At 36.3% G+C, this 57,671-nt stretch carries 58 protein-coding genes (2 of these 58 cut by a window edge); 36 read left to right on the top strand and 22 right to left on the bottom strand.

What is annotated here, in order from left to right; genetic code table 11:
• The 5 genes from MMF97_RS07705 to MMF97_RS07685 all read right to left on the bottom strand — a co-directional run.
• On the bottom strand, positions 1 to 1,959 hold the 5' portion of the coding sequence (locus MMF97_RS07705) for a M14 family metallopeptidase (protein ID WP_243361130.1). The gene continues 771 nt to the left of window position 1, outside the view; only the first 1,959 of its 2,730 coding nucleotides appear in the window; the start codon lies at positions 1,957 to 1,959; its stop codon lies off the left edge, out of view.
• 12 nt (positions 1,960 to 1,971) lie between these two features.
• Positions 1,972 to 3,483, bottom strand: coding sequence for a RagB/SusD family nutrient uptake outer membrane protein (locus tag MMF97_RS07700; protein ID WP_243361129.1), 1,512 nt, complete (start codon positions 3,481 to 3,483; stop codon positions 1,972 to 1,974).
• A 44-nt stretch (positions 3,484 to 3,527) separates the two neighbouring features.
• On the bottom strand, positions 3,528 to 7,046 hold the full coding sequence (locus MMF97_RS07695) for a SusC/RagA family TonB-linked outer membrane protein (protein ID WP_243361127.1): 3,519 nt from the start codon (positions 7,044 to 7,046) through the stop codon (positions 3,528 to 3,530).
• A 121-nt stretch (positions 7,047 to 7,167) separates the two neighbouring features.
• The gene (locus MMF97_RS07690) at positions 7,168 to 8,436 is read right to left on the bottom strand and encodes a FecR family protein (RefSeq protein WP_243361125.1); all 1,269 of its coding nucleotides are present in this window, start codon (positions 8,434 to 8,436) and stop codon (positions 7,168 to 7,170) included.
• 65 nt (positions 8,437 to 8,501) lie between these two features.
• Positions 8,502 to 9,098 carry a sigma-70 family RNA polymerase sigma factor gene (locus MMF97_RS07685; RefSeq protein ID WP_243361123.1) on the bottom strand — a complete coding sequence of 199 codons (597 nt, stop codon included), beginning with the start codon at positions 9,096 to 9,098 and terminating at the stop codon, positions 8,502 to 8,504.
• 200 nt (positions 9,099 to 9,298) lie between these two features.
• On the opposite strand from MMF97_RS07685, the gene MMF97_RS07680 reads away from it, so the two are divergent.
• The 5 genes from MMF97_RS07680 (at position 9,299) to MMF97_RS07660 (ending at position 12,294) form a co-directional block, all read left to right on the top strand.
• Positions 9,299 to 9,880 carry a LemA family protein gene (locus MMF97_RS07680; RefSeq protein ID WP_243361122.1) on the top strand — a complete coding sequence of 194 codons (582 nt, stop codon included), beginning with the start codon at positions 9,299 to 9,301 and terminating at the stop codon, positions 9,878 to 9,880.
• A gap of 103 nt (positions 9,881 to 9,983) precedes the next feature.
• A complete protein-coding gene (locus tag MMF97_RS07675; protein WP_243361120.1) occupies positions 9,984 to 10,433 on the top strand; it encodes a TPM domain-containing protein in 450 nt (149 codons plus the stop codon).
• A 38-nt stretch (positions 10,434 to 10,471) separates the two neighbouring features.
• Complete coding sequence (locus MMF97_RS07670) at positions 10,472 to 11,251, top strand: TPM domain-containing protein (RefSeq protein WP_243361119.1); 780 nt, start codon at positions 10,472 to 10,474, stop codon at positions 11,249 to 11,251.
• Positions 11,154 to 11,732, top strand: coding sequence for a hypothetical protein (locus MMF97_RS07665; RefSeq protein ID WP_243361192.1), 579 nt, complete (start codon positions 11,154 to 11,156; stop codon positions 11,730 to 11,732). The genes MMF97_RS07670 and MMF97_RS07665 overlap by 98 nt, the downstream gene beginning before the upstream one ends.
• Positions 11,733 to 11,754: 22 nt before the next feature.
• Positions 11,755 to 12,294: an NUDIX hydrolase gene (locus tag MMF97_RS07660; RefSeq protein WP_243361117.1), complete on the top strand. Its 540-nt coding sequence runs from the start codon at positions 11,755 to 11,757 to the stop codon at positions 12,292 to 12,294.
• A gap of 4 nt (positions 12,295 to 12,298) precedes the next feature.
• On the opposite strand, the gene MMF97_RS07655 is transcribed toward MMF97_RS07660, so the two are convergent.
• Together MMF97_RS07655 and MMF97_RS07650 are read right to left on the bottom strand one after the other, a co-directional pair.
• On the bottom strand, positions 12,299 to 12,685 hold the full coding sequence (locus MMF97_RS07655) for a DUF3037 domain-containing protein (RefSeq protein WP_243361115.1): 387 nt from the start codon (positions 12,683 to 12,685) through the stop codon (positions 12,299 to 12,301).
• Positions 12,663 to 13,451, bottom strand: a complete 789-nt coding sequence (locus MMF97_RS07650; RefSeq protein WP_243361113.1) for a HipA family kinase — start codon at positions 13,449 to 13,451, stop codon at positions 12,663 to 12,665. Before MMF97_RS07650 ends, MMF97_RS07655 begins: the two co-directional genes overlap by 23 nt.
• Positions 13,452 to 13,924: 473 nt before the next feature.
• On the opposite strand from MMF97_RS07650, the gene MMF97_RS07645 reads away from it, so the two are divergent.
• Both MMF97_RS07645 and MMF97_RS07640 read left to right on the top strand, forming a co-directional pair.
• Entirely contained in the window at positions 13,925 to 14,821 is an 897-nt protein-coding gene (locus MMF97_RS07645; protein WP_243361111.1) for a helix-turn-helix domain-containing protein, read from the top strand.
• Positions 14,802 to 15,233 (top strand): DUF983 domain-containing protein, encoded by a 432-nt coding sequence (locus tag MMF97_RS07640; RefSeq protein WP_243361109.1) that lies wholly within the window; start codon positions 14,802 to 14,804, stop codon positions 15,231 to 15,233. Before MMF97_RS07645 ends, MMF97_RS07640 begins: the two co-directional genes overlap by 20 nt.
• A 54-nt stretch (positions 15,234 to 15,287) precedes the next feature.
• On the opposite strand, the gene MMF97_RS07635 is transcribed toward MMF97_RS07640, so the two are convergent.
• The 3 genes from MMF97_RS07635 to glmM form a co-directional block, all read right to left on the bottom strand.
• A complete protein-coding gene (locus tag MMF97_RS07635) occupies positions 15,288 to 15,503 on the bottom strand; it encodes a hypothetical protein (protein WP_243361106.1) in 216 nt (71 codons plus the stop codon).
• 290 nt (positions 15,504 to 15,793) lie between these two features.
• Entirely contained in the window at positions 15,794 to 16,942 is a 1,149-nt protein-coding gene (locus MMF97_RS07630) for a cysteine desulfurase family protein (protein ID WP_243361104.1), read from the bottom strand.
• A 37-nt stretch (positions 16,943 to 16,979) separates the two neighbouring features.
• Positions 16,980 to 18,368, bottom strand: coding sequence for a phosphoglucosamine mutase (gene glmM, locus MMF97_RS07625; protein WP_243361103.1), 1,389 nt, complete (start codon positions 18,366 to 18,368; stop codon positions 16,980 to 16,982).
• Between the two features lie 207 nt (positions 18,369 to 18,575).
• On the opposite strand from glmM, the gene MMF97_RS07620 reads away from it, so the two are divergent.
• The 3 genes from MMF97_RS07620 to MMF97_RS07610 are packed head-to-tail and all read left to right on the top strand — an operon-like array spanning position 18,576 to position 20,592.
• Positions 18,576 to 19,307, top strand: a complete 732-nt coding sequence (locus MMF97_RS07620) for a class I SAM-dependent methyltransferase (protein WP_243361101.1) — start codon at positions 18,576 to 18,578, stop codon at positions 19,305 to 19,307.
• Complete coding sequence (locus tag MMF97_RS07615; RefSeq protein ID WP_262916100.1) at positions 19,307 to 19,867, top strand: phosphatase PAP2 family protein; 561 nt, start codon at positions 19,307 to 19,309, stop codon at positions 19,865 to 19,867. The genes MMF97_RS07620 and MMF97_RS07615 overlap by 1 nt, the downstream gene beginning before the upstream one ends.
• The gene (locus tag MMF97_RS07610) at positions 19,867 to 20,592 is read left to right on the top strand and encodes a ZIP family metal transporter (RefSeq protein ID WP_243361099.1); all 726 of its coding nucleotides are present in this window, start codon (positions 19,867 to 19,869) and stop codon (positions 20,590 to 20,592) included. The genes MMF97_RS07615 and MMF97_RS07610 overlap by 1 nt, the downstream gene beginning before the upstream one ends.
• On the opposite strand, the gene MMF97_RS07605 is transcribed toward MMF97_RS07610, so the two are convergent.
• The 5 genes from MMF97_RS07605 to MMF97_RS07585 form a co-directional block, all read right to left on the bottom strand.
• Complete coding sequence (locus MMF97_RS07605) at positions 20,589 to 20,747, bottom strand: DUF5522 domain-containing protein (RefSeq protein WP_243361098.1); 159 nt, start codon at positions 20,745 to 20,747, stop codon at positions 20,589 to 20,591. The two genes, MMF97_RS07610 and MMF97_RS07605, sit on opposite strands and share 4 nt — an antisense overlap.
• Positions 20,748 to 20,752: 5 nt before the next feature.
• The gene (locus MMF97_RS07600; protein WP_262916099.1) at positions 20,753 to 21,700 is read right to left on the bottom strand and encodes an MBL fold metallo-hydrolase; all 948 of its coding nucleotides are present in this window, start codon (positions 21,698 to 21,700) and stop codon (positions 20,753 to 20,755) included.
• Positions 21,691 to 22,296 (bottom strand): dephospho-CoA kinase, encoded by a 606-nt coding sequence (coaE, locus tag MMF97_RS07595; RefSeq protein WP_243361096.1) that lies wholly within the window; start codon positions 22,294 to 22,296, stop codon positions 21,691 to 21,693. Before coaE ends, MMF97_RS07600 begins: the two co-directional genes overlap by 10 nt.
• Positions 22,296 to 23,243: a CdaR family protein gene (locus MMF97_RS07590; RefSeq protein ID WP_243361094.1), complete on the bottom strand. Its 948-nt coding sequence runs from the start codon at positions 23,241 to 23,243 to the stop codon at positions 22,296 to 22,298. Before MMF97_RS07590 ends, coaE begins: the two co-directional genes overlap by 1 nt.
• A 236-nt stretch (positions 23,244 to 23,479) precedes the next feature.
• Positions 23,480 to 25,444: an LTA synthase family protein gene (locus MMF97_RS07585; RefSeq protein WP_243361092.1), complete on the bottom strand. Its 1,965-nt coding sequence runs from the start codon at positions 25,442 to 25,444 to the stop codon at positions 23,480 to 23,482.
• Between the two features lie 160 nt (positions 25,445 to 25,604).
• Between MMF97_RS07585 and MMF97_RS07580 the strand changes: the two genes are divergently transcribed.
• From MMF97_RS07580 to MMF97_RS07525, 12 genes are all read left to right on the top strand, one after another.
• Entirely contained in the window at positions 25,605 to 26,267 is a 663-nt protein-coding gene (locus MMF97_RS07580) for a heme exporter protein CcmB (protein ID WP_243361090.1), read from the top strand.
• Positions 26,268 to 26,301: 34 nt separating this feature from the next.
• Positions 26,302 to 26,964 carry a cytochrome c biogenesis protein CcsA gene (ccsA, locus tag MMF97_RS07575; protein ID WP_243361087.1) on the top strand — a complete coding sequence of 221 codons (663 nt, stop codon included), beginning with the start codon at positions 26,302 to 26,304 and terminating at the stop codon, positions 26,962 to 26,964.
• A gap of 32 nt (positions 26,965 to 26,996) precedes the next feature.
• Complete coding sequence (locus tag MMF97_RS07570) at positions 26,997 to 27,218, top strand: CcmD family protein (RefSeq protein WP_243361085.1); 222 nt, start codon at positions 26,997 to 26,999, stop codon at positions 27,216 to 27,218.
• Positions 27,219 to 27,361: 143 nt separating this feature from the next.
• Complete coding sequence (locus MMF97_RS07565) at positions 27,362 to 28,783, top strand: Glu/Leu/Phe/Val family dehydrogenase (protein WP_243361083.1); 1,422 nt, start codon at positions 27,362 to 27,364, stop codon at positions 28,781 to 28,783.
• Positions 28,784 to 28,933: 150 nt separating this feature from the next.
• Positions 28,934 to 29,350 (top strand): cytochrome c maturation protein CcmE domain-containing protein, encoded by a 417-nt coding sequence (locus tag MMF97_RS07560; protein WP_243361081.1) that lies wholly within the window; start codon positions 28,934 to 28,936, stop codon positions 29,348 to 29,350.
• A complete protein-coding gene (locus tag MMF97_RS07555) occupies positions 29,350 to 31,818 on the top strand; it encodes a heme lyase CcmF/NrfE family subunit (RefSeq protein ID WP_243361078.1) in 2,469 nt (822 codons plus the stop codon). The genes MMF97_RS07560 and MMF97_RS07555 overlap by 1 nt, the downstream gene beginning before the upstream one ends.
• Complete coding sequence (locus MMF97_RS07550) at positions 31,818 to 32,579, top strand: Rossmann-like and DUF2520 domain-containing protein (protein WP_243361076.1); 762 nt, start codon at positions 31,818 to 31,820, stop codon at positions 32,577 to 32,579. Before MMF97_RS07555 ends, MMF97_RS07550 begins: the two co-directional genes overlap by 1 nt.
• Positions 32,580 to 32,620: 41 nt before the next feature.
• Entirely contained in the window at positions 32,621 to 32,953 is a 333-nt protein-coding gene (locus MMF97_RS07545; protein ID WP_243361074.1) for a 2Fe-2S iron-sulfur cluster-binding protein, read from the top strand.
• A gap of 41 nt (positions 32,954 to 32,994) precedes the next feature.
• Positions 32,995 to 33,237: a Fe-S cluster assembly protein IscX gene (gene iscX / locus MMF97_RS07540; protein ID WP_243361072.1), complete on the top strand. Its 243-nt coding sequence runs from the start codon at positions 32,995 to 32,997 to the stop codon at positions 33,235 to 33,237.
• A gap of 20 nt (positions 33,238 to 33,257) precedes the next feature.
• Positions 33,258 to 33,785, top strand: a complete 528-nt coding sequence (locus tag MMF97_RS07535; RefSeq protein ID WP_243361071.1) for a KdsC family phosphatase — start codon at positions 33,258 to 33,260, stop codon at positions 33,783 to 33,785.
• 152 nt (positions 33,786 to 33,937) lie between these two features.
• Positions 33,938 to 34,336 carry a hypothetical protein gene (locus MMF97_RS07530; protein WP_243361070.1) on the top strand — a complete coding sequence of 133 codons (399 nt, stop codon included), beginning with the start codon at positions 33,938 to 33,940 and terminating at the stop codon, positions 34,334 to 34,336.
• A 94-nt stretch (positions 34,337 to 34,430) separates the two neighbouring features.
• On the top strand, positions 34,431 to 35,000 hold the full coding sequence (locus tag MMF97_RS07525) for a Maf family protein (protein ID WP_243361069.1): 570 nt from the start codon (positions 34,431 to 34,433) through the stop codon (positions 34,998 to 35,000).
• On the opposite strand, the gene MMF97_RS07520 is transcribed toward MMF97_RS07525, so the two are convergent.
• The 4 genes from MMF97_RS07520 to MMF97_RS07505 are packed head-to-tail and all read right to left on the bottom strand — an operon-like array spanning position 34,997 to position 37,410.
• Positions 34,997 to 35,404: a hypothetical protein gene (locus tag MMF97_RS07520; RefSeq protein ID WP_243361068.1), complete on the bottom strand. Its 408-nt coding sequence runs from the start codon at positions 35,402 to 35,404 to the stop codon at positions 34,997 to 34,999. The genes MMF97_RS07525 and MMF97_RS07520 overlap by 4 nt on opposite strands.
• A gap of 50 nt (positions 35,405 to 35,454) precedes the next feature.
• On the bottom strand, positions 35,455 to 35,790 hold the full coding sequence (gene gldC / locus MMF97_RS07515; protein ID WP_243361067.1) for a gliding motility protein GldC: 336 nt from the start codon (positions 35,788 to 35,790) through the stop codon (positions 35,455 to 35,457).
• A 24-nt stretch (positions 35,791 to 35,814) separates the two neighbouring features.
• On the bottom strand, positions 35,815 to 36,099 hold the full coding sequence (locus MMF97_RS07510) for a hypothetical protein (RefSeq protein WP_243361066.1): 285 nt from the start codon (positions 36,097 to 36,099) through the stop codon (positions 35,815 to 35,817).
• The gene (locus MMF97_RS07505; RefSeq protein ID WP_243361065.1) at positions 36,100 to 37,410 is read right to left on the bottom strand and encodes a DEAD/DEAH box helicase; all 1,311 of its coding nucleotides are present in this window, start codon (positions 37,408 to 37,410) and stop codon (positions 36,100 to 36,102) included.
• Between the two features lie 176 nt (positions 37,411 to 37,586).
• Between MMF97_RS07505 and MMF97_RS07500 the strand changes: the two genes are divergently transcribed.
• Together MMF97_RS07500 and MMF97_RS07495 are read left to right on the top strand one after the other, a co-directional pair.
• Positions 37,587 to 38,921 (top strand): dihydroorotase, encoded by a 1,335-nt coding sequence (locus MMF97_RS07500; RefSeq protein WP_243361064.1) that lies wholly within the window; start codon positions 37,587 to 37,589, stop codon positions 38,919 to 38,921.
• Entirely contained in the window at positions 38,922 to 39,995 is a 1,074-nt protein-coding gene (locus tag MMF97_RS07495; RefSeq protein WP_243361063.1) for a DUF3810 domain-containing protein, read from the top strand.
• 9 nt (positions 39,996 to 40,004) lie between these two features.
• On the opposite strand, the gene MMF97_RS07490 is transcribed toward MMF97_RS07495, so the two are convergent.
• Entirely contained in the window at positions 40,005 to 40,379 is a 375-nt protein-coding gene (locus MMF97_RS07490) for a Fur family transcriptional regulator (protein WP_243361062.1), read from the bottom strand.
• Between the two features lie 80 nt (positions 40,380 to 40,459).
• Between MMF97_RS07490 and MMF97_RS07485 the strand changes: the two genes are divergently transcribed.
• The 3 genes from MMF97_RS07485 (at position 40,460) to MMF97_RS07475 (ending at position 42,863) form a co-directional block, all read left to right on the top strand.
• Positions 40,460 to 41,371 (top strand): NAD(P)/FAD-dependent oxidoreductase, encoded by a 912-nt coding sequence (locus tag MMF97_RS07485; protein WP_243361061.1) that lies wholly within the window; start codon positions 40,460 to 40,462, stop codon positions 41,369 to 41,371.
• Positions 41,372 to 41,472: 101 nt separating this feature from the next.
• A complete protein-coding gene (locus tag MMF97_RS07480) occupies positions 41,473 to 42,330 on the top strand; it encodes a class I SAM-dependent methyltransferase (protein ID WP_243361060.1) in 858 nt (285 codons plus the stop codon).
• Between the two features lie 23 nt (positions 42,331 to 42,353).
• Entirely contained in the window at positions 42,354 to 42,863 is a 510-nt protein-coding gene (locus tag MMF97_RS07475) for a GNAT family N-acetyltransferase (protein WP_243361059.1), read from the top strand.
• Positions 42,864 to 43,171: 308 nt separating this feature from the next.
• On the opposite strand, the gene miaE is transcribed toward MMF97_RS07475, so the two are convergent.
• The gene (miaE, locus tag MMF97_RS07470) at positions 43,172 to 43,753 is read right to left on the bottom strand and encodes a tRNA-(ms[2]io[6]A)-hydroxylase (protein WP_243361058.1); all 582 of its coding nucleotides are present in this window, start codon (positions 43,751 to 43,753) and stop codon (positions 43,172 to 43,174) included.
• Positions 43,754 to 43,832: 79 nt separating this feature from the next.
• On the opposite strand from miaE, the gene MMF97_RS07465 reads away from it, so the two are divergent.
• The 4 genes from MMF97_RS07465 (at position 43,833) to hscA (ending at position 51,040) form a co-directional block, all read left to right on the top strand.
• Complete coding sequence (locus MMF97_RS07465) at positions 43,833 to 45,077, top strand: glycosyltransferase (protein WP_243361057.1); 1,245 nt, start codon at positions 43,833 to 43,835, stop codon at positions 45,075 to 45,077.
• 57 nt (positions 45,078 to 45,134) lie between these two features.
• Entirely contained in the window at positions 45,135 to 45,968 is an 834-nt protein-coding gene (locus MMF97_RS07460) for a TlpA family protein disulfide reductase (protein ID WP_243361056.1), read from the top strand.
• 307 nt (positions 45,969 to 46,275) lie between these two features.
• Positions 46,276 to 48,966 carry a S8 family serine peptidase gene (locus MMF97_RS07455; protein WP_243361055.1) on the top strand — a complete coding sequence of 897 codons (2,691 nt, stop codon included), beginning with the start codon at positions 46,276 to 46,278 and terminating at the stop codon, positions 48,964 to 48,966.
• A 214-nt stretch (positions 48,967 to 49,180) separates the two neighbouring features.
• On the top strand, positions 49,181 to 51,040 hold the full coding sequence (gene hscA, locus MMF97_RS07450; RefSeq protein ID WP_243361054.1) for a Fe-S protein assembly chaperone HscA: 1,860 nt from the start codon (positions 49,181 to 49,183) through the stop codon (positions 51,038 to 51,040).
• A 97-nt stretch (positions 51,041 to 51,137) separates the two neighbouring features.
• Here hscA and MMF97_RS07445 read toward each other — a convergent pair whose 3' ends face one another.
• On the bottom strand, positions 51,138 to 51,461 hold the full coding sequence (locus MMF97_RS07445; protein WP_243361053.1) for a DUF493 domain-containing protein: 324 nt from the start codon (positions 51,459 to 51,461) through the stop codon (positions 51,138 to 51,140).
• A gap of 30 nt (positions 51,462 to 51,491) precedes the next feature.
• On the opposite strand from MMF97_RS07445, the gene MMF97_RS07440 reads away from it, so the two are divergent.
• The 5 genes from MMF97_RS07440 to murA form a co-directional block, all read left to right on the top strand.
• Entirely contained in the window at positions 51,492 to 52,109 is a 618-nt protein-coding gene (locus tag MMF97_RS07440) for a PH domain-containing protein (RefSeq protein WP_243361052.1), read from the top strand.
• The gene (locus MMF97_RS07435) at positions 52,106 to 53,605 is read left to right on the top strand and encodes a PH domain-containing protein (protein ID WP_243361051.1); all 1,500 of its coding nucleotides are present in this window, start codon (positions 52,106 to 52,108) and stop codon (positions 53,603 to 53,605) included. The genes MMF97_RS07440 and MMF97_RS07435 overlap by 4 nt, the downstream gene beginning before the upstream one ends.
• A 123-nt stretch (positions 53,606 to 53,728) precedes the next feature.
• Complete coding sequence (locus MMF97_RS07430) at positions 53,729 to 56,023, top strand: ATP-dependent helicase (RefSeq protein WP_243361050.1); 2,295 nt, start codon at positions 53,729 to 53,731, stop codon at positions 56,021 to 56,023.
• Positions 56,024 to 56,495: 472 nt separating this feature from the next.
• Positions 56,496 to 57,167, top strand: a complete 672-nt coding sequence (locus MMF97_RS07425; protein ID WP_243361049.1) for a DUF4290 domain-containing protein — start codon at positions 56,496 to 56,498, stop codon at positions 57,165 to 57,167.
• A 47-nt stretch (positions 57,168 to 57,214) separates the two neighbouring features.
• On the top strand, positions 57,215 to 57,671 hold the beginning of the coding sequence (gene murA, locus MMF97_RS07420) for a UDP-N-acetylglucosamine 1-carboxyvinyltransferase (RefSeq protein ID WP_243361048.1). It continues 869 nt past the right edge of the window; only the first 457 of its 1,326 coding nucleotides appear in the window; its start codon is at positions 57,215 to 57,217; its stop codon lies off the right edge, out of view.

Here is a 57,671-nt window from a genome sequence, read left to right as displayed (position 1 = left end):
GTTCAATTGCAGCATATCTGCTGGTTTCTTGCTTACGCCTTTTGCAGCTGTTCCAAATTCCGATCCTGCATTTTTCAAAACGTTATAGCCTTTAGCAGGAATATAAAATGATCCTTCAGGCATATTGTCCTGGCTTTTATTGATTCTATATACAGGTATATTGGCTTTTAAAAGTTCATTTACAGCTATAAAAGAATTGTTAACGTTTGCACTCAATAAGAAACCTGCTGACGACGCAGTGGTTGTTTTTGCAGGCATTGGCTGCAATACTCCATAACCTACCCGTTCAAAAGGTCCATTAAATGCATCTAAAACACGATCAAATTTTACACCCATTGAGAAAGCAAGGGTCCAGCCCGCAGCGTCATACGGACGTACCGGTGGTCCACCCGGGTATTGAAAATCATTTGGATGATCTTGTGGCTCAAACATATCTAGTACATGAGGACGGAATGCCTGATTTGTTTTCACAATATAAGAACCTGCAGGGTAAGTTTTTCCGTTAACCGTAAAGGTAGCTGTAGCACGTTCTACCAATACCCCAGATTTTATCAAGGCATTAACAAACTTCACAGCAGTTGGAAAATCAGTCTGGTCGGCAGAAATAATATATCCTCTGGCATCACGATATATAGGGTTTTTCAGTACTTCATCGTAATATTTCATAGGAATTTGAGCACTTCTACCTCCATCAGCTGCTATTTTCCCATCTTTTTTGTCTTTCTCATAAGCAGCTTCAATAGCAGCAATATATTTAGGCTGTAAAGTCCATGTATCTTTATTTCCCTTCTCTATTGCATTACGGCCCATTACATATATATTATATAGCAACTCGTCGCTCATTCTTCTGGCATAGTCAAGTACGCCATAATTTAAGGATACAGAATAATCGATAGAGTTTCTAAATTTCCAGGCTTGTGGTAATACCGGAAATGGCGTAGCATTGTTAGGAATCAACCTCTGTGGAACAAGTGGAATTTCAGATGGCGTAGGGTTACCTGTAATTTCTGTAAGTAAACCAATCATGTTGTGAAAATATGGAGTAGTTCTAAGCCCACCATTCCACCATGTTGAATACACAGAACCGGCTAATCTGGTATAACCCGGTTTTCCTTCGGAATTCAGTCTATTGATCATGGATGCAGCAACACCATCAATGCCTGTGATCAACAAAGGATCATAAACAAAGTTAAAAGGATCACGATAGGGAGGCCCCGCTACTACCGCTCCTGCAGGAGCCGATTGATGGTGATTATAAATAATCTGAGGCATCCATTCTATATATTGCTGTCTTGCAATATTGGCAGTTTCGCTCATATTCATCATATAAAAATCGCGATTGTTATCATGACCAACATATTTTTGATACAAACGAGGAACACTCATATTCTTTTTGGCATTGTCTTTTTCTGACATGTACCAGTTGGAAACCAATTCTTGTCCATCGGGGTTTACCTGAGAAAGTAGAATAATCACGTTATCCAAAATCTTCATCGTTTCGGGATCTGTACGACTGGTTAACGTATAATAGGTTTCCAAAAGCTGCTGAGTTGCTACGGTTTCAGTAGCATGCAAGCCGCCATCAATCCATATGATAGGCTTACCTTCTTTTGCAAGCTGTGCTGCTTCTTTATCACTAAGGTTCTCTGCTCTTGCTAGTTTCTGGGAGATTTCTTTATAACGATCAATTTTTTTCAGATTTGCTGGTGAAGAGATAACCATTACATATTGGTTACGACCCTCTTCTGATTTTCCGATTTCTTTGAGCAGTACCCGATCAGAAACCGAGGCTACTTTTTTAAAATAAGCCTCGGCCTGCGTATAATTTGCCAATTTATAGTCATCACCTATATTAAAGCCGAAAAACTCCTTAGGTGTTGGAACGACCTGAGCTTTTGTTGGCATAATGCCAACAAAAGCTACAAAAATCGAACTCCAAATAATTTGTTTATAATTCATAATTTATCTGGTTTATTTATTGTCTGTCATCAATTTGTTCAATATCAGTTCGTCAATCGAAATCGGATATATATAATTTGGAGCCGAAGGGGCGGCTGCAGGAACAGAATGCGCCGGTTTAGCAGGAATATCGAGTCCTAAACGCATAATATCCGAATTTCTAATGCCTTCACCTAAGAACTCTATTTGCCTTTCTTTAAGAATTGCTGCAAGAAATTCATCATTATTGGCAAAACTAGCTACAGTATAAGTAGTTGTTTTATCAGACCTGTTTCTTACCGCATTAAGTAAGGCAACTCCTCTTGCATCTACAGTGGTAGTTGTACGTGCAATCGCTTCTGCAAGATTTAACATCACTTCTGAATAGCGGATAACAGGAGCATAATCCAAATAAGGCGTAGCCTGACTAAACTTGGTTAACCATAATTTACCAGTAATCGGGCCCTTAACAAGAAACTTACGTCTATCGTCAGCAGTAGTCCATGTTAGATCGGCAGGAATGCCATTTGGATTAAGCGAATAATTGGCAGAACCATTACTCGTAGCTGAACCTCCATCTGTTTTTCCTGGAAGATAATAATTTCCTAGGGCAGTACCAGGTCTGTCATTGGTAGTAAACGGCATAGATAAAATTGATTCTGTTGTGTTATAAGATCCACCAAATACAGCTTGTATGCTTGCATTTAATGTGTTTTCTACACCTGATGTTGCTTTGAACGGTGCTGCTAACGATACAATTTTATCAGCCTCTGTTTTTACCATAGGATAATCTTGCATACTCAAATACACCTTAGTCTTTAAAGCAATAGCTGTATTTCTGTGTGCTCTGGTTGTGTTAAAATCTGCCGTTGAATATTTTAAAGGCAAATTTTGTTCAGCAAAATTTAAATCATCTAAAATCTGTTCATACGTTTTTTTCACACTACTTCTTGCTAAATCAAAATTGCCGCCACCGGTAATTCCTTTTAATCTTAATGGCAAGCCAGGTTTAGAACCTGCTCCATTCCAAAATGGCTGGGCGTAAAGTTGCAGCAGATAATAATATGAAATTGCTCTTATTAATCTGGCTTCTGCTATATAATTTTTACTTTTCGCATCACCTACTACAGTTGTTCCGTTAAATGTTGTCATGCCGTCAATAAAAACATTGGCAGCATTAATAGCCTGATAACCGGCTTCCCATATATCCTTAACATCATTTGTGGTAGTTTGGGTCTGTAACTGATAAGTTGTAGCTCCAACAGCCGCGTTCAGGTTTGTTGAGATAAAATCTCCAGAGCGGATATCTGTTGCAATAAAGTAAAATGAGCCTAAAAAGCTACCAGACTTTAATCTAACATACAAACCATTTACCTGAGCCTCAATACGCTCAGGGCTTGAAAATGCATCAACATCTGTTATTAATGTAGTTGCTTTCGGATTCAATTTCTCATTTTTCTTACACGAGGTAAAAAGCATCATTCCTATACCTACAATAAGTACGGCTCTGAAATTAAATCTATATATTGTTGATCTTTTAATCATGATCTTTAAAATTAATGTATATTCAATTAATTACCTTCTCTAATTTAGAAACCAAAATTTAACCCAAAAACAATAGTTCTGGCATTTGGCGACTGGTTTTTATCTATACCCTGAGAAATTGCGCTATTTGCGTTTGTAGTAACTTCAGGATCAAATCCGGTGTATTTGGTTAGAATCAATAAGTTTTGTGAACTTACATATACTTTAGTGTGAGATAATTTAAGTTTGCTCAGAAAGCTGCTTGGCAGGTTATAAGATAACATTGCACTTTTCAATCTTAAATAATCAGTAGAACTCACATTAATATCTAATGGAAGTGTGTTACCGTTAGAAACATTATCTCCATTTACAATTCTGGCAATGTCTGTTACATCTCCTGGTTTTTGCCATCTGCGCATCATATCAACTGAGTTGTTCCAGAAACGGTTATCACGCATGGTTGCTTGTGTACCATCCATCATGTAACCACCTAACTGATAGGTAATCAATACATTTAACTCGAAACCCTTATAATTAAATACGTTTGAGAAACCTCCAAATACTTTAGGTGCCGATTGTTTATAGATCACTGCATCAGCAGCAGGTGTAATTGCAGGTGCACGGGTATTATCTTCATATGACCATTGATATGGAGAAGGCGCTCCTGCACCAATCACTTGTTGATACAATACTTTTTTACCTTCGCCATTAATGAAAATACGTCTTCCTGAAGCCGGATCAATACCTCCGGTACGGATTGCATAAATCATACCAGCCGAGTAACCCGGTAAAGTAATGGTAAAGCCATCATTAGAACCTACAATGATACTAGGTACACCATCAGCAAGTTCCAACACCTCATTTTTATTAGTGGTTAAATTAAATGAAGAATTCCAGCTAAATTTATCTGTTCTTACAGGATAGCCACTCAATGTGAACTCAAGTCCTGTATTGTACATTTTACCCACATTTTTAAGGATGGTATTGTTAGAAGAATTAGGTAAACCTACTGAAGGAGGAAGTGGAACAGCGAAAATCAATCCGTCGATATTATTTTTATAATAAGCAATCTCTCCGGTTATCTTACTTCCGAACAGGCCAAAATTTACTCCGATATCTGTCTTTTTACTGGTTTCCCATTGCAAATCAGCATTTCCGGTTGCAGAGTATGATAAGCCTGCTTGTCCGCCATATAAACTGGCCGAATAAGTATTGATGGCTCCAAAATCACTTAATCCGCCAATATTACCTACTTTACCATAACTGGCACGCAGTTTAACGTTGTTAAATACTTTATTTATACTTGAGTTAGCCCAGAAATCTTCCTTGGAAATATCCCATCCACCAGACACACCCCAAAAAGTACCTTTTTTATTGTTGGCTCCCAAAGCAGAGTATTCATCTTGCCTGTAATTGACTGTAGCATAGTATTTCTGTTTATAATTATACTGTAATCGACTAAATAAAGAGAACAAATAATTATCAAACACGCTGTTTGCTGTACCACTTATAGCAACATTTTGCCATCCACCTTGAATATTAGTATATAAAGGATCTGTTTGCCCGGTACGTGATAAGCCAAAACGATTACCTTTAGTAGTCTGTTCTTCTTCTCCTAATAACAACGAGAAATTATGCGATGTTCCAAGCGTTCTATCAAAAGTTAAAGTATTGGTCCAAACCACACGTTCTCTTGTAGTTTGTATGCTAGAAGCACTACCATTGCTTGATATGGCCTCTCCACTATACGGACTCGAGTAATTTTCATTTGTTCCATACCTATAATCAATACCATAAATTGATTGAGCAGTTATCCATTTTAACGGGTTAATCTTAACAAACGCACTAGATTGGATGTTATTTACTTTACTATTTGAGTAGTTGGCATCCATAGAGACTACAGGATTATAAAATCCAAGTCTCGATTGCGAAGATAAATGCCCGTTATTGTCCATAATACCAATAAACCCGGCCGAATTAGAATTAAACGATCCATTGGCATTATAAGGTCCTACAATTGGAGCACTGATAAGGGCTATTCTGGCCATACCACCTGAAGCAGAAGAGTTACCTCTTGATCCGCTAGACATGGCCGAACCATTTACTTCATTATTATAATTTATTTTAGCTCCAAGACTTAACCAAGAAGTGGTCTTATTATCAATATTAAATAAAACTGTTTTTTTGTTAAAATTGGTTTGCTTAAATATCCCATTCTGATCAGTATAACCTATCGATCCATAGTATTTTGTTGTTTCACTAGCACCAGAAATATTAAGATTATTAGCGGTCGAAATACCAGTTTGATATACATAATCAGACCATCTGGTATCAATTTGATTTCCATTCGCATCTAATGAGTATCCATAATAATTAGTGGTTGAATTATAAGTTCCTTCATTTCTTAAGCCCTCGTTTTTTGTTTCGATATACTGAGCAGCATTTAACAATTTAGGCAGATTACTTGCCGTATTAATTGATAAGTTTGAAGAGAAATTAATTTTGGCTTTACCTGCTTTACCTTTTTTAGTTGTAATAAATACTACACCATTTGCTGCACGGCTACCGTAAATACTTGTTGCTGCTGCATCTTTTGCAATGTCAATACTTTCAATATCATTTGGATTGATAGAAGATAATGGGTTATTTTCTGTATTTCCAGATCCTGAATCATCATCCGTTGTAAAACTAGGTATTCCATCAATTACAATAAGCGGGTAAGAACTAAGCGATAAAGAGTTTGTACCCCTGATACGAAATACAGGGGCCTGGTTTAAGTTTCCCGAACTGGCAACAATGTTTACCCCTGCTGCTCTACCGCCTAATGCGCCTTCAAAACTTACCACAGGCTGATCGGCTACGTCTCCACCTTTAACATTTGTGATACTGCCCGTAACTTCAGATTTCTTTTGGGTACCATAACCAATTACAGTCACTTCACCTAAATTTGAGTTATTCGGTTCTAATCTAATGGTTAAATTTGCACCAGCCTTAACTTCTTTTGATTGGTAACCAATATAGGAAACAATCAAAACTGCTTCAGCATCCAGAGCTTTAATAGTAAAAACTCCATTTGGATCTGTTACAACGCCTTGTGTAGTACCTTTTACACGGATGGAAGCGCCTGGTAATGGAAGCCCTTTTTCATCCAAAACTTTGCCCTTTACATCAATTGCAGGGGCTGTGTTCTGATCTTCTTTTCTAGGGGTAATCACTACGGTATTATTTTTTAGCTGGAAGCTAAAAGGTTGCCCTGCTACAGAAGCTTTTAATGCTTCTTCTACAGAAACGTTTACTACATTAATAGACACAGGACTTGCTTTTTGTATCATATCAGAATTGTATAATACTCCATATCCGCTTTGTTGCCTAATTTCAGATAATACATATTCAAAAGAGACATTTCTTTTGGATAAGGTAATGTTGTTTTGTCTTTGTCCATTTGCATTTACCTGAAGAAAGGCTATACTCAAAATGAAAATGGCCAGTTTTTTAAAAGTATGGAGGTTAATGGTAGATGTAGATGTTAAGTTTTCCGGTTCAGAACTGCAAAACATCCTCTTAAACGTGTTGAAAGACTTCATACGCCAATTGGTTTAGGTTTTTAGATACTTAGGGTTGATTGTTGTGATAATATCACGGTTAGTTTTTGTTTAGATAATTTTTACGAACTCACATGGGCAATAAATTTTAAAGATTAACACATTATTTTTTTAGAATTTCTATTTTGTCTTTTCCTGTAGGAGACTTTGTAATCTTGAATTTTAAATCTCCAGCCATTTCCAGCATTTCTAACACCTGAGCCAAAGTAACTTTTCTAGAAATCAAGCCATGATAAGATGAATTGGGCATATGATTGTAGCTCACTTCCATATCATACCAGCGCTCCAACTGTTTCATAATATCTGTCAATGCCAAATTATTGAACATGAAATTTCCCATTTTCCAAGCCATAACCTCTTCTATATTGGCCTTTGCTATTTGGGTGTTCTTTTGGGTTGCTATTGCCTGCTGACCGGGCAGCAAAATATTTGTCTTATTCAAATTCAGATTGGTAATCTGTACACTTCCTTCTATCAATGTAGTTTTAGTAGCTGCATCATTAGCATATGATTTGATGTTAAAATGCGTACCCAAAACTTCTACTTCCTGGCTTCTGCCATCTATATAAGATCGTACTTTAAATGGCATTCTATGTCCATCTCGTTGCTGTGAATTAATTTCGAAATAGGCTTCGCCAGTTAATTCTACCACCCTTTCTTTACCTACAAATGCAACTGGAAATTTCAAAGAAGATTCGGCATTAAGCCAAACTTTACTGCCATCTGGTAAGTTAATCTGATATTGAGTTCCTCTGGGTGTAGAAATAGTATTTATTTCAGGAATATAATTCCGGTCTTTAGTATTATCCTGACGACCTGTTACAGTATATACTAACTGTCCATCAGCTATTTTAATGATGCTTATTCCGGCTTTGCTAGCAATTTTACCAGCAGAAACATCATCTAAGTCAATTTTAGTACCATCAGATAATGTTAGAGTAGCTTTATTTTTCCCAGATGTGATCTCTGTTTTGTTCTTTGCAGAGTGTTCTTTTTCATTACTAGCTGTAAAAATTTGTCTGGTTTGATTTTTAAAAATTTTAATGGATACTGAAAAAATCAGCAATAAGATTGCAGCATAACCTAAAAATCGTTTCCAGGTAATTAAAGGTTTAACTTCTCTATTTATGGAAACAGGCTCGTGGTCTGCTGAAGCATCTGTAAGGATTTTATTGAAGAGCGCTGTGCTTTCTGTTTCGTTAAAAACAGGATTTTTAGGCTTATACTCAGCCCAAGCCATTTGTATTAATATTTTAGCCTCTTCTTTGTTTTCATCTTTTACCAGTAAATCCAGCAGCTCTTCCCTTTCATTATTAGAAAGTTCTCCTGATCGTAGTAATTCAAATAAGTAAAATAAACGAGTGTTTGGCATATAATTCTTCTGAGATATATACCATAAAGACACACAAAAAGAAAAAACGGGATATTCAAAAATATTTAATTTACGAGATTCTCTGTATGTAACAACAATGTTAACAAAGTAATCAGAGATTGATGCATTTTAACATGCTTAACAAGCGCTGTTAAAGCAAGCTTATAATATTTCCGAACCGACTCAGTAGAAATTCCCATCTTTGTTGCAATTTCAGGGTTTTTAATCCCTTTCATCCTATACTTGAACACTTGCTGTTGCTGACTTGGTAACAAATCGATAGATTTTCCCAATAACTCATCAAAATCTCCGTAATCTATTTCATTTGTACCCCAAGAATTTAATTGCTCATTTTTATATACACTATCTGCTTGTTGTGTTTTAGCTATTTTACGAAGTGTATTTAAGGTATGATTGCGACAAATAATAAATAAATAAGCAGTGAATTTTTCTATCTGATCTAAATCTTGTCTGTTTGTCCAAATTTTAACAAATACATCATGTACAATTTCTTCGGTAACTTCCTTAGAATGCGTAAGAAAATACACGTGCTCTGCCAGTTGATTATGATAGGCCATAAACAATTTCCTAAAAGCTTCCTCGTTACCATCAGCAATTTGAGATAGAATGGTAGCTTCATTATGTATCGCTGTTAATGACATGATTTACAAAAGATTTTGTAAATGATTAAATTAGAATAAAAACCTGCCAATGCAAATTCTGGAATGTAACAATTTCTTTAACCAATAGAGACAGTCTGTCAGTTAAATGTTGAGTTATAATATAAGGTATAAATTTTGCGAACAATAGCTAGATATTGAATATATTTAAATTCAATTTACTTTACTAAAAGACATATTATATGAAAAAAGTTTTAATTGGGATTGTTGCCATTGCTGCAACACTAGTATTATTTAGCGGATGCGGTTATAACAGCATGGTTAAATTAGATGAAGATGTAAAAGCCAAATGGGGACAGGTAGAGGCACAATATCAACGTCGTGCAGATCTTATTCCTAATTTAGTTAATACCGTAAAAGGTGCTGCAAAGCATGAACAATCTACACTAACGGCTGTGATTGAGGCCCGCAGTAAAGCAAGTCAAATTACTGTTGATCCAAACAAACTTGATGCAGAAAGCATGGAGAAATACCAGGCAGCTCAGGGGCAAATTTCTCAGGCATTAGGAAGACTGATGGTTTTAACAGAGAACTATCCTGAATTAAAAGCTGTACAACAATTTACTGATTTATCTGCTGAACTGGCAGGTACAGAAAACCGAATTGCAGTAGCGAGAAAAGATTTTAATGAATCTGTACAATCATATAATACAAAAGTAAGATCATTTCCAAATAATATTACAGCAGGTTTATTTGGTTTCGAACAAAAAGCTGCTTTTAAAGCAGATGCCGGTGCTCAAAATGCACCAAAAGTTGAATTTTAGTTTTGTTAAAACATATATTATATAGCCGGGCTGCCATGGGTCATGTCCGGCATATTTTATGATTAATACACATCAGCGCTTCTTTTAAAAAAATTTAAAAAGCATGTCTATTTTCACAACTCAAGAGCAGGAACTTATTACACAGGCTATTGCACAGGCAGAAAAGTCAACATCAGGCGAAATACGTATAGCTTTAGAAAAGCATTGCAAAGGTCATAATGCCTTTACAAGAGCTACTGAATATTTCTTTGAAATAGGAATGGATAAAACAGCACAACATAATGGCGTTTTAATTTACCTTGCTTATGAAGATAAGAAATTTGCCATTATAGGTGATAAAGGCATTGATACCCTGGTTCCCGAAGATTTTTGGGAAACTGTTCAGGTTGCCATGAAAGCGCATTTTTTAAGCGGAAATTTAGTTGAAGGCATTATTGCCGGAATTAGTCTTGCCGGAGAGAAACTGGCTATATACTTTCCTTATCAAAGTGATGATATCAATGAAATTCCTAATGATATTGTTTTTATTGATGAACAAAAGGTTAAATCTTAAAAGTTTTAACCTACTATAACTTACTGAAAAACTATACGATGAAAAAGATCATCACTTTAATTTGCTTTCTGGTATGCTTTAAACTGGGTTTCGCACAAGAAATTCCACCAAAGCCTACTACTCTGGTAAATGATTATACCCATACTCTAACTCCTGAACAAATTAACAGCCTCGAAAATAAACTGGTTGCGTTTGATGACTCTACATCTAACCAGATTGCGGTTGTTATACTCAAATCTGTTGGCGAGTACGATATTAATGATTATGCATTGGCATTAGGTAGGAAATGGGGAGTTGGTGGGAAATCAAAAAATAACGGGGTAGTACTCTTAATTGCTTTAGGCGACAGAAAACTTTCTATACAAACTGGTTATGGATTAGAGGGTGCTTTACCAGATATGTACACCAAACGCATTATAGAAAATGATATTAAGCCTTATTTTAAGGATGGAAACTATTATGAAGGCATTAATGTTGGTACAAATTCCATAATTTCTTTAATTAAAGGAGAATACAAAAACGATAATCCTAAACGCAAAAGTTCTTCTGATAAAACCGGATCGGGTTTAATTGTTTTAATCATTATTATTGTCATCATCATCCTATTAAAACGAGGTGGTGGCGGTGGCGGTAATCAGGTTATTGGCGGACGCGGAGCTGCAAATGCGTTGTTTTGGGCTATGCTATTTGGTGGTGGCCGAGGAAATTCTGGAGGTGGTTTTGGAAGCGGAGGTGGTTTTGGTGGTAGTGGAGGCGGTGGCTTCGGCGGATTTGGTGGTGGTAGTTTTGGCGGAGGCGGAAGCAGCGGAAGCTGGTAAACCGAGTTTCTTCTTTATAGTTAAAGAAAAATTTATCATACTACAAGGTTATATTGTTATTCACTTTATAACCTTGTTTTTTTATTATTGCAGCATGTATCGAAGAGATCTTTTAAAATCAGAAATTGAAAGACTGGCTCAGGTTTTAGCACGGATAATGGGATTAAAGCTTGATGGAAAACCTGATGAAGCGTTGGCTATTTTCAATGAAACCATACAAACCGCCTTTCTTCTCGATGAAACTATTTTAAATAATCCTGATTTAGATCATTTTAAGGATTGGCTGAACAAAGCAGAACTTAGTTCAGAAAAGTTAGATTCATTAAGCGAGTTTCTTTACTATGAACTTGGAACCAGTGCCGAACGTAATAAACTCATTGCTCCAAAACTTAATCTTATTTATCTTCAATTATCAGAGCAATACAAAGTGGTCCATCTGGTTAACTTACATCGTCAGGAAATTATACAACAATATTTATAAGCATAAATTATACTTCATTTTTATGGAAATAACCAAATGGAAAAAACTTGCATCCAGATATCTGGTAAAAGAAAGATGGGCTACTTTAAGAGTAGATACCTCTGAACTTCCTAACGGCACTGTAAAAGATGACTATTATGTTTTAGAATATCCAGATTGGGTAAATGCCATAGCTGTAACTAAAGATCAGCAAATTATTATGGTACGCCAGTATCGTTTTGCCGGAGATATTATTTCATTGGAAATACCAGGCGGTGTTATTGATGATGGAGAAACACCTGAAGAAGCCATTAAACGTGAACTTATTGAAGAAACAGGTTATACTTTCTCAAACTGTGAACTATTGTGCTCACTTTATCCTAATCCTGCAACGGCCAATAACCGGGCTCATACTTATTTACTTACCGGCGGAGAAAAAACGCATGTCCAGCATTTAGATGAGCATGAGATTTTAAATGTAGAACTTTATTCTATGAGTGAAATAAAGCAACTGATCAAAGAAAATAAAATCGATCAGGCTTTACACGTTGCAGCCTTGTTCTATGGCCTTGAAAAAATTTAAATGCCTAAAGGCTCACCATTTCATCAAATAATTGCTCCAGCGTAGCTTGCGCATCGGTACAAAGACCCGGATGTACTTTTGAAGTTTGGATAATTGTACTTCTGGCTGCTGTTAACCACCTAAAACGCGAAGGTTGGTCTAACAAACCAATTGGGGCCGCATCATTCCCTCCTTTACAAATACGACTTAAGGATTCTAAATTTTGTGCTAAAATATCCATCTCCAAATCAGCGCATAATATTTTTAATCTATGCTCATCAATAACATATTTAGTGCCTAAAAACCGTTGTTTGGCACAATATAAAATCACGCCTATATTTAAAAATTCTTCGCGTTCAACTTTAGGCATTACGCGTATAATGGCATACTCAAATAAGTTTCTCTCTTGCATCTTCAGCTTCCTTTACAAAAATTTGAGAATTTGCTACTCTGGTATTTAGAAAATAAGCATAAGCTTCTCTCTGTTCGGCACTACTGTTAAAAAAGTTATCATCAAGCCATTCTTCAGGAATAACATTTAGAACCGCTTCTATAATCTGAGGAGTAAGCAGTGATTTAAATTCCTGATCTACTTCTTCCATTAAACTCACCTGTGGTAATAAGACATGATCTTTAACCAATGTAAAAGGTTTTTTGGCCTGCTCCTGCCAGTTTTGCCATGAGTGGTGAAAGTACATTGAAGCCCCATGGTCTATTAACCAAAGTTCTTTATGCCAGTAAAGCATATTGGTATTACGGGCTGTCCTGTCCATATTCATTAAGAAACAATCCAACCACACTATTTTTGAAGCCAGTAAGGGATCTATTTTAGCTACAACCGGATCGTAAGTTATAGCTCCTGATAAATAATGTACTGCCAGATTTAAGCCTGTACTGGCTTTTAGCAAATCCTGTATCTCTTCATCGGGTTCGGTTCTGCCAAATGCTTCATCTAAATGTGCAAAAACTATTTCAGGCATTTTTAAGCCCAGTATTCTAGCCAGTTCGCCGCCAATAAGCTCGGCAATCAATGCTTTTTTACCTTGTCCGGCTCCTCTAAATTTTAAGACATAAAGAAAACCGTCATCTGCTTCGGCAATAGCCGGCATAGAGCCTCCCTCACGTAAAGGCGTTACATACCTGATTACGTTAACTTTACGTAATTCAAGATTTTGCATATTTTTTAAGTTCACCACAGACATTTAGCCAAAAATAAGGAAAAAGTAAATAGGCCATAAATTGATATTAATTTCAAATAACAAACAGCAATTTATAGCTGTAAGAATTTCAAGGTTTTGAATTGCGAAAGCTTATAATAGAACAGGTATAAAAAAAGAAACGGAGATAAAGCCTAAGCCTTACCCCCGTCATCTAAATTAACGCTCTCAGGGACAAATATAACTACTTTTTTTAATTTACAATACAAGTGAAGTTTTTTTTAATATTTTTTTCATATTCTATTTTAGAATACCACGAATTATCACTTTGAAAAATACGTATAGATATTCAAAATATACCTTTATAAATTGCTTTAATTACATATTTAACAAATTAATAAAGTAAAAAATACCATTTATTAGCCAAAAATTACCTTTATATCAAACTCTATTTACCCTAAATTTGTATTAATATTTTCTTACAAAGAATTCACATGAAAACCAATATCCCCGTTTACAATATGAGTAATCTCAGATCGTATAAGAACGATGGGATTTTAGTGAGCCGCTTTGAGTATTATGCCGAATTGCATAAACATCTTCATTCGGCACATAAACATGATTTTTACCATCTGGTTCTTTTTACAAAAGGTAAAGGTAAACACCAAATTGACTTTAACACTTTTGATTTAGCCGAAGGGCAAATCTATTTTATGATACCGGGTCAGGTTCATAGCTGGAGTTTTGATGACAAGCCATCGGGTTATATAGCTAATTTTAACGCAAATTATTTTTCATCCTTCTTGCTTAAGCCCGATTATTTAGAGCAGTTCAGTTTTTTTAGCGGAGATCCCCAACAGCAAGTGATTAATCTCAATACAGAAACCATTGCCAAAATTTCTGGTATTTTTGAAGAAATGCTCAAGGAGGGGTCTAATGAAATCCCTATTAACGACGATCTGGTTAGAATTTTATTGCTTCATCTTTTTACCGAAGTAAGCCGTTCTATTCAATACATATTGCCTAAACAGGTAAATCCTTATAATCATACACTTCTGAAAAACTTCCAACAGTTAATTGAAAAGAATTATGCCAGCTTAAAGTTACCTAAGCAATATGCGGCTTTACTTTATATCACACCAAATCATTTAAATGCTTTATGTAATGATTTTTTGGGCCAATCTGCCGGAAAATTGATTAGAGATAGGGTTATATTAGAAGCCAAAAGATTATTAATTAATAAAGACTTACTGGTAGCAGAGATTGCAAGAATATTAAATTTCGAAGATCAGAGCTATTTTATCAAGTTCTTTAAAAAATATGAGGGAGTTACGCCCGATAAATTCAGAAAATTAAACACGATACCATCATATGGAATTACAGCACAATAATGTTATATATACCTCGCAATGGAAAGGTTTTTCTCAGGCCAAATGTCCGCGTTGCAGAATAGGAAATGTATTTATGGGTCCGGCTTACAGCTTGAAAGAGAGAAAAATGAATACTTTTTGTCCGCATTGTGGATTAAAGTTTGAACGTGAGCCCGGATATTTTTATGTAGCCATGTTTGTAAGTTATGCAATGAATGTTGCCGAAATGGTTACTGTTGCCGTTGCTGCTTACGTTTTGGGCTTAAAATTAGATTATGATAATCTTTGGTACTATGTAGGTTTATTGATCTTAACCAGCGTACTTTGCTCACCATTCAATTTACGTTACTCAAGAATGGCCCTGTTATACTGGTTATCTCCTGGTTTACATTATGAGCCTGAAAAATATGCTATTAACACTACCGAAAAATAAGCTAAAAACAAGAGGCATATCTTTTAAAGATATGCCTCTCTTTTTGAAGATTGATCAAAGAATAGCGTATCTGTAATTGATCAGTTCATGCCACACTGTTTTAATTTTAGTGGCTTCATTTTGAGTTTCGCAATAGTTTTCATTAACAACAGCTTCGCTCATGTTATTTTCAAAAATTTCTTCAGTAAAATCAGTTTGATTAACGGGTTTGCTAAATTGCTCGGCATTAGTATAACTATTATCTAATACAGAATTTTTAAGCCTATCCATAACATCTCCTTTTTAAAAATCAGTTGAATAAAAGCCTTCCGGTAATAATGGTATTAAGATAGCTATTATATTTTAACTTATCAAGAGACCAGTTTTAACCAAAGGCTGTTTTTTGGTTAAATAATGGTTAAGAAAAATAAAATGTGCCTTTAAGATGCTGAAACAAGTTCAGCATAACAATTAAGTAAAGAGTTCCTTCTATTTTGTTACATAGCTTATTAAATATCTCATATAAACAAAAAGAGTTTTAACCGCAGCTAAAACTCTTTCTCTATTTGAAATAAGAAATATTACACTAATGCATTTTGTTTCATGATTGTTTTGATCACTCCTAAAGCATAATCAACATCTTCTTTTGTGGTGAATTTACTGAAAGAGAAACGAACTGCCGGACGATTCGGATCTGCTTTTATGCCATTAAGCACATGTGAACCAATATTTGAACCAGATGAACATGCACTACCTCCCGATGCACAAACCCCATTAATATCTAAATTAAATAATAGCATATCTGCCATATCCATTTCAGGGAAAGATACATTTAAAACAGTATAAAGGCTTTTATCCGCATCTGTTTCGCCATTAAATTCAATTCCAGGTATTTCTTCTTTAAGCTGTGCAATAAAATAATCTTTCAATCCCTGTATATGAGCCTGGTGCTCAGCCATTTCTGCATAAGCAATTTCCAATGCTTTAGCCAAACCTACTATACCATATACGTTTTCTGTTCCGCCACGCATATTACGTTCCTGAGCCCCTCCATAAATCATTGGTGGAATTTTAATACTATTGTTCACGTATAAAAAGCCTACTCCTTTAGGTCCATGCAATTTATGTGCGGCACAAACCAAGAAATGCGCTTTTAATTTACGTACGTCATGCGCATAATGCCCCATGGTTTGTACGGTATCTGCATGGTAAATTGCATTGTATTTTTCGCACAGATCACCTACCCTTTCCATATCTGTAAGTGTACCCAGCTCATTATTGGCATGCATTAATGAAACAAAGCTGCGTTCATTATTTTGTAAAAGCTCTTCTAAATGGTTGTAATCAACATTTCCTTTCTCATCAATATTTACAAAGCTCAATTTATCAATTACACCCTCTTTTAGCAGCATATCTAAAGTATGCTCTACCGCATGGTGTTCTATTTTAGATGTAATGGCATGTTTGATACTATATGCAGCAATTCCGCATCTTATGGCTGTATTGTCTGCCTCGGTTCCTCCGGAAGTAAAAAATATTTCTGCCGGACTGGCGTTTAACAGTGTCGCAACCGTTTTACGGGCTTTTTCAACCAAAGTTCTTACTTCACGACCAAGTGTATGGATAGCAGAAGGATTTCCGTAAAAATTCTGCATTACATTGGTCATTTCAGCAATTACATCGCTATCAAGTGGTGTGGTTGCGGCATTGTCTAAATAAACTCTTTTCATTTGTGTGTTTTATGGTGTTATTTTATTAAAAGGCAGATCAATCTAATTTTAAGATCTCTTTTATATCAGTTATAATCTTTTTAGCTAAATTATCTGCAATGGTTTCACTTTCTGCTTCGCTGTAAATCCTGATGATAGGTTCTGTATTTGATTTTCTCAGGTGTACCCATTGATTATCAAATTCAATTTTTAAACCATCTATTGTACTGTGCGGTTGATTTTTATATTTATCCTGTACCTGTAACAATAACGCATCAATATCCATTTCAGGTGTAAGCGTGATCTTATTTTTTGAAATAAAATAAGCCGGATATGTATTTCTCAGAACCGATATAGGTTTAGCCGATTTAGCTAAATGCGTTAAAAACAAAGCTATTCCCACTAAAGCATCACGTCCATAATGCAGTTCAGGATAAATAATTCCACCATTACCTTCTCCCCCTATTACAGCATTTGTGGCTTTCATCTGGGTTACTACATTTACCTCGCCAACTGCCGCTGCGTTATATACACAGCCTGCTTTTTCGGTTACATCTCTCAATGCTCTTGTTGACGACAGGTTTGAAACCGTATTACCCGGTGTATGTTTAAGCACATAATCTGCCACAGCTACCAATGTATATTCTTCTCCAAACATAGAACCATCTTCATTTACAAAGCATAAACGATCTACATCTGGATCTACTACAATCCCTAAATCAGCGCCTTTTTGCTGTACCAATTTAGATATTTCTGTAAGATGCTCTGGCAATGGCTCAGGATTGTGCGGAAAATGTCCGGTTGGTTCACAATACAATTCATATACCGTATCTACACCTAGAGCTTTTAACAAAGCCGGCACAAAAATACCACCCGTAGAGTTCACTGCATCAACAGCGATTTTAAAACCTGCTTTTTTAATGGCTTCAGTATCTACCAATGGTAAATTCAGAATAATATCTATATGTTTTTGCAGATAACTATGATCTAAAGTTACTTTTCCCAGCTCATCAACCGAGGCAAAATCAAAATCAGGATTTTCTGCTAATTCTAATACTTCTTTTCCATCCGCATCACTGATAAATTCTCCTTTGGCATTTAAAAGCTTAAGTGCATTCCATTGTTTAGGATTATGACTTGCAGTTAAAATAATACCTCCGGCAGCATTTTCTAAGGGTACGGCAATTTCTACCGTAGGCGTGGTTGATAAGCCTACATCTATCACATCTATTCCTAATCCTTGTAAGGTTCCTATTACCAGATTATTTACCATTTCTCCTGAAATGCGGGCATCTCTTCCTACTACAATTTTTTTATGTTGCGATTTTTTCACCACCCACGAACCAAAAGCCGCAGTAAATTTAACGATGTCTATCGGGGTAAGTCCGCCACCTGCTTTACCTCCAATGGTACCTCTAATGCCTGAAATAGATTTTATTAGTGTCAAGATTGTTAGATTTTTTAATGTTCAAAAGTAATAAATTTTAAGCTACGTTTTAAAAGTTGTTTGCGGAAAGTTTGAGCAGATCTGAACAACCAGACAATCATGGTTTATTTTTAATTAAAAATTCTTTAACAGGTTTGTCAGGATTAACAATTTTAATTGCACAAGCATCAAAATTGCTATCTTTGCTCATTAAACATATATCAGCTCATGCAAAGAAAATGGTTCCAAAATTGGTTTAATTCTCCTTATTATCACATTCTTTACAGTCAGAGAAATGATGCTGAGGCCGAGCTTTTAATGGATAATCTATTGGCCTATTTAAAACCTGGTGTCGACAGTAAGATTTTGGATATTGCATGCGGCAGAGGCAGGCATTCTATTTACCTCAATAAAAAAGGGTATGATGTAACAGGTATAGACCTGTCTGAGCAGAATATTAAGTATGCCCAGCAGTTTGAACAGAAGAATCTGCATTTTTATGTGCATGATATGCGCAGACTTTCTTACATCAATTATTTTGATATTGCTCTGAATCTATTTACCAGTTTTGGTTATTTTGAAACTGAAAAAGAACATCTGAACGCTTTAAAGGCTTTTAGAAAGAGTTTAAAAAGCGATGGAATTTTAGTGCTTGATTATTTTAATACACGAAAAATTATCAATAACCTAACCAACCAGGAGACCAAAACTATTGATGGCATCGAGTTTCATCTGCATAAATTTGTTGCCGACGGTAAAATCATCAAACATATTAACTTTGAGCATAAACTTAAAACTTATGCTTTTGAGGAACGTGTGCAGGCTTTTCTATTAGAGGATTTTAAAAGAATGTTTGAAAAAAGTGGCTTAGAAATCATAGAAACTTTTGGCAACTACCATTTAGAGCCTTATAACGAAAATTCTTCTGACCGTTTAATCTTAATCTGCAAAAAATCATAATGAACGAATTGCTTCACCTGGATACCGAACTGTTTTTAAAAATAAACGTTGGTTTAAGTAATGGTTTTTTCGACTGGTTTATGCCAATTATACGTAACATGTATGTTTGGATTCCACTTTATATTTTCATTGTTGTATTCTGTATCAAGAAATATAAAAAAACAGGAGTATATATTGTGGGAATGCTGTTGCTTACATTCGCATTGGGTGATCTCTCCTCTTCACGCCTTATAAAACCCAATGTACAGCGCTTAAGGCCCTGCAATAACCCAGAACTTTCTAGCCAGATGATCAAACGTGTTACATGTGGTACCGGATATAGTTTCCCTTCCTCACATGCAACCAATCATTTTGCCATCGCTGTATTTTTGATCTGCGTTTTTTACAGACAGTGGAAAGCTATTTTACCCATAGGCCTTATCTGGGCAGCAATGATTTGCTTGGCGCAGATTTATGTAGGTGTACATTATCCTATTGATATTATTACCGGTACGCTTTTAGGAACTTCTATTGGTTTGCTAACTTATTATATTTACTGTAAAATTAAACCTGCTACCTAATGGAATTCTGGAAATTCGCCGTACTTTTTTTATGTGCCTTTTTGGGTGGCTTAGCCATTTTTATGGTTAAGAGCGATAGATCGCAGCTTTTAAAGCTTATTTTATCATTTAGTGGTTCTTATCTGTTCGCAATCACGGTAATGCATCTCATTCCTGATGCCTACAGTGGCGCAGACGCACATGAAATTGGTATTTTTATTCTGATAGGTTTCTTATTGCAGGTATTTTTAGAGCAGTTTTCTGAGGGTATTGAACACGGACATATTCACCATCATAGTCATACGCACAGTTATCCCTATGGCATTATGATCAGTTTGTGCTTGCACGCATTTTTAGAGGGAATGCCTCTTGCAAAGGATCAGCACAATGAACTGATTTTTGGTATAGCCTTGCACCACATACCAGCTGCTTTTGCCTTAGCTAGTATTTTAATGCAAAATCACTTAACAAGATCAAGGATTATTTTTAATATCAGCCTTTTTGCTATCATGGCGCCTTTAGGCTATTATGTAAGCTTAGGTTTAAGCAATGGCTCTATAGGTGGTATTGAGACCTATTTCAATAAAATAATGGGAATTGTTATTGGTATATTCTTACATATATCTACCACCATATTATTCGAATCGAGTGCCGATCATAAAATCAATAAAAGAAAAATGGTTGCTGTTCTAATTGGTATTGGCGTAGCCTTAATTGGTTTTTACGCAGGTGGACACGAACATTAAGCTGGCTTATCTTTGTCTTTTCTAATTTTCTGACCATAGTGCCATGGGCAGTGCTTACACTTATTTTTGCAGCAATATCCCCGTTTTAAGTGGTATTCTTTGGTAAAAACCATTAAACCTGCTTCATTAAAATAAAAGTCCTCTCCTTCTTTCATTCTAATCAGTTTAAAATCTTAACTTCTATCTGATCTTTAAAATGTGCCTGTAAATGCTTTCCTTCTCCATGCAAGGTCCATACCTGCTTAGGCCCAACTTCGGCTATAGTTTGCAGAATATCTTGCCAATCAACATGATCTGATATCAACAATTGTATTTCATTTTGCTTTTGCAGGTGATGCCATCCGCTAGCAAAAACTCTAACTACATTAATGGCCTTGATATAGCTGTTGTAAACCATTGGCGGCACCATATAAATCATATTGCCGGTATTCTGCTTCATTAATTTACGGTCGTAAACCTGATAAGTACCTAATGTAATGCCCAGTTCTTCGTATATGCGACAAAAGGGCATAATACTGTGATGCACCAATATAGTCTTAGTTTTACAATACTCATTGACCAATGCAATCAAACGCTGACTTTTACCCAAAGCATAAGCACCCAACATGATGTTGCTTTCTGTATGGTTAAGTTTCTTTATTTCTTCTATTACATCAGGATGCTGTGTATCTGGATGGGCAAAGGTAGTTTCAGTAATAAGCACATCAGCTTTTACCAGTTGTATAGCTTCACATGTGCCATCAGGAGTAAGCCTATAATCACCCGTATAAAGATAACGCACCTCTTTATATTCCATTAAAATCAATGCCGAGCCTAACATATGACCTGCGGGATAAAAAGTGATCTTTACATCATTGATATAGAAAGAGTGTCCGTAGTCTGAACAATGAAACTGGTAAGCAGCATTTTTCTTGTATCTATGTTGCATAAATGCTGAGGTTGCCGTAGTGCAATACACATGTGTGTTTCCGCTTACAGCATGATCTGCATGGGCGTGCGATACCACAGCATAAGGAACAGGTTGTTGAGGATCCAAATAAAAATTTCCGTATGAACAATATAAGCCAATTTTATTCAGTACGATAAAATCGTCGAGAATTATACCCATTGACCAGCCAGCTTTAAAAACGATTGATGTACATTTAAAACCTGCAATATTAGCGATTCTTTATCATTATTAATGATGGTATAGTCTGCAAAAGCTTGCTTTTGTTCATCTGTAAATTGTTTATCCATTCTGGCCAGTACCTGTTCTCGGCTTACCTGATCCCTTTGCATTACTCTTTTCAATTTTAGCTCTAAAGGGGATGAAACCAATACATTTTTATCGCACATTTTGTAAGAACCGCTTTCAAAAAGCAAAGCGGCTTCTTTTAAAAGGTATGGAGCCTTTGCTGTATGTTCACCAGCCCATTGGTCAAAAGCCCTGAACACCGCCGGGTGCACCAGCGCATTTAATTTATCGAGTTCTTTCTGTTGATTAAATACAATACCTGCAATATGTTTGTTATTGAGCGTTCCGTCTGCAAAATAGCTGTCGTTACCAAAAGTTTCTTTAACACCTTTGATTAAAATCTCATCGCTCACCATGATCTGCTTGGCTACAACATCAGCATAAAATACCGGAATACCCAGCGTTTCAAAAATCTGACATACTGTTGTTTTTCCACTCCCTATACCTCCGGTTATTCCTATTTTCAGCATTATTTCTCTATGATAAAATCTACTTTCTGAGGTACGATACTAATTAGCTTACAATAAGCTGGAAAACGGATCAGTTTTACCCTCAAGTTATTATGGCCTGAATTTCTCCACTCGTTAAGATCTACAGATGCCTGTATAAAATCTTCGTCAATTTGTTTGTAGCTTGATAAGGCTACCAAAAAAGTAATCTTAACGCGTTTTGGATAAAGTTTTATCGTGTAAAAACTATTGTTGTTGATTACTGTAAGCGGTATGTCCAACACTTTTTCAGTAAACTCATCAACGGGGATTTTAACCCCAACCGCTTTTGGATATATGTTGATATTATTAGTTGTACTTTGTTTCAGATTGATTCTGGTTTCAACTGAGTTATCTATACCTGTAGTCTTTAAGGTATCTGTGTACCAGCTCGCTATTTTCTGCAACTCTTCATGCGGACCAGATATATTTACAAATGCCGGAGTAAGCTCTACATTACCAGCAACTCCATATTGCAAAGCAAATCCTAATTTAGAGTTTAATTTTACTGGTACGCGTTTGGTAGTTCTTTTTGAGAAATCGAAATATAAGGTATCTGGCTTTATAGATATTACTCTTTGAGATGTTTCCAATTGCCCATTAATTTGCTCCAGTTGCTCTGAAAAAAGCACGTAGTTCCTGTTATTAAGCTTACGCAAACTCACCTTAATTGATTGTGGTTTTATACGCAATCTCGAGAACAGAAGCTGCCAGCCAGTGCCTTCAACTTTTAGATCTACAGTATCGGGTTGCAGCGCTTTAAATGCTTTTCCCTGTGGCTCGTCTTTATAAATAAGTTCTGTTTTAACCGTATAAGGGTATTTACGGTTTAATGCCATAAATAACCAAGCCATTACCGCAAGCACTACACATACCAGCATTATGCCAAATCTTTTGCGTTCGGGTTTTGTAAGTTTTATAAAGGGCATAAAGTAAAATTACAAAAAAGGCTTTTAATTACCCTTTATGGGAACTATTTAAATTTTTCACTCCTTATTTAGGTTGCACTGAACTTGTTTCAGTGTGCATATTTCATTCTATTAGATGCTGAAATGAATTTGTTGCGCAGCTACTTGGTGGTCAGCATGGCGTACACATCGCAGAACTCAATTGCTTCATTATTACTCGGTGGTCCCGTATAACGAAAGGATAGTAAACAGAAAACTTATTTACCTTTTTGCTTCATTTTACCATTTTTAAATCTCTCCGAAGCTGTTTGGTAATAAGCTATAGTAAGATTTTTTAAACTATCATTTACTTTACCCTTCATCTCGTTCATGCTCTTATCCTGATCATTCCAGTTAAAGAATTTTACATTCTTGCGGTCATCTATCTGTGTAAATACATTATGCTTAAGCAAACCCAAGGTGCGGTAATTTCCAATCAGGGCACGCTCATCTCCCGCATTCATTTTGTTCACATCTTTACCATACAATTCGGTTTGGTAATTCCAGTTCAAATAACCCAATAAAGTGGGTAACAGGTCTATTTGCGAACACAGTTTATTGATCTCTTCTTTTCTGTTATCTAAATTGTAGATTAAAGCTGGTATATGATGCTTTTCAATATTGATTTCCCATTTACCTGCACTGCTGGCGCAATGGTCGGCTACCACTACAAAAATTGTATTTTCAAACCAAGGTTTATTTTTAGCTTCGGCTAAAAACTTACCTAAAGCGTAATCGGTATATTTAACTGCACTTTCTCTTTCGCCTTGCTTTAAATCTATCTTTCCATCAGGAAAGGTATAAGGTTTATGGTTAGAAGTGGTCATTACAAACTGGAAAAATGGTTGTTTTTTCTGGTAAGCGCTATCTGCAAATTTCAATGATTGCTTGTAGAGATCTTCATCACATATACCCCAGGCATTTTCAAAAGCTACGTCCTCATCTTTTATAGGATAGCGTTTTGTTTTAATATTATCCGATAAAGGATTTCCCCTGTCTCTATCCACAATATCAAAGCCTTGTCCGCCAAAAAAGGTATTCATATTATCAAAATATCCGTCTCCTCCATATACAAATTTCAGGTCGTAATTCTTTTGCTTTAAAATACTGGCGATAGAAAATATATTATCGTTATTTGGACGCCTTACAATACTGTTTCCCGGAGTTGGCGGCACACTTAATGTTAAAGCTTCCATACCTCTTACTGTTCGGGTACCTGTAGCATAAATATTATTGAAAAAGATACTCTGCTTGGTTAGGGCATCATAATTTGGCGTTATATTTTGCTGGTTGCCAAATCTGGCCAGAAAATCAGCGCTAAAGCTCTCTATAACTACCATTACAATGTTAGGTTTACGATCTGAAATTCCTTCTACTTCTCTTCTTATATTATCAGTCTGTTCAGAAGTATATTTTTCATTTCGTTGTATCAACTCTTTTTTAAGCACATGGTAAGCTTCATTTTTTGGAAGTGTGGCATAAAAAGTATTGTAATCTAGCTCATTTGACCTGAAGGCGGCAAAGAAAGAAAACACGCCGTTTTTGCTCAGTTCGCTTTCATATAAATTCTGGCTCCACTCTGCTCCTGTATTTTTTACAAAGAACATATACAATAAAGCCAACACAAAAAGAGGCGCGATCATCATACTTCTGAGCCATAAAGGAGTTCTTTGCTGAAAAGTATTTTTTAGTACCCCTGTTTTTTTATACAACAAGATAACGCCTACAATTACCAATACCAAAACTCCAATAATTAACGGAATTGGGTACGATTCGTTAATGTTTTCTACTACTTCATAAGTATAGATCAGGTAATCTACCGCTATAAAATTAAATCGGGTACTAAACTCATCCCAAAAAGTAAACTCCGCTATACAAGCGAAAATGGTAATAAACAGGGTTAGGCCCACAATAAAGAAAGTACATATTTTATCGAATAATGTTCCGATCAGCTTTTTGGGAACAAGCCAGACATAGAGCGCATAAACCAAACTGAAAAATATGGCGACCCCAATATCGTAGAAAAGTCCTACTCCAAAAATCTTTATGAATGATAAAGGTGAAAAGCTAAGATTAGGCAGCGACCAAATATAAAGCCCTACACGCACTGCAAAAGACAGAAATATAAACGTAAACAGGTAGGCAAAAAGTAAGGATGTTCTGCTTTTGAAAAGTACTTTCATGTTAAAATCAATTATTTTGGTTAAGTAAGTCTGGTTTAAACATTCAAATTAAATAAACTTTAGTCGCTTACACTGATAGAACGTTTGAATTGAATACAAATTTACAACAATACAACAATTAGGTGCATTTTTACTTGTTGAATAAAATTATCTTTGCTGCATGCAACTGGCACAACAGGTAAAACATCTAGTAAAAAAAGAATTTGTTTTAGAGTGGCGTTCTAAATATGCACTCAATGGCGTTTTACTTTACGTGGTTTCTACTGTTTTTGTGTGTTACCTCTCATTCAAAGTAGTAGATAAACTTACCTGGAATGCTTTATTCTGGATCATTATGCTTTTTGCATCCATCAATGCCATAGCTAAAAGTTTTTTACAGGAAAGCAAGGGCCGTCAATTGTACATTTACACTCTAGCCAGTCCTGTGGCTGTTATTATAGCTAAGACCATTTACAATAGCATTTTAATGATGCTGATCAGCATTATTGCTTTTGCTTTCTACAGTTTGGTATTTAAACCCGAAGCAGACATTGATATCTTAATGTATTTTACAGCTACCGTTTTAGGCAGTTTAAGCTTTTCTACCGTGTTTACTATGGTATCGGCTATTGCCTCAAAAGCAGGCAATGGGGGCATGTTAATGGCCATTTTGAGTTTTCCGGTAATCATACCCGTATTAATTGTACTCATTAAACTCACTAAGAACGCTGTTGACGGGCTGGACAGAAGCGTAAGCTTAGATGAGATTGGGCTGATGCTGGTGGTAAACGTCTTAGTAGTAACTGTATCATTACTCTTATTCCCCTACCTTTGGAGAGATTAAAATTTAGCAACAAATAAACATACTATAAATAAAAATGAATAAAATCTGGTGGAAAATATTGGCTGCTGTACTTGTAATCTACAGTACTATTGCGGGCTTATTATTGGGTGTACCCCGCTTAGCCATATTAAATGAAACAATCAGGAACCTGTATTTTCATGTACCTATGTGGTTTGCCATGATCGTGCTTTTCAGTATATCTGTGTTTTATAGCATTAAAAATCTAAATTCTCAGAACGAAACCGACGATCTTAAAGCGGTAGAAAGTGCCAATGTGGGTATTATCTTTGGACTTTTAGGCTTGGTAACCGGAGCTGTATGGGCTAAATTTACCTGGGGACAATTCTGGAGCTTTGACCCTAAACAAAATTTCGCAGCAATTTCTATCTTACTGTACTGTGCTTATTTAATTTTACGTAATGCCATTGAAGAAGAACAGAAAAGGGCTAAAATATCGGCTATTTACAACATTTTCGCTTTTCCCATGATGGTAGTATTGTTATTTGTTTTACCTCGCTTGCAAGATTCGCTTCATCCAGGCAATGGTGGCAATCCGGGTTTTAACAGTTATGATCTGGACAGCCGTATGCGCATGGTTTTTTATCCTGCATGTTTAGGCTGGATCTTAATCGGTTACTGGATTTATACCATTAAATTCAGGATCAGAAACCTTCAAAACCAAGCTCAACAATTTTAACTCATTCCAATTATTTTAAAATTTAAATTCTAATGAAAAGAATTCTATCCATACTCGCTTTTTTAACACTTTTTGTTCAAAACATTTTTGCACAGAACAATGAAATTGAAATGGCAGATCATTTACGTGCAGAGGGCAAAATCTATGTTGTAGTGATTTGTATTGTCATTATTTTATTGGGCTTACTGGCTTATTTGTTCTCGTTAGATAAGAAAGTGAAAATGTTAGAAAAAAATTCTGGCCCAAAAAACTAATTTTAATGCCATAAGAGGCAGTTCTTTTGTTTTATCAAGCATGGTGTTTAACTTACACTAAGCAAAAAAGCACTTGCATTAGTCATTTATTTTACTGCAATTTTGTACAGTAATTGCATTAAACTTAAAACTTATTAAAAATAATGGCTAATACCGTAAATGAAGCAGGATTCTTTGCAGACGTTTGCAAGAATTTTGACAATGCCGCCAGATTTACCTCACACCCAGAAGGTTTATTGGCACAGATTAAAGCATGTAACAGCGTTTATCGTTTTCAGTTTCCTATACGCAGAGGAAACGGATTTGAAGTAATTGATGCGTGGCGTGTAGAGCACTCGCACCATATGAGTCCAACCAAAGGCGGTATCCGTTACAGTGATATGGTTAACGAAGATGAGGTAATGGCTTTAGCAGCTTTAATGACCTACAAATGCGCCATTGTTAACGTACCTTTTGGAGGCGCAAAAGGCGGTATCTGTATCAATCCTAAAAACTATACCGTTGCCGAGTTAGAAACCATTACTCGTCGTTATACAACAGAATTAATCAAGAAAAACTTTATAGGTCCCGGTATTGATGTACCCGCTCCTGATTATGGTTCGGGCGAGCGTGAAATGAGCTGGATTGCAGATACATATATTACCATGAACCCGGGTTCTTTAGATGCTTTGGGTTGTGTTACCGGTAAACCAATTGCCTTACATGGTATCCGTGGACGTAAAGAAGCAACGGGTCGTGGCGTGGCTTATGCCATACGTGAATGCGTTAGTGTTGCCGAAGACATGAAAAAACTAGGCTTAAAAGCCGGCTTAGGAGATAAAAGAGTAATTGTACAGGGCTTGGGTAACGTAGGTTATCACTCAGCTAAATTCTTAGCCGAAATGGGAGCTACCATTGTAGGTTTATGTGAGTTTGAAGGTTCGATCTATAATGCCAACGGTTTAAATGTTGACGAAGTTTTTGCACATAGAAAAAATACAGGTTCAATCTTAGGTTTCCCTGGCGCTACAGATTTTAAAAATTCAAAAGAAGGTTTAGAACAGGAATGCGATATTTTAGTTCCTGCTGCTTTAGAAAACCAGATTACAGCCGAAAATATTAAGCGCATTAAAGCAAAAATCATTGCTGAAGGCGCCAATGGTCCTTGTACGCCTGAGGCAGAAGAGATCTTTACCGGTATGGGTGGTATCATCATTCCTGATATGTACTGTAATGCCGGGGGAGTAACCGTTTCTTACTTTGAATGGTTAAAAAACCTTTCTCACGTTGCTTTTGGCCGTATGGAAAACCGTTATGCAGAAAATTCAAACGCCAACTTGATCAATACCTTAGAATCGTTAACCGGCAAAACCATACCAGCAGAGCACCGTTTAATGATTGTAAAAGGTGCATCAGAAGTTGAACTGGTAAACTCAGGTTTGGAAGACACCATGATCCACTCTTACCACGAAATCAGAGAAACTTTACAGATTAAACCTGAAGCTCAGACGCTTAGAACTGCAGCTTTTGTGAACTCCATAGATAAAATTGCAGTTTCATATATGAATTTAGGTGTTTGGCCTTAATCCTTATCGAAAAACCTTGTCAAAGCCCCACCTAGGTGGGGCTTTTTATTTATCAATTAATTGTCACGATATACAATTGAGCTTTAGTATCATACTCAAGCTTGTATTGTTTTTTTATCTTTGTTTGCTTTTAATATTAATCTATATCCCATGAGAAAAAGTGCCATTATTGGTTTAATAACCATTGCTTTGTGTATAGGTTTCTTAGTAAGCTTAAACGCAGATACAGACTCTTATTCTAACTTTGAAGAAGCCTCAAGATCTCAAAAAGAAGAACACGTAATGGGATATTGGGAGAAAGAAAAAGGTATGCATTATGATGCATTAAAAGACCCTAACCATTTTGCCTTTTATATGAAAGATGAAAAAGGTAAGGTTAACAAAGTAGTTTTAAACGGCTCAAAGCCGCAAGATTTTGAACGATCAGAAAAATTAGTATTGATAGGAAAAATGGAAAAAGATACTTTCTATGCTTCTAAAATACTGATGAAATGCCCTTCTAAATATAATGATAACCTGGTTGAAGTTGATCAGAACGGTCAGGTAAAACAAATCAAAAAGTCTTAATGGATATTCAGTTTATTGGCGAACATCTACTGCCTGGTAAAATAGGCCAGTTTTTTATTGTACTATCGTTTGGTGCTGCGTTACTTTCTACTATTGCTTATTTCTTAGCGGTTAAAAACAAAAACCCCGAAGATAATTCATGGCACCGCATAGCCAGAAGCAGTTTTATCATTAACATTTTTAGTGTTATTGGTATTGGTGTTACGCTATTTTATATTATCCTAAATCATTACAACGAATACAATTACGTTTATTCGCATACCTCAAAAGAATTACCTGTTTACTACATTGTTTCTGCTTTTTGGCAAGGACAGGAAGGTAGTTTTTGGTTATGGATGTTCTGGCAGAGTCTTTTAGGTCTGGTTGTCATTTTTAGAGGTAAAACCTGGGAAGATAGCGTAATGACGACCATTGCATTATCGCAGGCATTTTTGGGTTCTATGTTACTAGGTGTAGAAATTTTAGGTATCCGTATAGGTTCTTCTCCTTTTATCTTATTAAGAGAAGCAAGCAATCTGCCCGAAATGGCACCTATCTTTAAAGACCCTGAACACTATGCTAAATATTTAACTTTTATAACCGATGGCAAGGGCTTAAATCCATTACTACAGAATTATTGGATGGTGATCCACCCTCCTACCTTGTTCTTAGGCTTTGCCAGTATGGTGGTTCCATTTGCATATGCTATAGCCGCTTTATGGCAAAAACGTTATAAAGAATGGGTTAAACCTGTATTGCCTTGGGTATCATTTGCCGTAATGATCTTAGGCACAGGTATTATCATGGGTTCTTTCTGGGCTTACGAAGCACTTAATTTTGGTGGTTTCTGGGCTTGGGATCCAGTTGAAAATGCATCCATCATCCCATGGTTAACTTTAATTGGGGGCTTACATGTGATTATAGCTTATAAAAATACCGGACATGCCTATTTCACTGCTATCATGCTGGTAATGGTGAGCTTTATTCTGGTACTTTATGCCTCTTTCCTAACCCGAAGCGGTATTTTAGGTGAAACATCTGTACACTCATTTACAGATCTGGGTATGTTCTGGCAATTGGTTACTTACATTTCAGCATTTTTAGCCCTTGCTGTATTCTTTACCGTAAAACGATGGAAAGAACTTCCTATCACTAATAAAGATGAAGAAACTTACTCTCGTGAATTTTGGATGTTCATAGGAGCATTGGTAGTAACCGTTTCTTGTATCCATATTATTTTTGCAACCTCGGTACCTGTATTTAATGCTGCTTTCGGTACAAACTACGCGCCTATAAAAGATGCTGTTCAGTTTTACAATAAATGGCAGGCACCTTTTGCTGTATTAATTACTTTGATTTCGGGCTTTTCTCAGTTTCTTAAATACAAAAGAACCGATCCTAAAAAGTTCTACGGCAGTTTAATCTCTACCGTATTATTCTCATTATTGTTAACTGCAGGTATGGTATGGTTAACAGGTATCTATACCAACTCTATGTATATTATTTTAACATTCAGTTGCGTATTCGCCATATTATCTAACGCCCGTTTATTATCAACCGCATTTACTTCTAAAGGCAGTAAATTGGCTGGTGCCGCAGTAGCCCATATCGGTTTTGCCATCTTGTTGGTAGGCGCTTTAATTGCTTCCGCTACAAGTAATCCTATTTCAATCAACGAAAGTAATTTTATACCGGTTAAAGATTTTGAAAAGGCAGCCAAACCTGGCGAAAATATTATGTTGTATAAGAATGAGCCTAAAAAAATGGGCAAATATACCGTTACTTATATCAGCGATACAACTGTTAAGCCTAACACTTATTACAGCATAAACTTCAAGACTATTGACGAAGCTACCGGGAAAATCAAAGAAGACTTTACCTTAAACCCTCACATTCAGGAAAACGACAGAATGGGTTTAATTGCTTCTCCTGATACCAAACATTATCTTACCAAAGATATTTACACCCACATTACCAGTGCAGCAGTTGAAAAACCTGAGCACGAGGCACATGAAGGGCATACTGAAGACGAAAATTACAAAGCACCTCGCATAGCTTTGGTTAAAACCGGAGACACTTTACATACACCAAGTGGTGTATTAACTGTTAAAGCTTTAAACACCAAACCAATAGTTAAAGACTTAAAAGTAGAGAAAGAAGACTTAGCAGTAAGTTTACCTTTGGAAATCAATGTAAGTGGCAAGATTTATACCGTAGAGCCTTTATTCTTAATTAAAGGAAACAATACTTTTGATTTTGCCCGTAAAATTGACGACTTAGGTCTTCGTTTCAGATTTACCAAAATCATTCCTGAACAAAACCAGTTTGAGATCCAGATATTTGAGAAGCCTCAACAGGCTAAAGACTGGCTGGTATTTAAAGCTATTGAGTTTCCATACATCAACCTGTATTGGGTAGGTACCATCGTAATGGTTATTGGCTTTATTTTATCGATCATCAGACGTAATAAAGAGTTAAAAACCAAGTAATGAAAGCGGTCGTAATTGGTTCGGGCAATGTGGCAACGCATTTGTGCAAGGCTTTAAAATCAGCACAGATCAACGTTGTGCAAGTTTGGTCCCAACAGTTACAGAATGCAGAAAAACTGGCAAATGAAATCAATGCAGAAGCCATCAATGATTTATCACAGGTAAATGTTGATGCTGATTTCTGTATCATTTCAGTAAAAGACGATGCTGTTGAAACCATAGCCAATCAACTACAACCTTTTAAAGGTATAGTAGTACACACAGCAGGTGCTGTAAGTATAGATATTTTCAAACCTCTTTTTAAACATTACGGAGTTCTGTATCCGCTCCAAACGTTTTCTAAAGGCAAAGCGCTCGATTTTAAAGAAGTTCCTCTTTGTATTGAAGCTGGAGATGAACAGACTTTAAAAAAAATAGAACAACTGGCTCAATTGTTAAGCAGAAATGTTTACCCGGTAGATACCGAAAAAAGAAAGATCTTACATCTAGCGGCTGTATTTGCATGTAATTTTACCAATCATTTATATGCACTTTCGCAAGATATCTTAGCAGAACACCAGTTGCCCTTTGATATCATTAAACCTCTCATTGTTGAAACGGCCGAAAAGGTACAACACAATCTGCCGCGTGATGTTCAAACCGGTCCGGCAATAAGGCATGATGAGCAGACTTTAGCCAGACACAGGGCTTTACTAGCCAATCAGCCACACTTATTAAACATTTATCAAACTTTAACAGAAAGTATTAAAAAAACCAATTAATTACTTAATTCTGGTTTTACTATGTACTTTTGTATCTGATCATGAGCTTATTTAAATTAAAAATAAATTTCGAAGAAGAAGGAAAAGAATCGGTAGAATTACCTATAGCTGCCGGTGAAGATGTTTTAGACGTAGTACTTGATAATGGTATAGAATTACAGCACAACTGCGGTGGTGTTTGTGGTTGCAGTACCTGCCATATATATGTAACCAAGGGCATGGATAACATCCAGGAAATATCTGAAAAAGAAGAAGATTTTATAGACAGGGCTGTAAGACCTAAGATTACTTCACGCTTGGCTTGCCAGTGTGTAGTATTGGATGGCGATATAGAAGTTACGATCCCTGATCAATCGGGTTTCCTTGGTCATTAATTTTATATACATTATCCTTAACACATCAATATTCATTAAAAATGAACGATAACAAATTTGCACTACCTATATACTGGAATGATTACGAAGATATTGCACAGGAACTTTATGAAAAGTTTGGTGATAGTTTTGACGAAGCCAAAATTTACAGGATAAGATTTACCGAATTAATGGAATGGGTACTTTCTTTACCTAATTTTAAAGGAACCCGCGAAGAATGTAATGAAGGTCATTTAGAGCAAATACAATCTACCTGGGTTTACGAGTGGAGAGATAACCAGTAATTCATTTAGCTCTGCGATATATGTTTTTACAAAACCTCAAACATATTACCACTTTCATTTTTGATGTAGATGGCGTTTTAACTGATGGAACCGTAATTGCATCAGAAAGTGGTGAGCTTTTGCGCAACTTTAACATCAAAGATGGATATGCTGTACAACTGGCTGCAAAAAAAGGTTACCATGTATGCATTATCTCGGGAGGTAAGGGTACTGCTATGGAAAAACGCTTCAGCAATTTAGGCATAGCCGAAATCTATCTCGGTGTAGGTAACAAAGTAGAAGTATTTAATCAATACTTGGCGAAACATCAAATCGATGCGAAACAGGTTTTATATATGGGCGATGATATTCCCGATTTAGCTGTAATGCAATTGGTAGGCATAGCCACCTGTCCTGCTGATGCCGTAGATGAAATTAAAGCCATTTCTCATTACATTTCTGCTAAAAACGGTGGTCATACAGCCGTACGCGATGTAATTGAAAAAGTATTGAAAGCGCAAAGCAAGTGGATAGACCATAATCCTTCTGCAGAAGAAGCGAGCAGATAAAAATATCTCCCTGTATATTAATTATTTACAGGTTTTTTCAACTATTTTTTCTTGCCTAATTAAACTTATAAAGCTTTTACATCTCTAAAATCTCGAAGCATCGTGTAAAAGCAGGCTTCATTGAACCTAAAACAATATAAAATTTAATTACAATGAAAAAATTACTTTTAATCTGCACTTTCATTTTTGGTGTAATTGCATTTGCCAACGCACAACAAGGTGGTGGCCGTATGGGCGGAAATATGGGAAGAATGGACCCTGAAGCCAGAGTTAAACAATTAGACGAAAAATTAAAATTGTCTGATGATCAAAAAACCAAAGTTTTAGCCATTTTCAAAGATCAGGGCGAAGCGCAAAAGAAAATGATGGAAGAAGCACAAAATGGTGGCGACAGATCTGCAATGAGAGAAAAAATGCAGAAAATGAGAGAAGAATATGATGCTAAACTTAACGGCGTTTTAAACGAAGATCAGAAAAAAGCTTACAAAGCATGGCAAGATGAGCAACGTGCCGAAATGCAAAAAAGAATGCAGGAAAGAGGTGGACAATAATCACTGATTTTCTAATTTTATTCTTAAACAAAATAATACAAAAAGCGACTTTAGGTCGCTTTTTGTATTTTAGCGACAAATTATTTTGCCGATTATGTTTATTCAGAAATACCCCATTATACTCGCATCCAAATCTCCACGCCGACAAGAGCTGTTAAAAGGACTTGGATTAGATTTTACCATTGAACTTAAAGAAGTTGACGAAAGCTATCCCGAAGGTTTAAACCCGGCAGATATTGCGGTTTATATCTCAAACCAGAAAGCATTGGCATTTGGTGCTTCAAAAGATACCATCGTAATTACAGCCGATACCATTGTTGCTCTTCACAACGAAATATTAGGTAAGCCTAAAGACAAAGATGAAGCCGTTCAAATGCTCAGGAAACTATCAGGAAGTACCCACCAAGTTTATACTGGGGTAACCGTAAACTTTAACCGATCGGTTTATTCATTTTATGATCTTACCACTGTACATTGCAGTACCCTAAACGAAGAAGAAATAGATTTTTATATTGAAAACTACAAGCCTTTTGACAAGGCCGGAAGTTATGGTGTACAAGACTGGTTTGGTTTAGCCAAAGTAGAAAAATTAGAAGGCTCATACACCAATGTTATGGGTTTACCTACAGAGAAATTGTATCAGCTTTTACAGAAGCTCGCTTAACTGTTTTCTGCAGATAGTTTCTTTGTGCTTAGCAATAATAAAATAGCCGATAAAAATAATACAATCCATCCCCATTGAAAATGGATGGCCTTACCCAAAAGATTATCGGCTATTTTTACGCCAAAATAATTCTGTGATTTAAAATATACTGCCACAGCCATTAATATAACCCAGAAAAACATTACACGTGTTAACAATCTGTAAGCTTTAAGCTGTCTTACCATAAAACAAAGCGTTAATAAACCTGTTAAGGCGTAAGTAATCAAAAACAATCTTACATCTGTTTTATACATACCCCAGCTAACCCATTCAAATAAGATTTTAACCTGTAATAGAGGGCAAAAACCTCCAATAAATGCTAAAAATATACCCAGGTAAGCATTTGTTTTTTTAACTACGATCATATGGCTCACAGATAAATGCATAGCATCTAAGCCATGCTTATAAATTAATTTTATTTTCCGGTATCGATGCCCATTTTATCAGCAAAATGTGCACAATAATCTCTTAAATCTTCCACAATATTCTGCTCTCCTGTTGCTCTTAAAAAGCTATCTCCCATGGTTTGCAATGTTTCATAAAAAAAGCGTTTCATTTCATCAACAGGCATATCTTTAGTCCACAAGTCAATGCGCATGGCATTTTTATAATTATGGTCCCATAGTGCCAAGATCATAGCTTTTGTAGGTACACTTTCTTTGGTTTCGCTATCGGTAGATTCCCATAATATCGCCTCGGGAACATTTTTCTCATCTAACTCTACGGTTACTTTTATTTCCGCTTTTTTCATCTTTTATTATTTATTATCTTTTATCTATGAATTAAAGAAAAGTCCTTTCATTATCGACATTAAAACCAAAGTAAATATGATTACAGAAGTTTCCAGTAACCATAATCTTATTAAACTTGGCATCAATTTTCTAAACACCTGATCTCCTAAAAAAGCCAGAAAAAAAAACAAGAAACATACCGCAATCATTAAGCCACTATATTCCTGATTTACGGGTGCTAAAAGCCAGCTTTTATTCACTATCAAAGAAACAGCAATAACCAAAGCTAGAGCCGATACAATATTTAAAGGTGTAATTCTAACTTTCAACTATCTTTTGGGTTTAAATCTTTTATTTTGCTTTGTTTTAGCTGTTTTATCCTTAGCAGGGAATTGCTTTTTCTTCTCATGAAACGCCCCTTTAAATTCAGGGTTTTCCTTACGTTTCTGGCGGTCTATTTCACGGGCCATCTCCTGGCGCTCATTAAAAGGTGTTTCTTCTATAAAAACGCCTTCAGGAATATCTTCTACAGCAATTTGCTGCCTGATCAGTTTTTCAATCTTATCTAAGTAATAACGTTCTGCATGTGTGAAAAACGTAATGGCTGTTCCTTCATTAAAAGCCCGTCCTGTTCTGCCAATACGATGCACATAATCTTCTATTACAATAGGCACATCAAAGTTGATCACATGGCTAACCTGACTTACATCTATTCCCCTAGCGGCAACATCTGTAGCTACCAATACCCTAATATCGCCCTGCTTAAAACTATTAATGGAATTGATACGGGTATTTTGTCCTTTATTGGCATGGATAACCCTTACTGCATCTTCTCCGAATTTTCTTTCTATAAAACTGTAAATATTATCGGCAACGGTTTTGGTTTTACAAAAGATAATGAGCTTTTTAAACTCTTCATCGTTTTTAAGTAAACGTTGCAATAAATTGATCTTGGTTTTAAAATTAGGTACAGCATAGGCCACCTGCGTTACGGTTTGGGCTGGTGTTGCCTGAGCAGCCACTTCAATTTTTAACGGGTTTTTCAAGAAATCGCCCGCTATTTTTTCTACCAGCTCACTCATTGTGGCAGAAAACAACAGGTTTTGTCGTTTACGTGGCACCACTTCTAAAATACGGTGAATAGAGCCAATAAAGCCCATATCCATCATTTTATCGGCTTCATCAAGTATCAAAAATTGTAAACTACGGGTATTGATATCTCCGGCAAGGTAAAGATCTAAAAAGCGGCCTGGTGTAGCTACTAAAATATCTAAGCCTTTAGCTATTTGCTCTTTCTGTGTTTTTGGTCCGATACCACCGAAAATAACGACGGTTCTTAAGTCGGTATAGGTAGAAAACAATTTAACCTGCTCTTCTATCTGCAATGCCAGTTCTCGTGTAGGTACCAAAATCAATCCGCGTACATGCTCTCCCTGCGCATATTTAAGTTTCATGAGCATAGGCAGCACATAAGCTGCTGTTTTTCCGGTACCTGTCTGCGCAATTCCAAACAAATCCTGACCTGATAAAACAGGTCCTATAGCCTTTTCCTGTATAGGTGTGGCTTCGGTGAAACCGGCCTCGGCAACGGCATTCAAAATCTGTCTGTTAAGGTTAAACTCTTCGAACTTTTTTGGCATAGCGGCAAATTTACAATTTATTAGTCGGAAGTGCGAAAAGTTTGATGTAGGAAGACCGAAGTCCGATGATAAGGCGTTTTAATATCGCAAATTAAAGCACCAAAATGTTGAAAAATATACGGCATAACTTCAAACATCAGACATCGGACATCGGACTTTATATTTACCTTTGAAACATGAGCACAACCCTGATAAAAGCCGCCACCATTGTAAATGAAGGAAAAACCTTTGTAGCAGATGTATTCATAAAAAATGGAATGATTGATAAGATTGCTCCTCATATTGATACCGCAGCAGATCTGGAAATTAATGCAGAAGGTTTATACCTTATACCGGGTATGATTGATGATCAGGTTCATTTTCGCGAACCAGGTTTAACCCATAAAGCCGATATTTTTACCGAAAGCATGGCTGCTGTAGCTGGCGGCATTACTTCTTTTATGGAAATGCCCAATACCGTTCCCAATACTTTAACGCAGGAATTACTAGCCGATAAATATGATATTGCTCAACAAACTTCGCTGGCAAATTATTCTTTTTATATGGGTGCCAGTAACGACAATATTGAAGAAGTCTTGAAAACAGACCCTAAAAACGTTTGCGGCATCAAGGTTTTTATGGGCTCATCTACCGGCAATATGCTGGTTGATAATGAAAAAACACTTGAAAACATCTTTAGCAAAGCACCTATATTGGTTGCCACACATTGTGAAGATGAAGCTACCATACGTCACAATATGGCTGCTTTCAAAGAGAAATATGATGATCAAATCACGATTGACATGCACCCTTTAATACGTAGCACTGAGGCTTGTTACAAATCATCATCCCTAGCTGTTGAACTGGCCAAGAAATACAATACCAGATTACATATCCTGCATATTTCAACCGCTAAGGAGGTTCGCTTGTTCGACAATAAAACACCTTTAGCTGAAAAAAGAATTACCGCCGAAGCTTGTGTACATCATCTTTGGTTTAATGATACCGATTATGCCACAAAAGGTAATTTTATTAAATGGAACCCGGCTGTAAAAACTGACGTTGATCAAGCCGGCATATTACAAGGTTTACTAGATGATCATATTGATGTAATCGCTACCGATCATGCGCCACATACCCTTGATGAAAAAAACCAGCCTTACTTACAAGCTCCATCTGGAGGGCCTTTAGTACAACATGCTTTACCTGCCCTTTTAGAAATGCACTTACAAGGTAAATTAAGCTTAGAAAAAATAGTAGAAAAAACCGCTCATAATGTAGCGATCTGTTACCAGCTTGAAAAACGTGGTTTTATACGAGAAGGTTATTGGGCAGATTTAGCTTTGATAGATTTAAACGATGCCTGGAAAGTGACCAAACTGAATACTTTTTACAAATGCGGTTGGTCTCCTTTTGACGGGCAAACTTTTAGCGCCAGCATTACCCACACTTTTGTATCTGGCGTTCTGGCTTATCAAAAAGGTAAATTTATGACCAATCAAACTGGAAAACGTTTAACATTTAACCGATAAATGGATAAAGCAGGCAAGGCGGGTATAAAGAAGTTTGCAATACTACTCTTTGTAGCTTTTCTTGTCTTCTTATGGGGATTAAACGAAATATGGGTAGAAAAATGGTTTAGCAATGGCCTCTACCCTCTTATTGCTTTATTTCAAAGATCCGTTTCTTCTCTCTTTCCTTTTGCCATAGGCGATTTTTTGTATGCCATACTTATTGTTCTGATCTGCTGGAAAACATTCAGTTTTTTCAGGAAAAGGCCTTTTAATAGAGATTTATGGAAAATACTGCTCATTTCGCTTTTAAATTTAGGATTAGGCCTGTATATCGCCTTTAAGCTTTTATGGGGTTTAAATTACAACCGTCCACAAATCCATACCCAGCTTCAAATCGGTAATCAACTTTACGATAAAAAGCAATTGTTAAAATTAGCCGACTTCTTTTTAAACAAGATCAATAATCTTCAAGCACAGCTTGATCAACAAAAAGATAAGCCCCTTTACACTAAAACACAGCTCTTTAATGAAACCAAAGCTGCTTATGATCAATTGGCAAAACATCAAAGCTTTTTTAAATACAAAATAGCATCTATAAAACCTGCCATTAGCGGATGGCTGACCAGCAAAATGGGGATTGAAGGTTATTACAATCCTTTATCGGGAGAAGCAAACGTGAACATGCTGATCCCTAATTTTGTACTGCCTTATGTTACCTGTCATGAAGTAGCACACCAGATTAGTGTTTCAAAAGAAGATGAAGCAAATCTGGTAGGTTATTTAACCAGCATACATAGCAACGACCTCTATTTCCAGTATTCTGGCTATTACAATATGCTTAGAAGTATCTTGTTTGAAATCATGTTAAAATATCCCGACCAATACCTTGCTTATCGGGAAAAACTTCCTGAAGAATTGTTAGCCAAATTCAAGATAGAAAGAGATTTCTGGGTTAAATACAATGGACAAATGTCGGCCTATATGAGCAAAACTTTTGACCAATTGCTTAAATTAAACAATCAACGAAAAGGCATAGACAGTTATCAGGATATTGTGCTATGGTTGTATAATTACCATAAACACGAACTTTGAAAACAATGATCATGAACAGCAGTTACAATAACCCGTTACCAAGCAATTTGCATCTTTGAACGTATAACCTTGAGGCATTTTAATTTCTATTTCTTCTTTTAAACATTCCATTCTCAAACATTTAAGACAACGAAAATGAACGTGGTTATGATGATGGTCATTTTCCTTACAATTTAAGCAAACAGCAAAATAGGTTCTGCCATCATCAGAAAAAATACGGTGTACATGACCATCTTCACAAAAGCTGTTCAAGATACGGTACATCGTTGCCCGATTCATCTCTCCTGCTACTTTCTTCTCAATATCATCTTGACTTAAAGCAACTTCAGAAGATTTTAAAATATTAAAAACAGCTTGCTTTGATGATGTTGTTCTTCTTTTCATTTTATTAATGCGACTTTGTTGCAATAATAAAAATAATTTCTAATTTTGCCAAACATTTTTGACTATAACTTTCAGTGATCATGACAGAAAATAAATATTTTGATGTAATCATTATCGGCGGAAGCTATGCAGGTCTTTCAGCAGCCATGACCTTAGGACGCTCAACGAGAAAAGTACTGGTAATTGACAGCGGATTACCTTGCAACAGGCAAACTCCTCATTCTCATAATTTCATTACACAAGATGGTAAAAAACCCAAAGAAATTGCGGTTGTGGCCAAACAACAGGTCGAAAAATATGACACCGTAGAGTTTTGTGAAGATGTAGCGATTAAAGGACAGAAAAACGGAAATCTTTTTGAAATATCAACCCTTTCTGGCAAAACTTTTACAGCAAAAAAACTGGTCTTTGCAACAGGTATAAAAGACATCATACCTGCTATTAAAGGTTTTGAAGCCTGCTGGGGAATTTCTGTAATTCATTGCCCTTACTGCCATGGTTACGAGTTTCGTCAACAAAAAACAGCTATTATGGCCAATGGCGCAAAAGCCGCTCATTACGTTTCACTTATTTACAACCTCAGTGCCAACTTAACTTTATTAACTTCTGGCAAAGCTGATTTTACCGAAGAACAAGTCGAAAAAATTAAAGCTCATCAAATTGAAATTATAGAAAAAGAGGTGCAGGAAATCGTGCATCAAAACGGTAAAGTACAAGAAGTTGTATTTAAAGACAATTCTGCCATTAAATTCGATGCGATTTATGCTGCAGTTCCTTTTATCCAGCATTCAGATATTCCTGAAACTTTAGGCTGTGAATTAACAGAACAGGGTTTTATCAAAGTTGATACATTTCAGCAAACAAATACCAAGGGCGTGTATGCCTGCGGCGATAACTCTTCGCCTATGCGCTCTGTGGCAAATGCAGTAGCCTCAGGAAATTTTACCGGAGCCGCAATAAATAAAGCGCTTAGCGATGAACTATTCTGGTAAAATTTATGTAATCAAGCTCAAATAAATTCTCAGAATTTAGATATTTGAGCATAAAAACATTTTCAAAGCCTAGCATGTATTAGATAGGTAATCTGCTTAAGATGGAAACAAACCAGAAAACAACAGAACCAGATAGCACAGCCATAAGAACAGCCTTGTGGAGAGCTTTGCACTTACAAGTAGATTCAAAGCCCTATATACTTGAGGATGAGGTGGGCTTAAAATTAGCTGCACCCGATGAAGGCTGGCAGCAACGCCCGGATATGCACCCTGAGTTTACCAAACGCCTAAGAGCATCTATCTTGGCACGAGCCCGCTTTATTGAGGACCTGATCATCGAACAAAGCAAAAAAAGCATTACACAATACGTAATCTTAGGTGCAGGTCTGGATACGTTTGCACAGCGTAGACCTGATATTGCTGCTAAATTACAGGTGTTTGAAATAGACCAGCCTGATACGCAAATATGGAAACAAAAACGCTTGATTGAAACAGGCTATGGTCTGCCCGAGTGGTTACATTTTGTAAGTGTAGATTTTGAAATTTCATCATGGTGGGAGCAATTACTAAATGCGGGATTTGATGTGAATAAGCCTGCAGTTGTGGTATGCACAGGTGTAAGTTTATATCTCACTAAAGATGCCATTATCTCTACTTTAAGCCAATTAACAGCACTTGCTCCTGGCTCTACCCTAGCCATGACTTTTTATTTACCTATAAAACTTCTCGATGAGGAAGATAAGCCTTTACAGCTGATTGCAGAAAAAGGCGCCAAAGAAGCCGGAACACCATTCATTAGTTTTTTTAATGCTGATGAAATATTAGCAATGGCTAAAGAAGCAGGTTTTAAACACATAAAAACTGTTTCGACCAAAGACTTGGAGCGAAGCTATTTTAGCAACCGCACCGATAACTTTACTCCAGCCAGTGGCGAAGTATTTTTATTGGCACACACTTAATTAAAAACATTGTTCAGCACATTATGGCATATTTATTTAGACAAGCTACAGCAGACGATTTAGCTCAAATCTGGGAGATCCTAAAAAAAGCAATCCAAAGACGTAAAGAAGATGGTAGCAATCAATGGCAGGATGGCTATCCCAATCCCACGGTTATTCAATCAGATATTGCAAAAGGTGCAGGCTATGTTTTAGCCGATGGGGATCATATTGCAGGTTATTGTGCAATTATGATCAATGATGAACCTGCATATGCAGATATAGATGGAAAATGGCTTACAGAAGGAGATTTTGTGGTGTACCATAGGGTGGCTATTGCCGAAGACTATTTAGGGAAAGGCTTAGCACAGAAAATGTTGGCTCATATTGAAGATTTTGCGTTAAGCAATAAGATAAACAGCTTAAAAGTTGACACTAATTTTGACAACAATGGGATGTTAAATATTTTAAATAAAATGGGCTATGTATATTGCGGAGAAGTGTCATTTAGGGGAGCACCGAGAAAAGCTTTTGAAAAGGTATTAACCACTTAATACCACAACTACATTTTAACAAACTATAATGCGAATTATAGGCCTTTGGCATTATGTCAGGCCATAGTACAAACCGTTAATATTCGTCAAATTCGGCCTCTGCTATTTGCTGTAGCGATGCAATTGCCCTATCACTTACTTTAAAGCAAAGAGCGCAGCCGAGAATTTTTGGGTACTTTTTATGGAAAAAAGTACCTGCCGTTGCCCGGCATAAGGGCAGGCAAGATTGTGAGATGGGCTACAAAAAGGGCTTTCAGTAAATAAAAACCAGTAAAACATACATAATTCACGTTAATAAAATCAGTGCACTATCCGTGTATGGCTTCTTTAGTACCAAAACTTTGAATCAGCTCACCTTCAAATTTTAACCATTCGGCCCAACGCTTTTCTACATCAACATCTGTACTATATTTACGGGCAAAATTTAAAAATGTAGTATAATGACCAGCTTCAGAAACCATTAAATCGTAATAAAACTTAGCCAGTTCTTTATCTTTAATATTTTGCGACAGCACCCTAAAACGTTCGCAACTGCGGGCTTCGATCATTGCAGCAAACAATAACCTATCAATAAAAGCTTGGTTACGACTTCCATCTTTTTTACTAAATTTTACCAAGCAGCCCACATAATCGTCTTTACGTTCCCTGCCCAAAGTATAACCTCGCTCCTTAATGATATTTACGACCATTTTAAAATGTTGCAATTCTTCTAAAGCAATTTCAGTAAGCTCATCAACCAGATCTTGGTGTTCAGAATTTTGCGTAATTAAGGTAATGGCATTACTGGCGGCCTTTTGTTCGCACCAGGCATGATCGGTCAAAATTTCTTCTAAATTTTCTTCGGCAATATTTGCCCAACGCGGATCGGTCAGTAATTTAAGTCCTAACATTTTACAGATAATGGCTTTAAAAAGCGCAAAATTACAAAATAAATAATCATTTAGGTTTATACCTTTGTATAACAGAATTATGGTAGCCCAAAAAGTATTATTCATCGGATTGGTATGGCCCGAACCCACCTCATCGGCAGCAGGTACAAGAATAATACAATTGGTCCGGTTTTTTAAGGAAAGAAATTTTGAGGTACATTTTGCTTCGGCAGCACAACCATCAGATTTTTCGTTCGATTTGCATAGTATTGGCGCCGAAACTCATCAAATCTTATTAAACCACTCTTCTTTTAATGTGTGGATCAAAGCACTTCAGCCCGAAATCGTAGTTTTTGACAGGTTCATGATCGAGGAACAATATGGTTGGCGGGTACAGCAAGAATGTCCCGAAACAATGAGGATATTAGATACCGAAGACCTACATTTTTTACGAAAGGCTAGAGAAGTACAACAAAAAGCCGGAGTACCTTTTACTGATGAAGCATTATTTTCTGACGAAGCCAAACGGGAAATTGCATCAATTTTACGTTGCGACCTGTCACTGATCATATCTGAAGAAGAAATCAGAATTCTTACAGAACAGTTCAAGATCAACGCTTCAATTCTGTATTACCTGCCTTTTTTGGAAGAAGAAATTACAGAAGATCAGACGAAAAACTGGAACAGTTTTGAGGAGAGAGAAGGTTTTGCTTTCATTGGCAACTTTATGCACGAGCCCAATTGGCAAACCGTTAAAACTTTAAAAACGGAAATTTGGCCCGAACTACGAAAATTATTACCTAAAGCCAGTATGAACATTTATGGTTCTTACCCACCTCAAAAAGCATTGCAATTAAATAATAAAACCGAACGTTTTTTTGTACATGGCAGAACCGATAATGCCCAAAACACCCTCGCAAAGCATCGCATCTTGTTAGCTCCCATTACTTTTGGCGCAGGTATAAAAGGCAAATTCATCGATGCTATGCAGACAGGTACACCCAATGTAACTACCTCTGTTGGTGCAGAATCTATGCACAAAGATTTACCTTGGGGTGGTTTTATTGAAAATGATTGGAAAGAATTTTGCCTAAAAGCGGTCTTGCTGTATAACCATAAAGAAGAATGGTTGAAAGCTCAACAAAATGGCACTCTCATTCTAAATAGTTTATATAGAAAAACAGCTTTTGAGGATTTGTTTCTAACCAATATCAAAGAGATTTATCATAGCCTTCCGCAACATCGCCAACAAAATTTTATGGGCGAAATCCTAAAGCACCAAAGCCTGCAAAGCACTCGCTACATGTCTTTGTGGATTGAAGAAAAGAACAGAAAAGATTACTAATTATTAAGCCTTTAAAAATCATAATAAGTATATTTGGTTAAAACCCTATCATACACCATGAGATTTAGGTCTGTTTTAACGCTATTGTCCTGTTTAATGTTCTTATCTGGGTGCCAACCATCTGAACGTACCACTAAAAAAGAATCAAAAAACATAGCACCCGCTAAACAGCAGAATGAACAAACGTATGATATTGCTGTTGATCAGGCTTCTATCTTAAAAGATTTCATTACATGGTACACCTATGACTACAAGAACATTAATTTAACGCAAAACTTTATCGGACTTGATGCTGATTCTATCGAAATTGATAAAGCTTTATTTCTAACAAAACTTAAAACGGGCAATTACATTCCCTTTAAAATCAAAATCGTTAACAATATCCCTGTTTATCAGCTCAGTAAGAATAATAATATTGGAAATGACGTAAGAAACACCATTAAACAAAAAGCCGAGATAGAAAGTTTCCATTTTCAAATGGAAGGCAAGGAATTTCCTGATTTCAATTTCACAGATCTACAAAACAGAACTTATAATAGCTCCAATACCAAGGATAAAGTTGTACTTCTAAAATGTTGGTTCATCAATTGTGTAGCCTGTGTTAATGAATTTCCCGAACTTAACGCCTTAGTAGATAAATACCCGGATAGGAAAGACATCCTGTTTATCAGTTTAGCCATAGATAACAAATCGGAATTAAAGGCATTTCTTAAGAAAAAAGAATTCAAATATGCTGTAATACCTGATCAGGAAAACTTCATGAGAAACAAGCTTAATGTTCAGATGTACCCAACGCATATTTTAATCAATAAAAAAGGAGAAATCGTAAAAGAGACCAATGACATTAATGACATTCTTCCATTTTTTGAAGAAGAGATTTTAAAGCTTTAATAATTTAGTCATTTCATAGTTTAAAAAACAAAAATCAATAATTGTTCTTTTTATGATTTATGTATATCTTTAGAATAACAAAAATCTAAACTAACAATGAAAACGCTCATCAAACATCTCAAGCCATTTATTATTAGAGGTATCTTTTTAAACTATAATTTGTTTAAAAGAAAAAATCAAGACATCTGAGCTGTTCCTTAAAAACAAATCAAGCTTCAGATATTGCCATATTCTCAAATATCTAATTGAAAGCATCCCGAAAGCTATAATTACAGTTTAAAATTATCTGAAACCAAATAATCAATATATGAGATCTATATTTTTTGCTCTGTCATCATTAATCTTTATTGCTATAATCTATAGCTTTACTTCTTCCAATAATGAGGACTATTATTATGCCTTTAATGAAAAGGTTTATCTTCAAAGATTAAATACTAAAATAGCTATCCGGTATAAAGATAGTAAAGTAGCACAAACTGCTTCTAAAACCCTATTGAAAGATGGGAATAGAGATACAGAAATTAAATGGCAGGACAACCGAACAGTTGTTCTAAATGTACTATCAGCTGATGAAACAGATAATTTTATAACTGAAGCTCAGAAAAATAATGATGTTAGTTCTGTGAATTTCGTATATCTTTTGAAGAAATCAGATCTGGAAATGATTGTTACCGATGAAATTTTAATAAAGTTTAAATCATCAGTATCAAATCAAAAAACGGATTCTATTACCAGACAATATAAGTTAACTTCAATAAAACAGACTAAAAATTATCGTCTTTATCAGGTTCCAAGATTAAGTAATGCTATACAAATAGCTAATTTATTTCAGGAAAGTGGTCTTGTTGAATTTGCTCATCCAAATTTTATATCAAAAGTTGATTTTTATCAATCTATTCCTAATGACCCTTATTTTCCATATCAATGGAATTTACATAATACTGGACAAAGTTTTAACGGGCATACAGGCACCATTAATGCCGATATAGATGCCCCTCAAGCCTGGGATATTACCTCGGGGTGTAACTCTGTTACTGTTGCCGTATTAGATCAGGGCGTTACATCTAATCATATAGATTTACCAAATTCAAGACAGGTTAGACTAACAGGAAGTAATTTTGGAGACGGAAGTACTAATGATCCCTCTCCTACCGGAAACGATAATCATGGAAATGCCTGCGCAGGATTAATAGCTGCAACTAAAAATAATAATATAGGGATAGCAGGGATAGCCTCTGAAGTAAACATCATGCCTATCCGAATTTTTAATTCCGATGGTTCTGGTATAACTGTTCAAGGAATAGCTGATGCGATTACATTTGCTAAAGATAATGGTGCGGATATCTTATCAAATAGCTGGGGCTATAACTCAAATAATCCAAATTTATATCCTGTAATTATTTCCGCTATCCAAGATGCAATAACAAATGGACGTGGTGGAAAAGGCTGTGTAGTTGTGTTTGCTGCAGGAAATACTGCAAATTCTGCTGCAGGAAATAATGGATATGTTACTTTTCCTGCAAATGTTAATATTAACGGTGTAATTACAGTAGGTGCAACAGACAGATATAATTCTAAAGCAAATTACAGTCCTTTAAGTTCGGAAATAGATATTTGTGCTCCATCGCATAGAGCCTACCCAAGTCAGATAACAGGCGAAACCTTTGAAGTATGGAGTATTGATATTCCCGGTAGTTCAGGTTATAATCCTTGGGCAGATACGAGTACCAATCCTCCTTCATTTGGTGAAAATTTACCTAGCAGTGGCATTAATTATTTAGATTTTACAGGAAGATTTGGAGGCACATCTGCTTCATGCCCTCAGATTGCTGGTGTTGCAGCTTTAATGTTATCTGTAAACCCCAGTTTATTACAACAAGAGATATTTAACTATTTAACAGGAAGTGCAGATAAGGTAGGTGGATACAGTTATGTAGGTGGTAGAAGCAATCAGTTAGGTTATGGTAAGGTCAATGCTTTTGCAGCAGTAAAAGCTGCATTGCCTAAAATAAACGGGACTTCTATATTTTGCAACACAGCCACTTATAATCTACCTGGCTTACCTACCGGAGCAACCGTAACTTGGAGCGTTAATGGCACTTATAGTATTAGTGGTTCCAATACTGCCAATCCCGTAACAGTACAACGTACCTCTAACGGTTATGGTACACTTACGGCAAATGTTATCACCAGCTGTGGTAGTTATATAATTACCAAGAGCCTAAATCCCTTAGTTATTACTGTTACACCTACCAATGATAATGGATCTTGCGGAGGAACTGCTACAGTGGAAGGAGCAACAGGTACTTTAACCTGGACTGTTGATGGTAATTTACTTATTAATGGTACATCAACGTCATTAACAACCACCTCTAATTCTATTGATTTTACAGGAGCAGCAGGATCTATACAGGTAACCGGAGGAGATTGCTCTATCAATTTAGGAGAATATTTTGCTCCATATCAACCGGAAATTCATTTCGCAGTAAATCCTGCTATTGGCAGCGAGCCTTTAAGTGCATCTGTCTATCCTTATAACCACAGCTATAGTGCCATAAGATGGTATTTAAATGGTGATTTGGTAGAAAGTGGTACAGAAATATATTTTAATTCAAGTCCTCCTTGTAATAACAGTGAAGTAACAGTAGAAATAGATTTGAATTGTGGCCTAACAGTATCCAGTTCTGCAACATTCGAGCGTTACTGCGGAGGCTGGTGGCGCACGATGATAGTTTATCCTAATCCGGCAAATAGTTACATTTCAATTGAGCCTGACAATGACAAGCTAAGAAAACTTTCAGGAAAAGAGAAATTAGCTATGAAAGAATATGAAGCTTATTTATATGACATAAAGGGTAAACTTTTGTTAAGAGGAAGAAGCAACAATTACAAATTACAACTGGACACCAAAAACTTAAAGTCTGATAACTATTTTCTTCATGTACATGTAGAGGGACAAAAAGAAATCATAAAACAGCAAATTATTGTAAGGCACTAAAACTTATCATGGAATGCTTAGAAATAACCTATCTCTAGGCATTCCTTTATTTTAAAGCTCTGTAATTATAATAATCATACAACTCCTTTTCTTACCTGTTTTGAAATGCTATTTTTCAAATGAGAAATTTAAATCGTTTTCACTTCGCAAAGCAAGGATTTTAACTTTACAACATTACAACAATTTTAAGCCCCAAAGTATGTAACTTTGCCGCATGGCAAAAATATCCATTAACCTGGCCACAGGCTCATTACAGAAAGAAGAAATTATCGTTGGTATAGACTTGGGAACAACCAATAGTTTAGTTGCGTTTATCAATCCCGAAAAAGAACCCCAGGTAATTAACGATGCCGGAAAGGGCGTTTTGGTACCCTCGGTAATCCATTTCAATGAACTGGGCGAAACAGAAATTGGTAATGAGGCCAAAGCTTACCTTACTACCGATCCTTCCAATACCATCTTCTCGGTAAAAAGGTTATTAGGCCGCTCATACAATGATGTATCTGAACATAAAGATATTTTTAGCTATAAAATTATAGATGATGATACCGATGCTTTGGTAAAAATCAAGGCAGGCAATAAGTTTTATACCCCTATCGAACTATCGGCAGAGATTTTAAAAGAATTGAAAGCCCGTGCTGAACACGCTTTAAAAACTCCGGTTAACAGAGCTGTTATCACCGTTCCGGCTTATTTCAACGATAGTCAGCGCCAGGCTACACGCGATGCAGGTAAATTAGCCGGGTTGGATGTGTTACGTATTGTTAATGAACCTACTGCCGCAAGTTTAGCTTATGGTATCGGTTTAGATCCGCAGGAACAAAAAACCATTGCTGTGTACGATTTAGGTGGAGGTACTTTTGATGTTTCTATACTACAGATACAAAACGGCATTTTTGAAGTGTTGAGCACCAATGGCAATACCTTTTTAGGTGGCGATGATTTTGACCGTGCCATTTTAAACTACTGGATAGAACAAAATAAATTAGATTCAGCTACACTTGCAGAAGATAATGCCCTAATGCAAACCTTGCGTTTACAAGCTGAGGCTGCAAAAAAAGCGTTGACCACACAAAACCTATACAATGAAAAAGTAGGCGAAATCTGGTGCAGTATTGATAAAAATACTTTTCACACGCTTATTGAGCCTAAGGTTAATGAAACCATACAAAGCTGTAAGCAAGCTTTAGCTGATGCAGATTTAACGATAAAAGACATAGATGAGGTAGTTTTAGTAGGTGGTTCTACCCGCACACCTTATGTTAAAAAAGCAGTAAGTGAGTTTTTCGGTAAAACAGCACAAGACAATATCAATCCTGATGAAGTGGTTGCTTTGGGTGCAGCCATACAGGCAGATATCCTAGCTGGTAACCGTTCTGATATTTTATTATTGGATGTTACTCCCCTATCATTAGGCATTGAAACCATGGGCGGTTTAATGGACGTGATCATTCCTCGTAACAGCAAGGTACCTACTAAAGCTGGTCGCCAATATACCACTTCTGTTGATGGGCAGGTAAACATGAAGATTTCTGTTTATCAAGGCGAACGAGACCTGGTACAAGAAAACCGCAAATTGGCTGAATTTGACCTGAAAGGAATTCCGGCTATGCCGGCAGGCTTGCCAAAAGTAGACATCAACTTTTTACTCAATGCTGATGGTATTTTAACCGTTCAGGCTATTGAACTGCGCTCAGGTGTAAAACAGGAAATTGAAGTAAAACCAAGTTACGGTTTAAGTGATGATACAGTAGAAAAAATGTTGTTAGACAGTATTGCAAATGCCCAAAGCGACGTAAGTCAACGTATGTTGATAGAAGCCCGCAGCGAAGCTGAGCAATTGGTTTATACAGCAGAACGCTTTATTGATAAAAACGGAAGCTTACTCACAGAAACAGAAATCACGGCAACCAAAAATTATATCGAAAACGTTAAACAGGCTTTAACCAGTGGCGATAAAGATTTAATTCTGAAGAAAACAGATGAACTGAACGAGTTTACCCGTCCGTTTGCAGAACGTGTAATGGATGCAGCTATAGGTCAGGCCATGAAAGGTAAAAGAGTTGATGAATAAATCTGCTGTTCCGAGATGATTTAAAGTAATTTGCAGAAAAAGCTTAAAATAAAAGGCACCCAAAATTTGGGTGCCTTTTTTGTAGCTATATGAAACCTTACAGCATCATCATACCTTTAATCTCGCCAGCTTTTTTGTAAATCCCGATTACTTCTTCTGCGTTCTGCACTTGTTTTTTTACGGTAACCGAAACATATTTACCTGTTTTTGAAGGAACCTTAGTAAATTCCTCATTAGGTAAAATAGCTTTTAATTGTTCTAACTGATCTTCCTGTCCTGTAATGATAAATTTAAAAGCATAAATACCTGGAAATTGCTGTACAGCTTCCAGTTTTTCTTTAAAGTTTACATAGGGATCATTATTGCTCCCATCCGGAATATCATGAAACTCGATATCTTTATTAAATTCTTTGTTGCTCATTATTTTAACTCCTCTTTTACTTAAATACAAATGTCATTCCCTTTTGTTTTTCATGAAATTTTGTCATGCAAAAAGATTATTTTAGTTGCAGTTTTTAAACGAGCATATGCTCCTTTTCATAAAATGCAGGATTTTACCAATCAACCCATTGATTTAGATAGTTTACCTCAATATCAGGAAACGCCATTAAACAAACCCAGTTCAAAGTACTGGAAAGTAATTGTAATCAATATTTTTATCTTTCTAATCCTTATTGGTTTGGGCATATCCGTTTTAGTGATGAGCGATCAGGATATAAAAGCTTATTTATACCTCATATTATCTGGCTATATCTTTTTAGCGCTTATATTGTTCATTATTTTCCGTATTTCACTTAACAAGCGTGGTTTTGCCTTACGTGATAAAGATGTAATCTATAAAGACGGGGTGATTGCCGAAACCACCACCATTGTTCCTCTAAGCAGAATACAACATGTAGAACTGAACGAGGGTATTTTTTCGCGGATGTTTGGCTTAGGTACAATTGAGATTTATACCGCAGCAGGTTCTGAAGGCAAAATAAGTTTAGCCGGTATAGAGATCGAACTGGCAAAGAACATTAAAGAAGCACTGATTAAACGGTTGGATTATACGCAAGCAGAACAATGATCTCAAAAGATTTTATTCAACCACAAAGACAATCGGTAGCAGGTATTCTAATCACAGCAATTCACCTATTGCGATTGGCCGTTAAAGTAATCATTTTTCCTTTGGTATTGCTTTTCATTAAGATTAAAGCCAATGTCTTTTATTTAATGCTTATTATAGCAACTTTATTCATCTTGTCGGTAATATATGCCTATTTTTATTTCATTAAGTTCACTTTTCACATCAATGCTTCCAAACAAGAGTTTATTGTTGATAAAGGTGTGTTTAACCGCACGCATTTAGGCATTCCTCTAGAAAAAATACAGCAGGTAAATATTGATCAAACCTTAGTACAAAAAATAATAGGTGTTTACAGTGTAAAAATTGACACCGCTGGAGCAGAAAGTAAGGAAGTAAGTATTGGCGCTATAGATGAAGAACTGGCCTATAACTTAAAACAGCAACTTCTACAAAACCCCATTCTCCATCAGGAAAATATACCTGTACAAAATGAAGATATAAATACATCGGCTTTCATAAAAATAAGCCCATTAACTTTATTAAAAACTGGCTTAACAAGCAATTACGGGCAAAGTTTATTGTTGCTTTGCGGTTTTATCTATGCCATTGTACACTATATCAAAGAAGTGCTCAAAGCTTTCAATAATGACAAGGGCCAGATAGAACATTTTATGAACAGCAGCTTAACCCTGTTTTCCATATCTTTCTTAATTCCTATTGTACTTTTAATCTTACTTGCAACCAACGTTATCCGAACATTTATAAAATATTTTGATTTTGAAATCAGCAGACACAATCATTCTTTACTGATATCTTCAGGATTATTTGCCAAAAAAAACACACTCATTACGCCTAACAAAGTACAAATTACTACCTATAACCAGAACTACTTTCAACGCAAAATGAAATTGTTTAATCTTGAATTAAAGCAGGCGCATGGCGGTCACGATCAGTCTGATAAAGAAAAGCGAAATGCAAACCTGATCTTACCTGGCTGCTCGCCTGTTGAAAAAGATGACATTATTAAGCTCATCTTGAGTCAGCTTCCTGCTAACGGTAAGGTCTATAAACCTAATTTCCGCTTTTTAAATCTGCCTATCTTTTTCAAGATTATTATTCCACTGGTAGTTTATACCATCCTTTATCTAAATACAGATGTAGTAAAACCATTCCTTTTAGCCGCAATACTTTATGCATTAATAGGAATAACCATGCTGTACATCAGTTATAAAAATCATCAGATTACCGTAACTGATGAGTTTATCATCAAACAAAGTGGAATTTGGGACATTACTCACGAAATTATTACTCCTCACAAAATACAAACTATAGCGGCTTTTCAATATCCTTGGCATAAGGGCTTAGACATTGGTCACGTAAATCTGCATACTGCTGCTGGTACCATCCATTTTAAATTTGGCAATTATACCCAGATTAAAAAACTAGTCAACTGGTGGCTTTTCCAAGTAGAAAGCAGCAATCAGAACTGGATGTAAGCTTTTACAGGCAAGTTCATTTTAATGACAGAAAACAACTTTTGGTGTGTACAATACTTACCAACATGGCTGTACATACGCACATTATTTCTTATTTTTGAAGTTTAAAATTAGGAGCAGGATTTGGACTATTTATCAGGATTAAACCCACAGCAGAGAGCCGCAGTAGAAACCACCGAAGGACCGGTAATGATTGTTGCCGGTGCAGGTTCAGGAAAAACCAGAGTAATTACTTACCGTGTTGCCCACCTTATCCAGAAAGGTGTGGATGCATTTAACATTCTGGTATTAACCTTTACCAATAAAGCCAGCCGCGAAATGCGTGAGCGTATTGAAAAAGTGGTGGGCAATGAAGCCAGAAATATCTGGATGGGAACGTTCCACTCTGTTTTTGCGAAAATCTTAAGAGTTGAGGCCGAAAAAATAGGTTATCCGAGCAATTTTACCATTTACGATACGGATGATAGCAAAAGTTTGTTGCGAACCATTTTAAAAGAAATGCAGCTTGATGATAAACTTTATGCTGTAAACATTGTACTGAATAGAATCTCTTCGGCAAAAAACAACCTGATCTCACATACCGAATATTTAGCAAACGAAACCATACAGGCAGAAGACATCAGCAATAAAAGGCCATTAATGGGCATCATTTACGAAACCTATGCCAAACGTTGCTTTAAAGCCGGAGCGATGGATTTTGATGATCTGTTGTTCAAAACCAATGTGCTCTTAAAAGACCATCCTGATGTGCTGAACAAATACCAGCATAAATTCAAATACCTGATGGTAGACGAGTACCAGGATACCAACTTTTCGCAGTACACCATTGTACGCAAACTGGCCGCTGCACATCATAACATATGCGTAGTGGGCGATGATGCACAAAGTATTTATGCGTTCAGGGGTGCTAATATTCAGAATATCTTAAATTTTGAAAAGCATTATCCTGATCTTAAAGTTTTTAAACTGGAGCAGAACTACCGTTCTACCCAAAACATAGTAGAAGTAGCCAACAGCATTATTGCCAACAATAAAAATCAGTTAGAAAAGAACGTATTTTCTGACAATGAAAAAGGCGACAGGATTAAAATATTAAGGGCTTTTACCGATAATGAAGAAGGCAAGATCGTTGCCGAATCTATTGCACAGGAAAGAGCCTTAAAAGGGCTAAATTATGCTGATTTTGCTATTCTTTACCGTACCAATGCCCAGAGCAGGGCGATGGAAGAATCGCTAAGGAAACTGAATATTCCTTATAAGATTTATGGAGGTTTGTCTTTCTACCAACGTAAAGAGATCAAAGACCTCATTGCTTATTTTCGTTTAACCTTTAATCCGGCTGATGAAGAGGCTTTAAAAAGAGTAATTAATTATCCTCGTAGAGGTTTGGGCGATACGACGCTCGAAAAAATCTCTGTAGCTGCAGATCAGCATGGAATTACCATGTGGGAAGTCATCTGCAACCCACATCAGTACCTAGATGGCAGAATACCAGCACAGCTAAACGATTTTGTAACCATGATCAAGAGCTTTGCTGCCGAGTCTAAAAAACTGGATGCCTATGAAAGTGCACTTTATATTGCCCAACATTCGGGTATCTTAAAAGAACTGCATAGCGACGATAGTGTTGAAGGACGATCACGTTTTGAAAATATACAAGAGTTATTAAATGGTATCAAAGAGTTTGCCGAACGTGAAGATATTGAAGACCGCAGCTTAGCTATATTTATGCAGGATGTAGCCCTCTTAACAAACGATGATAACGACAAAGAAAAAGATAAAGACACCGTTTCTTTAATGACCGTACACTCGGCCAAAGGTTTGGAGTTTAAAAATGTTTACATCGTAGGCTTAGAAGAAAATCTCTTTCCTTCACAAATGTCGTTAACTTCAAGAACTGATCTGGAAGAAGAAAGGCGCTTATTTTATGTAGCTATTACGAGAGCAGAAAAGAAACTGGTCATTACTTATGCCACTTCCCGCTATCGTTGGGGTACGCTTACCTCATGTGAGCCAAGCCGTTTTATCAATGAGATTAATCCTTCTTACTTAGAGCTGGAAGCCATAAAAGCTGCAAAACCAAGTTTCAGTAATGGAAGTTTTGATACCGAACGCAAAAGTTGGAGCCAGCAACGTGATCTTGCACCCAAATCTGCTACTACCAGTACCTCATCTCCTACTTTGAGGCCAAAAACCACAACCATTTTGCCCAAAGCGCATGTACCTACAGCTGGATTTACACCAAATGCCGCAAATGAATTTCAGAATGGTATGGAAGTAGAGCACGAAAAATTTGGTTTTGGTAAGATTGTAAACCTAGAGGGTACTTTACCGGATATTAAGGCAACCGTATTTTTTCAGGGATTGGGTAACAAGCAGTTGCTCTTAAAATTTGCCAAGCTTAGAATTGTAAAATAAAAGCTCCAATTAAAAAACAGAACATTATAAATTTTATTTGCCTATATTTGCAACTACAAACCATTCCGGTGAATTTCATAACTGAAAAACATCTTTGCAAGTTTAGGGGTTTTCCTTAGTCAACAACTTCTGTTTCAGTTATTTCATAATGGTTCTTAGCTAATTGGATGATTTCAATTAACAACACATGCGGATTAGCGATGTTTTTGTGGGCGTTGAATAGGCTTTTGTTCAATAAACCTGATGGTAGCGAAAATACTTTTTGTAATGTCATCCTGAGCCTGTCGAAGGATTTTGAGTTGTTTGCAGACGCTTCGATAAACTCAGCGTGACAGCGATGGAATATCGACATTTAACAAAAAGATTGTAGCGTACAGCAGGGCTACAGTTGCGATAAAAGCGTGAACGCTGTTTTTCAAATCATCAACATTATAATATTGGATAAAAGCTGTACAATTAATTTAAACAGAAAATGAATTTTGACTATAATACCACCCGTAGCGAACTGATATTGGCAGAATACGGACGGAACGTACAAAATATGGTAAAGTACATCATTACTTTACCCACCAAAGAAGAACGCAATAAATATGCGCAGGCTGTAATAGACTTGATGGGTTTCTTAAACCCACACTTGCGTGATGTAGCTGATTTTAAGCATAAATTATGGGATCACCTGTACATCATATCCAATTACCAGATAGATGTAGATAGCCCTTACCCAAAACCTACACCAGAAACCAAGGAATTCAGACCTGAGCATATCGGATATCCTCACCAAAGGATTAAATACAAGCACTATGGTAAAACTGTAGAGAAACTGATTGAAACTGCCATACAGGAAGAAAATCCCGAAAGAAAAGCCGTTATGGTTCAAAACATTGCCAACTTTATGAAAATGGCCTATGTACAGTGGAATAAAGATAATGTTGCTGATGAGGTTATCCTGAAAAACCTGGCAGAACTTTCTAACGGACAGTTAATCCTAGAAGAAAACGTTAACCTTAACAAAGTAGAGTTCAGACCACAGAACAACCGCAACAATAATAACAACAACCGCAACAGAAACAACAAAGGCCGTAACAATAACAACAACAATAATAACGGTCGTCAACGAAACAACAACAATAAGCAACGCCATTAAGGATTTATCCAAACCTTATACCGTTAAAATTTAAGATAAGAGAACAGATGAACGCATTTGAAATTACAGGGGGCAAAAAATTAAAAGGTGAAATCACACCTCAGGGCGCTAAAAATGAAGCGCTTCAGATATTATCTGCGGTTTTACTGACCGACCAGAAAATAACCATCAGCAACATTCCTGATATTAAGGATGTAAATAAGCTTATTGAATTGTTAGGAGATTTAGGAGTTACTGTTGAGCGTTTAAATAAAGACACTTATACTTTTCAAGCTAAAAATATTGATCTTGACTTTTTCCAGTCTGATGTGTTTAAAGCCAAAGGCGGAAGCCTGAGAGGATCGATTATGATTGTAGGTCCTTTATTAGCCCGTTTCGGAAAAGCAGCTATACCTAAACCAGGTGGCGATAAAATTGGCCGTCGCCGTTTAGATACACACTTTTTAGGTTTCGAGAAATTGGGCGCTAAATTTGTGTACGATAGCAAAAAAGCTTTTTTCAATG

It is taken from the genome of Pedobacter montanisoli, from assembly GCF_022809115.1.
Lineage (GTDB): Bacteria > Bacteroidota > Bacteroidia > Sphingobacteriales > Sphingobacteriaceae > Pedobacter > Pedobacter montanisoli.
The sequence above is the reverse complement of the archived record's forward strand: the minus strand, read 5'-3'. Positions and strand labels throughout refer to the sequence as shown.

Excerpts from the sequence above, each read along its gene's own strand:
- MMF97_RS07700 (WP_243361129.1), bottom strand. The coding sequence starts at position 3,483 with ATGATTAAAAGATCAACAATATATAGATTTAATTTCAGAGCCGTACTT.
- MMF97_RS07695 (WP_243361127.1), bottom strand. The coding sequence starts at position 7,046 with ATGAAGTCTTTCAACACGTTTAAGAGGATGTTTTGCAGTTCTGAACCG.
- MMF97_RS07690 (WP_243361125.1), bottom strand. The coding sequence starts at position 8,436 with ATGCCAAACACTCGTTTATTTTACTTATTTGAATTACTACGATCAGGA.
- MMF97_RS07685 (WP_243361123.1), bottom strand. The coding sequence starts at position 9,098 with ATGTCATTAACAGCGATACATAATGAAGCTACCATTCTATCTCAAATT.
- MMF97_RS07680 (WP_243361122.1), top strand. The coding sequence starts at position 9,299 with ATGAAAAAAGTTTTAATTGGGATTGTTGCCATTGCTGCAACACTAGTA.
- MMF97_RS07675 (WP_243361120.1), top strand. The coding sequence starts at position 9,984 with ATGTCTATTTTCACAACTCAAGAGCAGGAACTTATTACACAGGCTATT.
- MMF97_RS07670 (WP_243361119.1), top strand. The coding sequence starts at position 10,472 with ATGAAAAAGATCATCACTTTAATTTGCTTTCTGGTATGCTTTAAACTG.
- MMF97_RS07660 (WP_243361117.1), top strand. The coding sequence starts at position 11,755 with ATGGAAATAACCAAATGGAAAAAACTTGCATCCAGATATCTGGTAAAA.
- MMF97_RS07655 (WP_243361115.1), bottom strand. The coding sequence starts at position 12,685 with ATGCAAGAGAGAAACTTATTTGAGTATGCCATTATACGCGTAATGCCT.
- MMF97_RS07650 (WP_243361113.1), bottom strand. The coding sequence starts at position 13,451 with ATGCAAAATCTTGAATTACGTAAAGTTAACGTAATCAGGTATGTAACG.
- MMF97_RS07645 (WP_243361111.1), top strand. The coding sequence starts at position 13,925 with ATGAAAACCAATATCCCCGTTTACAATATGAGTAATCTCAGATCGTAT.
- MMF97_RS07640 (WP_243361109.1), top strand. The coding sequence starts at position 14,802 with ATGGAATTACAGCACAATAATGTTATATATACCTCGCAATGGAAAGGT.
- MMF97_RS07635 (WP_243361106.1), bottom strand. The coding sequence starts at position 15,503 with ATGGATAGGCTTAAAAATTCTGTATTAGATAATAGTTATACTAATGCC.
- MMF97_RS07630 (WP_243361104.1), bottom strand. The coding sequence starts at position 16,942 with ATGAAAAGAGTTTATTTAGACAATGCCGCAACCACACCACTTGATAGC.
- MMF97_RS07620 (WP_243361101.1), top strand. The coding sequence starts at position 18,576 with ATGCAAAGAAAATGGTTCCAAAATTGGTTTAATTCTCCTTATTATCAC.
- MMF97_RS07615 (WP_262916100.1), top strand. The coding sequence starts at position 19,307 with ATGAACGAATTGCTTCACCTGGATACCGAACTGTTTTTAAAAATAAAC.
- MMF97_RS07610 (WP_243361099.1), top strand. The coding sequence starts at position 19,867 with ATGGAATTCTGGAAATTCGCCGTACTTTTTTTATGTGCCTTTTTGGGT.
- MMF97_RS07605 (WP_243361098.1), bottom strand. The coding sequence starts at position 20,747 with ATGAAAGAAGGAGAGGACTTTTATTTTAATGAAGCAGGTTTAATGGTT.
- MMF97_RS07600 (WP_262916099.1), bottom strand. The coding sequence starts at position 21,700 with ATGGGTATAATTCTCGACGATTTTATCGTACTGAATAAAATTGGCTTA.
- coaE (WP_243361096.1), bottom strand. The coding sequence starts at position 22,296 with ATGCTGAAAATAGGAATAACCGGAGGTATAGGGAGTGGAAAAACAACA.
- MMF97_RS07590 (WP_243361094.1), bottom strand. The coding sequence starts at position 23,243 with ATGCCCTTTATAAAACTTACAAAACCCGAACGCAAAAGATTTGGCATA.
- MMF97_RS07585 (WP_243361092.1), bottom strand. The coding sequence starts at position 25,444 with ATGAAAGTACTTTTCAAAAGCAGAACATCCTTACTTTTTGCCTACCTG.
- MMF97_RS07580 (WP_243361090.1), top strand. The coding sequence starts at position 25,605 with ATGCAACTGGCACAACAGGTAAAACATCTAGTAAAAAAAGAATTTGTT.
- ccsA (WP_243361087.1), top strand. The coding sequence starts at position 26,302 with ATGAATAAAATCTGGTGGAAAATATTGGCTGCTGTACTTGTAATCTAC.
- MMF97_RS07570 (WP_243361085.1), top strand. The coding sequence starts at position 26,997 with ATGAAAAGAATTCTATCCATACTCGCTTTTTTAACACTTTTTGTTCAA.
- MMF97_RS07565 (WP_243361083.1), top strand. The coding sequence starts at position 27,362 with ATGGCTAATACCGTAAATGAAGCAGGATTCTTTGCAGACGTTTGCAAG.
- MMF97_RS07560 (WP_243361081.1), top strand. The coding sequence starts at position 28,934 with ATGAGAAAAAGTGCCATTATTGGTTTAATAACCATTGCTTTGTGTATA.
- MMF97_RS07555 (WP_243361078.1), top strand. The coding sequence starts at position 29,350 with ATGGATATTCAGTTTATTGGCGAACATCTACTGCCTGGTAAAATAGGC.
- MMF97_RS07550 (WP_243361076.1), top strand. The coding sequence starts at position 31,818 with ATGAAAGCGGTCGTAATTGGTTCGGGCAATGTGGCAACGCATTTGTGC.
- MMF97_RS07545 (WP_243361074.1), top strand. The coding sequence starts at position 32,621 with ATGAGCTTATTTAAATTAAAAATAAATTTCGAAGAAGAAGGAAAAGAA.
- iscX (WP_243361072.1), top strand. The coding sequence starts at position 32,995 with ATGAACGATAACAAATTTGCACTACCTATATACTGGAATGATTACGAA.
- MMF97_RS07535 (WP_243361071.1), top strand. The coding sequence starts at position 33,258 with ATGTTTTTACAAAACCTCAAACATATTACCACTTTCATTTTTGATGTA.
- MMF97_RS07530 (WP_243361070.1), top strand. The coding sequence starts at position 33,938 with ATGAAAAAATTACTTTTAATCTGCACTTTCATTTTTGGTGTAATTGCA.
- MMF97_RS07525 (WP_243361069.1), top strand. The coding sequence starts at position 34,431 with ATGTTTATTCAGAAATACCCCATTATACTCGCATCCAAATCTCCACGC.
- MMF97_RS07520 (WP_243361068.1), bottom strand. The coding sequence starts at position 35,404 with ATGATCGTAGTTAAAAAAACAAATGCTTACCTGGGTATATTTTTAGCA.
- gldC (WP_243361067.1), bottom strand. The coding sequence starts at position 35,790 with ATGAAAAAAGCGGAAATAAAAGTAACCGTAGAGTTAGATGAGAAAAAT.
- MMF97_RS07505 (WP_243361065.1), bottom strand. The coding sequence starts at position 37,410 with ATGCCAAAAAAGTTCGAAGAGTTTAACCTTAACAGACAGATTTTGAAT.
- MMF97_RS07500 (WP_243361064.1), top strand. The coding sequence starts at position 37,587 with ATGAGCACAACCCTGATAAAAGCCGCCACCATTGTAAATGAAGGAAAA.
- MMF97_RS07495 (WP_243361063.1), top strand. The coding sequence starts at position 38,922 with ATGGATAAAGCAGGCAAGGCGGGTATAAAGAAGTTTGCAATACTACTC.
- MMF97_RS07490 (WP_243361062.1), bottom strand. The coding sequence starts at position 40,379 with ATGAAAAGAAGAACAACATCATCAAAGCAAGCTGTTTTTAATATTTTA.
- MMF97_RS07485 (WP_243361061.1), top strand. The coding sequence starts at position 40,460 with ATGACAGAAAATAAATATTTTGATGTAATCATTATCGGCGGAAGCTAT.
- MMF97_RS07480 (WP_243361060.1), top strand. The coding sequence starts at position 41,473 with ATGGAAACAAACCAGAAAACAACAGAACCAGATAGCACAGCCATAAGA.
- MMF97_RS07475 (WP_243361059.1), top strand. The coding sequence starts at position 42,354 with ATGGCATATTTATTTAGACAAGCTACAGCAGACGATTTAGCTCAAATC.
- miaE (WP_243361058.1), bottom strand. The coding sequence starts at position 43,753 with ATGTTAGGACTTAAATTACTGACCGATCCGCGTTGGGCAAATATTGCC.
- MMF97_RS07465 (WP_243361057.1), top strand. The coding sequence starts at position 43,833 with ATGGTAGCCCAAAAAGTATTATTCATCGGATTGGTATGGCCCGAACCC.
- MMF97_RS07460 (WP_243361056.1), top strand. The coding sequence starts at position 45,135 with ATGAGATTTAGGTCTGTTTTAACGCTATTGTCCTGTTTAATGTTCTTA.
- MMF97_RS07455 (WP_243361055.1), top strand. The coding sequence starts at position 46,276 with ATGAGATCTATATTTTTTGCTCTGTCATCATTAATCTTTATTGCTATA.
- hscA (WP_243361054.1), top strand. The coding sequence starts at position 49,181 with ATGGCAAAAATATCCATTAACCTGGCCACAGGCTCATTACAGAAAGAA.
- MMF97_RS07445 (WP_243361053.1), bottom strand. The coding sequence starts at position 51,461 with ATGAGCAACAAAGAATTTAATAAAGATATCGAGTTTCATGATATTCCG.
- MMF97_RS07440 (WP_243361052.1), top strand. The coding sequence starts at position 51,492 with ATGTCATTCCCTTTTGTTTTTCATGAAATTTTGTCATGCAAAAAGATT.
- MMF97_RS07435 (WP_243361051.1), top strand. The coding sequence starts at position 52,106 with ATGATCTCAAAAGATTTTATTCAACCACAAAGACAATCGGTAGCAGGT.
- MMF97_RS07425 (WP_243361049.1), top strand. The coding sequence starts at position 56,496 with ATGAATTTTGACTATAATACCACCCGTAGCGAACTGATATTGGCAGAA.